Raw genomic sequence first — 57,671 nt, 5'->3', positions numbered from 1 at the left:
GCCGCGCAGGCAGATGCCGTACTGTTCCTTATCCTTATTCGTGAGTTTTTCGGCGAAACCGGCAATCTGTTCCCAGGTCGGACGCTCGGGCATGCTCAGGCCCGCATTCTTGAACAGGTCGGTGCGGTAATAGGTGATCGAGCTTTCCGCGTAGAACGGCAGGGCGTACAGCGAACCCTTGACCGACAGGCCTTCACGCACCGACGGAAACACGTCGTCGAGGGCGTAACTGGCCGGCAGATCCTTCATCGGTTCCAGCCAGCCTTTGGCGCCCCACAGTGCCGCTTCGTACATGCCGATGGTCAACACGTCGAACTGACCGCCCTGAGTGGCGATGTCGGTGGTCAGGCGTTGGCGCAGGACGTTTTCTTCGAGCACCACCCAATTGAGCTTGATGTCCGGATGCTCGGTCTCGAAGGTTTTCGAGAGCTTTTGCATGCGGATCATGTCGCTGTTGTTGACGGTGGCGATGGTCAGGGTCTGGGCGCCAAGGCTGACGCTACTGAGGGTCATGCAGGTGAGGGCAAGCAGAGCTTTTGCAGTGGGTTGCATCGTGCACTCCTTTTCTGCACCCGGCGGGTTACAGAAGGACAGTTATTGTTTTTGTGTCTTCCTGTGCAGGAAGAATGTGCGCTGATTACAGCCTTCAATCGCAGGGCTGACAAATCATCCCTAGCACTTTGATCGATACTTTTTTGCACTGGGGTTTGGCGGAGAAAACGCAAGGAAGGGGTTTTCAGAGCGGTGTGGCTTTCGATAGCGTATTGGTTTCAGCAGCAAATGCGCAAACCTGTGGGAGCTGGCTTGCCAGCGATAGCGGTGGGGCAGTCAATGAAGATGTCGGCAGTGAGGGCCCCATCGCTGGCAAGCCAGCTCCCACATTAGTCCGGAGTGTCAGTGGTGGTTCTGTTCAGTCAGGCGCTGCACCGCGAGTCGGCGATAGTGCGACGGCGTCATCCCCTTGAGCTGCTGAAAGCGTCGATTGAAATTGGAAATATTGTTGAAGCCCGATTCAAAACACACTTCGGTCACCGGTTTGTCGCCGTCGGCCAGCAACTCGCAGGATTTACTGATACGCAGCCGATTGACGAACTCGATGAAATTGCGCCCGGTGGCCTGTTTGAACACGCGGCTGAAATAGGTCGGCGTCATGCCCAGATGCTCGGCCACTTCCTCCAGGGAAATGTCGCGGGCGTAGTGGCTGAAGATGTAATCGACCGCGCGGTTAGTGCGGTCGATATTGTGTTCATCGGCCAGTTGCGGCGTGGTCGCACCGGACAGCAATTGGAAATCATCGCTCGCCGCGAGCAACTCCATCAGGATGAAGAAGTGCCCGAGGCGGGTGATGCCCTTGCTGTCGGCGATACGCTGCATCAGCGTCATGGCCTGGCGAATGGTGCGCTTGCAGCGAAACTCGATGCCGTACTGCGCGCGCTCCAGCAAGGGCGCCAGGGTTTTTAATTCGGCGAATACCTGGTGGCCACTCTCGAACAACTCGTCGGTGAAGTTGACCAGCATGTCGCGCTTTTCCACGACCTCGTCCTCGGCGACTTGACTGATCCAGTTATGCGGCAGGTTGGGGCCGGTGAGGAACAGGGTTTCGGGATAAAAGTTGCCGATATAGTCGCCAATGAACACCTTGCCGGAACTGGCAACGATCAGGTGCAGTTCGTATTCCTTGTGAAAGTGCCAACGCACCAGCGGGCATGGAAAACCGTGCTGGCGATAGATGATGGACAGGCCGTTGTGGTCATCCATCAACTCGTACGAAGGGTCGGTCACGCGGGCGGTTCGGGTCATGGCGGGGCACTTTTGTTGTTCTCCCGGCCGATCATGCCTCTTCCGGTTGTTGTGTGCCAGTGTCTGAAAACGTGCCGGTCAGGCGTTAGGCTGACGCACCTTGAGCAGGTTGGCTGCGCGGCAAAACTCAACGATTCGCGACTCTTCGATGAAATCGACATTGATGATATTGCACTTCCGCGCCCAGTCACTTTTGGCTGGATCAAACCAGGCGTCGAGCTCGGCATGAATATCCACCGGGCCACCGACCGCGCTGTAGCTGGTGGCAGACAGCGACCAAGGAGTCCAGACGTTGAACGAGTTCTTCATTAAATTGCCAATGAATTGTTGTAACTCACTGGCACTGGTAATTCCATTGCCCGACCACTCGTGCTGGATCGAATCGATAAATATACCGCTGTGAAGTTGCTGGTGAGAGCGCGCCGCGACCAAGACTCGCTGAGCAGGGCTGATACGCTTTAGTTGTTCCAGATTAAGCGTTCGGTTGTTTCGTGGAATCAGTCGATGACCCAATAGATGAATGATCATGTCGTTGAAGAACTTGTAATCGAAGTTGTCACCGGTCAGCTCGTGAAAGTCCACGATAATGAACTCGTCGGGGTTTCTGGCGAGAAAGTCATTGATGTCGCTCACCAGATGTCCCAGCGTCCTGGAGTTGCGGTGACCATTGTGATGCATTCGGAACTTGCCAAGACCTTCGGCTTTTTCATCGTAGGTCAAACGTATGTCAAGTACTCTGGAGCCGTGCTGGAGCTGGTGGTAGAACGTATTGTGCTGACACGCCAGCCAATGGCGCGGCGGGCCGAAAAAGGGATAAGAGGCTTGCCAGTCGCTGCCGGCGTTGTGTGTGCCGGGCAGTGTCAGTTCGAAAAGCGACAGGCTGTCGATAGCGGGGGTCGCAGTCATCCATTGATGATTACTGTATTGAATGTCCATTGTTTAAACCTGCATTAACTTGTTTTAGGGAAAGGCGCTACCGAAAGGGTTTATAAGTAGCGCTTGCAGGTTTTTATAAGGGGGATGTTATTTATAGGCAATCTGGAAATTGATGCGGTTTGTTTGGTGTTGTTGTCTGCATGCTGTTATTGGCTTTTATCAAGAGTCTTTGTCTTGCCCGATATGGCGGTTTTTTGCTTCGATCCATTGCGACATGTATTGCGTACTTTTATGCGAGTGATGGCGAAGCATACTTCCTGTGAAGTTGCTGGCTCTCAGGTCATGCAAGTTCTGTTGGCAATAACGCAGTTTTTCGATAAGCGCCAAACCGTGTACGGATTGCGAGTAGCGTTCATTGAGCAGCGTATATCCCGCGTGACTGGCCTCCTGCCAAAGCATCTCGTCCTTGTATAACGCCACGGCACTGTTGGCCAACTCAACAGCGCTGCTCGTAACGGCGCCGGGCCAGGCATGATCGCCCTGCATGCCCTCGGCGCCCACCGGAGTCGTGACGCTGGGAGTGCCACAGAGCATGGCGTCGACCAGTTTGCCCTTGATCCCGGCACCAAAGCGCAGGGGCGCCAGACAAACCCGTGCGGCAGACATGACCTGCAAGGCATCTTCGGCCCAGTTCATGATGTGGAAACCTTCGCTGGCGTTATGCAGCGCCGTGGCTTTGGGCGGCGTATAAGCGCCGTAGATGTGCAATTGGGCCTGGGGCAACTGTTGGCGAATCAGCGGCCAGATCGTGCTCTTCATCCACAGCACGGCATCCCAGTTGGGCGCATGGCGGAAGTTGCCGATGCTCAGGAAGTGTGCCCGTTCTGCAAATATCGCAGGTGTGGCCGCAGGCGGGTCGATCATCAACGGACACCAGTGCAGCAATTGCCGGGGCAGGCCGAACTGCTCGATCAGCAGTTCAATTTCCACTTCGGAGATCATCAGGTTCAGATCACAGCGATACAGCGCGGCGATTTCGCGTTTGGCCAGATCGGTCTCGGCCATCAACGCGAACTCGTCGCGCAGTGCCGGAGCAAATACATCACTGAAATCATTCTGGTCCGGATTGACCTTGAGGCGAGACTTGAGCCGCTGGTGACGCGCATGCCGCAGACTTTGCAGGTCGGAAGTCTCCAGCACGCGCAGTGCCTGAGGGCAGTGTTTTTCAACTCGCCAGCCGAACTGTTCCTCCATCATGAACTGGTCGAACAACACAATGTCCGGTGCCAGTTCACTGATGAAGTGATCAAAGCTGCTGTTGTTGAGTTCGATGGCGACTTCGCGGATGCCCAGTGCGGCCAGATCTGCTTTGTGCTCGCCAGGCCCGGCCGGACTGCTGAAGGTGATGTCCCAGCCTTGCTGCAGGAATGTTTCGAGGATCTGCATGACGTGCCCGCTCGCCGCTGAGGAGCGCGGCTCTGGCCAGACGTAACCGATGACCAGGACTTTGGTAGCGGCGGCTTGAATCATGGACAACTTTCCTTCACGGCGAACGAGGGGGTAAAAAAAGGGCGCAATTAAACCACAGGGGTGGGGTATGCGCCCGATTGTCAAAAATATCCCTCAATACCGCCGCTTGGCATCCTGCGCAAACCGCCTTCAGACCGGTGGGTGTGTCAGATTCAGCAAGAGCGGCCCCTTCAGAAATTTCCCCGCGTCGGTACCGTCTATGGCATGCCGGAGGGTGGCCAGGTTAGACACAAAGATGTCCGGATGGGTGCGGTACTGATCGATCAGCGAGACCGCCACTGAATAGGATTCGGCATTGATCAATGCCGGATGGTCCTGCACGAGTTTCGGCCAGTTGCCGAGGGTCGCCTCAAATTCTTCGAAGTCTTTGAGATTCGCAAAAGTGTGGTGAGGGTTGGCCAGATTCTTCGGGTGCGCCTTGCGAGCATTTCGAGCGAATTCCATCAGGCCTGCCGCATCGTATTCTGCCGGGGTAATACCGGCCAAAACTTCTCCGTAGTAGAAATCAAGTGTGCCTGGCGCGCCATGCGACATTTCGTGGACAAGAACATCGCCAATCCGGGCATCGTCGTACTTGGCCACCTGGTACCACTCATCCAGGTTGTCAGGATAGATCGCAAGGAATTTCGTTGCGCCGTCATCCAGGTGTGTACCCGCGTCGACACTGGCTTTCCAGTGTTTATAGGTTGTGGTTTTTAATGCAGCGAGGGTATCGGTTCCACGTTGGCGGAAAGACATGTGGTGCTGCCCCAATACTCCGAGATCCTTGCGCATGGCTCGCAGGTTCTTGCTCACGTAGTTGATGGCTTCGTCCGAGTCGGTGCCGAAAACGTATTTGACGATAGAACGAACGTCGTCATTTTCGATTTCCGACAGTAGCTGGAGTGTGTTGTCCAGTTTGCTCTGAGCAAGGGGGGTGGCTTTTTTCAAGTAGGCTTTTGTGTAGCTGAAAGGCGTCGATCGCTTGAATAACCTGAAGAATGAAAATTTTTCTCGCGGCTTGATGTTTTTCAGGGCCGGCCCCCAGGCGTGGCCCCGCAAGTTCAGCGCGAACCATTCATCGTTGTGTCGTGTCGCCCACACCTGAAAGATGTCCTGAGACGCTTGTGCAGGTCGCCACTCCGCGAGGCGAATAGTGTCGGGATCAATCGTCGCGGCCAAGTGCCGATGGGAGGTGGTGCCCGACCATTTGCGCGCGTCGGAAAGCACATTTTCCAGCTGGGCGAAACCGCTGTTGAATCCCTTGCGCAGCAGTTTGCTCCCCTTGAACAGCAGATCCGGTACGCCGTCCAGCGGGTTGAACACATTATTGACCAACCCCAGACCCACTTTGGCCAGTGCGCTGGCTTTGGTGGCAACGGTCATGGTTTTGGCAACGATGCTCACAACCTGTGCAACAGCGCCGACTACCAGCAGGATAGTCATCGCAGCTTCAAGGGCACACGCTCCGGCCCCTTGAGCTTGTCGCTCGACATCGTCGGAGCTCAAGTCTTCGATACAGGATTTGAAGGGCACTACGAAATTCAGAAAAGTGTCCAGATCCGCTTCCCGTTTTGCGCGCAGAGCCTCCAGGCGAGTCTGCCCCCAACATTCTCTGACCAGCTCATCATAGGTAGCGATCGGCCGGTGCTTGAGTACGAAATTCGTCAACGAGTCGAATTCGCTCGAGTAGAAACTCTGGTAATAACCGTTGATCTCCTTGGGGACCGGAGACGCTGGCAACTCACCGATTTTATCGATCACGCCCGAACTTGCCGCAATGAGACCGGGCGGTACTCCATGGGTATAACACTCGATATTCGTCGGCAATGAATGCACTGTCGCAGGAAGCGAGTAGCCTCTTTCGTCGCTGCGCACGCTTGTGCTCAGCAGACCTTCTTGTTCAATCAGCGCTGCCAGCCGTGGATTTTCGCGACAGGTCCCGTGCAGAGTGAAAAGTTCGTAACACGTCATCCGGCCTTCGAACTCGGAGCACAGGACTACACCATAACGGCCCTTTGCTCCCTCTATTTCTTTATGGCTTTCCGTCGGTTTGCTTGATGTCGCCCACAGGATCGCGTGAAGGGTCGACGACAGGGGATTGGTTGGCAGATTGGCGGGCATCTGGAGTTTCGCGACGGAGGGCCTGAGGCTGAAAATCGTCACTTTGCCTTTCAGCAAGCGCGCTCTATCCGCAATGGGCAGTGTGCAAAACGCTTGCTTCAAGTGCGTGCCCATCGCCTTCATATGCTTGAGGTAATCACGATTGAACTGTCGGTAAAACTCACCGTCAGGGGAAATCAGATTGGGCAGCATGTCAGGAAACGCTGTGTAGATGCTTTCTCCGGTCTTCAGGTCCCAGTCCTCGGTCGCCAGGTCGTTGGACATGTGCAACTCCACGGGCGATAGAGACATCCGGTCGCCGTAGGCGTCTTCCAGCGCATGGTTTTTCTTCTGATACATGACGTCATGTTCCAGATAGCTGCAGCCTTTGGCGACCTGCTTGAGGATGTCCAGTGCAACACTTTTGCGGGTAGGTAAAGGGCGGACCAGTGTGTCGGCCGTCTCGGCAAGTGTCCCGGCAAATCGGGCGTAAGCACCGGACGCTTTTGCAAGGGCATCCGTGATCGATTTCTCTACCTCATCCAGGGTGATGATTTTGTTGAGTAACGCCCAGTCAATCACGGCGTCTCCCGCTGCCAATGCGTCGAGGGTCTTGTGGAATCCGGACACCGGACCCAACTTCGACAGTTGGTGCAATCGGGCATAGGTCATTGACCGCGTCGATCCCGGTGCGACGGTTTCCTGCACTGCCACGATTCGGCAGAACTCGACCCATTGCGGGGTGCCCAACGCCACTGTCGCAGGCAAATCTTTCACCAGAAATTCCGGTGCAGCCTCTGCGAGCAGCAAGTGAGCGGCCAAAGCCGCATTTTTTTCAGAGATCCGGTGATGCTGGATGAGGTGATTTTCTAATGCCGTCTGAACATCGGCGAAGGACTTCTCGATATGCTCGACGGCGTATAAATCGAAACCTGCCACCTGATTACGCGGCTCTGGTTCACCGACTCGAGGATGAAGGTCGAGCAGCAGGGCAGTCAGCAGCATCTGCTTGAGCGATTCATCTGATTGCGGCTGATTATCTTGCGTGCCATACCAGCCCAGATCCCGGACAAAGGCGCGGGCCCATGTAAGCGCTATGGGGCTGGAAACAAGTCGTTGAATAATATCTTCGGCCTCCGAGCGTTCGAAAGGCGCCACGTGCCCGCCAAAGATGCTCTGCGAGAGTTGCTCCAGTAGCGAGCGATCTGCCACGTAACTGGTCATGATTCGACGCAACTCATTACGTTGATCTGCAGAAAGAGTGACCGAGTTGTCGACTCCAGACTTGATCATTTCCCAATAGTTACCGAGTAACGGGGCCGCTATCGGTGGTTGCGTCATGAATGTTGTCAGTCTGGTACATTCAGCGGCGGTTGTGGGGATCAAAAAATCATGAAACTTGAGCCATTGTTCCAGATCGATTTGTTCAGCCAGGGAAATGCTTCCCCCGGTCAGTTCCGCCATTTCAACAAGTATCAGGAAGTCATCTTTGAGGCTTGGTGCAAGTTTCAGTGCGTTGGCAAGTTGCAATGTTTTGCCTGAATATCTTGCGTATATTTTTTCTTCGCTCGTCACTGCAAACTGTGAGTGATCAGGGAGGTTCAACGTGACCATGAGCTTTTTGAAGGGCTCTTGATCGCACCAGTTCTGCAACATTTTTCTGCCAGGTTGCAAAGCACTGTCAAGCGTCGAGCCGGACTCGAGCGTAATGGTTGCGCCAGCCAGCGAGATCGCTTGCGAAGGGCTTAATGTTTTTTTGCGCTCTGTTAATTTGTAGATAACTTCCAGGCGTTCGGCGTGGTCAAGTTGAGTGCGGCGGGCTGGATTCGAAAAGTCGTTATGAATTGTCCAGTTTATGTTTGTTATGTTCATGGGAGATCCGTTTGTCTAATGTGCCGGATATCCTCATTTGTTATTTGTTGTTCATCAAGTGCTGCTGTGTAAGTGCGTTATTCAGTTTTTAATAAAGTTGAATTTTTGCTGGGGTGTGCAGTGCTGCCCCTTCGTCATTATTGGAAGGGGCGTAGTATAGTGTTGTGTTACTGGATAATGCTTTTAACTTTGTCGCGTAATTGATCAATCGAAAATGGCTTGCCGATAACATGCATGTCTGCTGGTACATCAATATTTTCGGCATAACCACTGGCAAACAGAATCGGCAGGGCGGGGCGCAGTTCGCGAGCTTTGTTTGCCAGTTCACGGCCGTCCATGCCTGGCAGGCCGAAGTCGGTCATCATCAAATCGATCGAGTTGCCCGCGTCTGCGAGAATCGCCAGCGCAGGCTCGCCATCATCCGCTTCGAGTACCTTGAACTCCAACTCCTCCAGCACATCGACGATCAGCATGCGCACGATGTCATCGTCTTCTACGACAAGGATGGTGGGGGCGGGGGTAGACATATTAAGGCTCTCGAAAGTCAGTTCAGGGTCGCCGGTCGATCAAAAGTGCCGGGCTCTTGCATCAGTAAGTGGCGCAGTGCCACAAGTTCCCTGCCTGCAACAAAAAAAGCATAGCCGCTGACGGGGGCGCAAGGATAACTGTTCAAGGCTGTAAACGTGCCGTTGTACGTAGGAATTTGCTGTGAAAGGTGTGAGAAAAATGGATCCACGCCGTCGTTTTGGGGCAAACTCCCTGTTTTTCAACAGTTCGACAAGGCTGCCCCATGTCCTCTCCGTCTACGGTTGATGAACAACGGTTTCGCAAACTCCTGAGCCGCAACATCAGTCTGCCCTTGGGCGTCGGTGCGCTCAGTGCCGTGTTCTTCGTGTCGCTGATCACTTATCTGCTGTCGGTTATCCAGTGGGTGGAGCACACCGACCGGGTGATCAATAACGCCAACGAAGCAGTGAAGCTCACCGTGGATCTGGAAACCGGCATGCGCGGCTTCCTGCTCAGCGGTGACGAGCATTTCCTCGACCCGTACGAAACGGCCAAGCCACGCATCGCGGTGGCCCTCAATACCTTGCTCGAACTGACCGCTGACAACCCGGTGCAGACCGATCGCCTGCGCCGTCTGCAAGCCTTGCAGATCGAGTGGGCCAATTACGCGCAGTCGATGATCGATCTGCAGCGCTCCAGTGGCGACTACCGGGGCGCGGTCAAGGCCGGACGCGGCAAACGCCTGACAGACGAGATCCGCAAGCAATTCGAAGACGTCATCGAGACCGAACAGGTCCTGCGCACCACGCGCAATGAAGACGTGCGCCGCACCACGATCTGGAGCATCAGTCTCTACCTGATTTTCATCGCCGGTATCAGTGGCTTGCTGGCCTATATCGGCCGGCGTGATCTGGTCAATCTATCGACCAACTACGGCGCCAACCTTGCCGCACAACAAGCCAGTGCCGAGCGTCTGGAACAACAGGCCTGGTTGCGCAATGGTCAGACCGAACTCGCCGAGCAGGTGCTGGGGCAACTGACCCTGAATCTGCTTGGGCGCAATATTCTGCAGTTCTGCGCGCAATACATGGGTACCGCCGTGGCCGCGCTCTATGTGCGTGAAGAACATGGCGGCCTCAAGCGGGTGGCCACTTACGGCTTCTCCCGCGAGCAGGAAGAGCAGGACCAGTCGATCTATAGCGGCGAAGGCATCGTTGGCCAAGTGGCGCAGCAGGCGCGGCTGATTCGTCTGGATTCGGTGCCGTCGGACTACTTCAAAGTCAGCTCCGGGCTGGGCGAGGGCTTGCCGCACAGTGTGCTGGTGGTGCCGACCAGCGATGACGACCGCGTCAATGGCGTGATCGAACTGGGTTTCCTGCGTCCGCTCACCGATCGCGATATCGAACTGCTGGAACTGATTGCCGGCAACATCGGCACCTCCATCGAAGCCGCGCGCTATCGCCAGCGGCTGCAGGAAGTGCTGGCCGAAACCCAGCAACTCAACGAAGAGTTGCAGGTGCAGCAGGAAGAGCTGAAAACCGCCAACGAAGAGCTGGAAGAACAGTCGCGGATTCTCAAGGAATCCCAGGCGCATCTGGAAACCCAGCAAGTCGAACTGGAACAGACCAACGAGCAACTTGCCGAACAGGCGCAGACCCTGGCCGAGCAACGCGACGCCATGGACCTGAAGAACACCGAACTCAATCAGGCCCAGGTGCAGCTCGAAGAGCGCGCCGAAGAATTGCAGCGCTCAAGCAAGTACAAGTCCGAATTCCTCGCCAACATGTCCCACGAACTGCGCACGCCGCTGAACAGTTCGCTGATTCTGGCCAAGTTGCTCGCGGAGAACCCGCAGGACAACCTCAGCGCCGAGCAGGTCAAGTTTGCCGAATCGATCTACTCCGCCGGCAACGATCTGCTCAACCTGATCAACGACATTCTGGACATCTCCAAGGTCGAGGCCGGCAAGCTTGAAGTGATTCCGGAGAACACCAGTGTTGCCCGTCTGGCCGATGGCCTGCGCAGTGTGTTCGAACCTTTGGCGGCAGACAAACAGCTGAACTTCAGCGTCGACTTGCAACCTGGCGCGCCGGGCATGCTCTACACCGACCGTCAGCGTCTGGAGCAGGTGATCAAGAACCTGCTGTCCAACGCCGTGAAGTTCACCGAGAAGGGCGCGGTCAGCCTGACCATCGCTGGCCAGCCGGATGATCGGGTCGCGTTCATCGTGCGCGATTCGGGTATCGGTATAGCCGCCGATCAACAAGAGAGCATTTTCGAAGCCTTCCGCCAGGCCGACGGCACCACCAACCGCAAGTACGGTGGCACGGGGCTGGGCCTGTCGATTTCGCGGGATCTGGCGACCTTGCTCGGTGGTTCGATCAGCGTCAGCAGCACGCCGGGACAGGGCAGCGTGTTTACGTTGGTGATGCCGCAGAATTTCGACGAGTCCAGCGAAACGCACTTCGAACCGTTGACCTTCACACCGCCAGCGGCGGTGGTCAGCGCGCCATTGCCGCCAGTGGTTTCGCCGTTGGCGCCGGTGCACATTCCGCGCTTCGCCGATGACCGCAACAAGGCTCCATTCGCCACGCGCTGCATTCTGGTAGTGGAAGACGAGCCGAACTTTGCGCACATCCTCTACGATCTGGCGCACGAACTGGGCTATCAGTGCCTGGTGGCCCATGGCGCGGACGAAGGTTACGACCTCGCCAAAGAGTTCGTGCCGGATGCCATCCTGCTCGACATGCGTCTGCCGGATCACTCAGGCCTCACCGTGCTGCAACGCCTGAAGGAACACGCCGGAACCCGGCACATCCCGGTGCATGTGATTTCCGTCGAGGACCGCGTCGAAGCGGCGATGCACATGGGCGCGATCGGTTACGCGGTCAAACCGACCACTCGCGAAGAGCTCAAGGATGTGTTCGCCCGTCTCGAAGCCAAGCTGACCCAGAAGGTCAAACGCGTGCTGTTGGTCGAGGACGACGATTTGCAGCGCGAAAGCATTGCACGGCTGATCGGCGACGAAGACATCGAAATCACCGCCGTCGGCCTTGCGCAGGATGCCCTGGAGCTGCTGCGCACGACGATCTACGACTGCATGGTCATCGACCTGAAGTTGCCGGACATGCTCGGCAATGACCTGCTCAAGCGCATGTCGACCGAAGACATCTGCTCGTTCCCGCCGGTCATCGTTTATACCGGGCGCAACCTGACCCGCGATGAAGAGGCCGAACTGCGCAAGTACTCGCGCTCGATCATCATCAAGGGCGCACGCTCGCCAGAGCGCTTGCTGGACGAGGTCACACTCTTTCTGCACAAAGTCGAATCGCAGTTGTCCCATGAACGGCAGAAGATGCTCAAGACCGCGCGCAGCCGCGACAAGGTCTTCGAGGGCCGCAAGGTGCTGCTGGTGGACGACGATGTGCGGAACATTTTCGCCCTCACCAGCGCCCTGGAGACCAAAGGCGCAGTCGTGGTTATCGGCCGAAACGGCCGTGAGGCGATTGAAAGACTCAATGAGGTCGAGGACATCGATCTGGTGTTGATGGACGTGATGATGCCGGAAATGGACGGTTTCGAAGCCACCATTGAAATCCGCAAGGATCCGCGCTGGCGCAAGCTGCCGATCATCGCGGTGACGGCCAAGGCCATGAAGGACGATCAGGAGCGCTGCCTGCAGGCGGGCGCCAATGATTACCTGGCCAAGCCCATCGACCTGGATCGCTTGTTCTCGCTGATTCGCGTGTGGTTACCAAAAATGGAACGCATTTAGTGGAACGCAGTACGCCAGCCGAACGAAACAGTGAAATCGAACTGCGCTTGTTGATCGAGGCGATCTACCTCAAGTACAGCTACGATTTTCGCGATTATTCCGGCGCTTCGATCAAGCGCCGGGTGCAGCACGCGCTGAGCCAGTTCGAGTGCGCGACCATTTCGGCCTTGCAGGAAAAGGTCCTGCATGACCCGACGGCGTTCATGCAGTTGCTGCAATTGCTGACGATTCCGGTCAGTGAGATGTTTCGCGACCCGTCGCACTTTCTCGCGATCCGCCGGGAAGTAGTGCCGCTGCTGCGCACCTATCCGTCGATCAAGATCTGGATCGCCGGGTGCAGCACGGGCGAGGAGGTCTATTCGATGGCGATTCTGTTACGCGAAGAAGGCTTGCTCGATCGCACGATCATCTACGCCACCGATATCAACCCGCGCTCGCTGGACAAGGCCAAGCAGGGGATTTTCTCGATGGAGAATGTTCGGGCATACACGGCCAACTATCAGCAGGCCGGTGGTCAGCGCTCGTTTGCCGACTACTACACTGCAGCGTACGGTTACGCGATCTTCGACAAGAGCCTGTGCGAGAACGTGACCTTCGCCGACCACAGTCTGGCGACGGACAGCGTGTTCTCCGAAACTCAATTGATTTCCTGTCGCAACGTACTGATTTACTTCAACAAGAAACTTCAGGACCGTGCCTTTGGTCTGTTTCATGAATCGCTGTGCCACCGCGGCTTTCTAGTGCTGGGCAGCAAGGAAACGCTGGATTTCTCCGGTTACGCGAACCAGTTCGAAGCGCTGGTCAAACAAGAACGGATTTACCGCAAAACATGAACGAGGCCGTGGATTTACCTCGCGTCGAGGCAATTGTGGTCGGGGCTTCCGCCGGTGGCGTCGAGGCGCTGCTGAGCCTGTTCGGGCCGCTGCGCCGCGGCTACGGGTTGCCGATCATTGTGGTCCTGCACCTGCCCGAAGAGCGCCGCAGCCAATTGGCCGAGGTCTTCTCCCGGCGTGTGGAGATGCCGGTGCACGAGGCTGCCGACAAGCAGGACATCGTTGCCGGCAATGTGTACTTCGCCACGCCGGGTTATCACCTGTCGGTGGAGCAGGATCGCAGCCTCTCGCTGAGCCTCGAGGAGCGCGTGCATTATTCCCGGCCATCGATCGATTATCTGTTTGAATCGGCGGCGGACGCCTACGGCGAGTCGCTGGCCGCCGTACTGCTGACCGGTGCCAATCACGATGGCGCGCGCGGGCTGGCGCACGTCAAACGCCGCGGTGGTCTGACCATCGTCCAGGACCCCGAAGAAGCGCAAGTCGCCACCATGCCCTTGGCTGCACTGAAGATTCAGCAGCCGGACCATGTCCTACCCATTCACGGCATCGGCCGTCTGCTTGTCGAGCTGGAACGAATCGCATGCTGAGTAATATCCAAGCCAAACTGCTGATCGTCGACGATCTGCCGGAGAACCTGCTGGCGCTCGAAGCGCTGATCAAGCGCGAAGACCGTACCGTCTACAAAGCGTTGTCGGCGGATGAAGCGCTGTCGTTGCTGTTGCAGCACGAGTTCGCCATGGCCATCCTCGATGTGCAGATGCCGGGCATGAACGGCTTCGAACTTGCCGAGTTGATGCGCGGCACCGAGAAAACCAAGAACATCCCGATCATTTTCGTCAGCGCTGCCGGCCGTGAACTCAATTACGCGTTCAAGGGTTACGAAAGCGGGGCGGTGGACTTTCTGCACAAACCGCTGGACATCCATGCGGTCAAGAGCAAGGTCAATGTCTTCGTCGATCTGTACCGCCAGAGCAAAGCGCTCAAGCAACAGCTCGAAGCGCTGGAGCAGGCCCGTCGCGAACAGGAAGCGCTGTTGCAGCAACTGCAAAACACCCAGCTGGAGCTGGAGCAGGCCGTGCGCATGCGTGATGACTTCATGTCCATCGTTGCCCATGAAGTGCGTACACCGCTCAACGGCCTGATCCTCGAAACCCAGTTGCGCAAGATGCACCTGGCCCGTGACAACGCCGCCGCGTTCACCCTCGACAAGATGCACGCCATGGTCGACCGCGATGAGCGGCAGATCAAAAGCCTGATCCGCTTGATCGAAGACATGCTCGACGTCTCGCGCATTCGCACCGGCAAATTGTCGATCCGACCGAGTCGTTTCGATCTGGTGCAATTGGTGAGCAACCTGCTGCAAAACTTCGCACAACAGATCGAAGCCGCTGAAACCGAAGTGTCGTTTACCGCACCATCCCCGGTAGAAGGCCATTGGGACGAGTTCCGCATCGAGCAGGTAGTCACCAACCTGCTGACCAACGCTCTGCGCTATGGTGGTCGCAGCCCGATCCAGGTGCGGGTTTACTGTGAAGGTGATGAGGCGCGGGTCGAGGTTCAGGACCGCGGCATCGGCATCAGCCAAGAGAATCAGAAGCGTATTTTCCAACAGTTCGAACGGGTTTCCGCCAAGACGGTAGTGGCCGGGCTCGGGCTGGGTCTGTTCATTTCCGAGCAGATCGTCGCCGCCCATGGCGGTTCCATCGTCGTCGAGAGTGAAATCAACGAAGGCGCCCTGTTTCGCGTTTGTCTGCCAATCCAGGAAAACGGCAAATCCGACGCAACCTCTGATTGACCGTACGGTCGTATCAGCAGCTATTGACCGAACAAAGGCTTCCCATGAGCGTAGATGCACAAGATGTAGTACTCGTCGTCGAGGACGAACCGGTTATCTTGATGATCCTGACGGATTACCTGTCAGGGCAGGGGTATCGCGTGTTGCAGGCCGAAAACGGCGAGCAGGCGTTCGAAATTCTTGCGAGCAAGCCACATCTGGACATGTTGATCACCGATTTCCGTTTGCCCGGCGGGATTTCCGGCGTGCAGATCGCCGAGCCGGCCGTCAAGCTGCGCCCGGACCTTAAAGTGATTTTCATCAGCGGTTATCCGCAGGAAATCCGCGAAACCGGCAGCCCGATCACGCGCAAGGCGCCGATCCTGGAGAAGCCGTTCGACCTGGATGTGTTGCAGGAAAAGATTCAGGAATTGCTCGCCTGATATCTGCGTAGGAGCTGCCGCAGACTGCGATCTTCTGATCTTGTTCATCAAAAGATTGCAGCCTGCGGCAGCTCCTGCAGTTTCAGCGCTTTCAGCTTTTGATCATCTCCCGCACCTTGGCGGTCAGCAGGTCAAACGTGAACGGTTTGGTGATCATCTGCATCCCCGAATCGAGGAACCCGCCACGCACAGCCGCGTGCTCGGCGTATCCGGTGATAAACAAGACCTTCAAGCCAGGCCGGTATTGACGGCCAACCTCCGCCAGTTGCCGGCCGTTCATGCCCGGCAGACCGACATCACTGATCAGCAGATCGATGCGCTGCGTCGAGTTCAGAATCGGCACGGCGCTGTCGGCATCCCAGGCTTCGACAAAGGCGTAGCCCAATTCACCGAGCACCGCGCAGACCAGCACGCGCACCGCCGGGTCGTCTTCGACGATCAGCACGGTTTCGCCGTCCAGCGCATCGGGTGCCTGTTGAATGTCGGCATCGGGGCTTTCCAGTTCTTCACCGCGAAAACGCGGCAGGTAGAGCCTGACCGTGGTGCCTTCATCGATCTCGCTGTTGATCGAGACATGGCCGCGTGACTGCTTGCTGAACCCGTAGATCATCGACAGGCCCAGCCCGGTGCCCTGGCCGATCGGTTTGGTGGTGAAGAAAGGGTCGAACGCACGATTGATGACACTCTGCGGCATGCCGCTGCCGTTGTCGGTGACGCTGAGCATCACGTAATCACCGGGTTCTAGGTTGCTGTAGGCTTCAGTGAATTCGCGCGTGAGTACCTGATTGCTGGTCTCGACCACCAATTTGCCGCCGTCGGGCATGGCATCGCGGGCATTGATCACCAGGTTGAGCAGGGCGCTTTCCAGTTGGTTGGGATCCGCCTCCGCCACCCACAGTTTGTCGTTCAGACGCATGTCCAACTGAATGCTTTCGTTAAGGCTGCGTTGCAGCAGCTCACCCATGGACAGCACCAGGGTGTTCATCTGCACGGCTTTGGAATCGAGCGACTGCCGACGGGAAAACGCCAGCAAACGATGGGTCAGACCGGCGGCACGATTGGCCGAGGTCACGCCCAGGTCGATCAGGCTGTCGAGGTCATCGGTGCGACCACGGGCCAATCGGCGGCGCAACAACTCGAGGCTACCGATGATGCCGGTGAGCATATTGTTGAAGTCGTGGGCAATACCACCAGTGAGCTGGCCGACCGCTTCCATTTTCTGCGATTGGCGCAGCGCCTCTTCGTTGTGACGCAGTTGTGCGGTGCGCTCTTCGACCTGTTGCTCAAGGGTTTCCAGGGTCGATTGCAGGCGCCGTTCACTTTCACTCAGATCGATCAGCCGATCGCGTGCCTCGTACTGTCGTCGGCGGCCGCGCAATGCGGCGGAAACCATACTGACCAGTGTTGCGGGATGAAACGGGCGTTCAAGGAACGTCACGTTGCCCAACAGATCGCTCAAGCGCGAGGAAGGGCCTTGTTCCTGACCACCGTGATGAGTCAACAGCACAATCGGCAGATCCGACCAGGCAGGTTGCTGTTCCAGATAATGGAACAGTGCTTCCAGTTCCGGCCCGCGCAAGGCTTCGGCGGCGACCAGCACCAGGCCGGCACCCACTTCGATTTCCGAGCACAGCGCACCCAGCGTGGGTGTGACGACTCCGCCGTAACCGGCCTCGTTGAGGATCATCAGCGCAATCTGGCTGTCGCGACCCACGGGCGCGAGAATCAGCGCGCGTTCGGCCAGCGGCACTTGAACCGTCACAAGCGCTCTTCCTGCAGCAAAGGATTACTTGCGCCGAGGTAGGTGGGAACGCCGCGCAGTACGCCCTGAAAGGCTTCCAGCGGTGCACCGATGGTCATGCCTTGCGTGGAAATGCGGTATTCACGAATGGTCGATTCGTGGCTGCCGGTGCGTTTCTTGATGATCGAGATCGCGCGGCGGACCTTGCCCAGTGCTTCGAAGTAACGCAACAGAATCACCGTGTCAGCCAGATAAGTAATGTCGACCGGCGCTTGCATGTCGCCGACCAGACCATGCTGGGCGACCGTCATGAACGTCGCCGCGCCTTTGCGGTTCAGGTACAGCAACAGTTCGTGCATGTGCAGCACCAGCGCGTTTTCTTCCGGCATTGCCGCCTGATAGCCGTTGATGCTGTCGATGACCACGGTTTTGATTTGACCTTCATCGACGCAGCGCCGTACGCGATGGGAGAACTCGCCCGGCGACAGTTCGGCGGCGTCGACCTGTTCGATCAACAGATTTCCGGTGGCCTGCAGGGCCTTGAGATCGATGCCGATGTTTTTCATGCGCTCAAACAGCAGGCCCAGTTCTTCATCGAAGATAAACAGCGCGGCTTTCTCGCCACGGCCCACGGCAGCGGCGGCGAAGATCATCGAGATCAGCGATTTACCGGTACCGGCCGGACCGAGAATCAGCGTACTGGAACCCGTCTCGATGCCGCCGCCGAGCAGGGCGTCCATTTCCGGGATGCCGCTGGACAGTTGCAGGCGCGCATAGTCGCCACGGTGTTCAGCCGCCACCAGACGGGGGAATACATGCACGCCGTCGCCCATGATGGTGAAGTCGTGGAAACCGCCGCGATATTTCTGGCCGCGATACTTGACCACCCGCACGCGTCGCCGTTCAGCGCCGTAGTTGGGCGTCAGCTCTTCGAGACGAATCACCCCGTGCGCCACGCTGTGCACGGTTTTGTCGAGGGATTCGGTGGTGAGGTCGTCAAGCAGCAGAACCGTGGCGTTGTAGCGCACAAAGTAATGCTTGATGGCGAGAATCTGTCGGCGATAACGCAAAGAACTCTGCGCCAGCAAACGAATTTCCGACAGGCTGTCGAGCACCACACGCGTAGGTTTGAAGCGTTCGACCGCTTCGAAAATCTGCTTGGTGGCTTCGCCCAGTTCCAGGTCGGAGGAGTAGAGCAGGCTCTGCTGGTGCTCGGCGTTGAGCAGGCTTTCCGGGGGCGTCAGCTCGAAGATCTTGATGTTGTCATCCAGCGTCCAGCCATGGGACGACGCCCCTTGCCTTAGTTCGCGCTCGGTTTCCGAGAGCGTGATGTACAACGAGCGTTCGCCGGCTTTCGCGCCGGCCAGGAGAAAATGCAAAGCGACCGTGGTTTTGCCGGTTCCGGGCTCACCCTCCAGCAAAAATACATGACCGCGAGACAGACCACCGGCCAGGATGTCGTCCAGACCCCCAATGCCGGTAGCGGCTTTCGCACTGATCAACTCGTTAGAAGTAGACAAAAAATGCCCTCTCATGACTAAGGGAAGCGAGGCCGCCATCTCAAATGAGCGGCCTGATTAACTTGACCTTGCGCCGTGATGGCAGTTCCGAAATTCCTTGCCGGATGTGTCGTTTGAGCGGTGAAAAATGGCTCAGAGACCCTGCTGCAGGGCCGGATCATCCGGGTTGAGCTGTTCCAGTTGCGCCAACAGAATCTGTACGTTCTGCAGTTGCCCGCTTTCCTTCCAGTAGTTGATCAGCAACACCCGCGCCTTGCGGTCGGCGGGGTGGCGCTGGACGATTTCCTGCAACTGCTTCTGCGCCGCTTCCAGTTCTTCGGCGCTGTGCAGCGTGGTAGCGAGGTCGTAACGGTAATCCTTGTTGTCCGGCTCAAGCTCGACGGCTTTGGACAAGCCGAGCAGGGCGTATTCGCGCTGATCATGGTGCAACAGCCAAAGCCCCAAGGCGTGTTGCAGATACGCCGAATCAGGTTGGGCCTTGAGTTGTTGCCCCAGCAGTTGCCGGGCGGCGTCGGTTTGGCCCTGGCGATCAAGGACATCGATCTGCATCACCAGCGCCTGCAGATTGCCGGGCTCCATGCGCAGGGTATTGTCGAGTGCAACCTGCGCGTCTTTGAGTTCGGCGTTGTGCAGATGCAGGCGGGCCAGTTGCGCGTAGTTGGCGGCACTTTCCGGCTGCGCCTTGAGCGTTTGTTCCCAACCGTCAATCGCCTGTTGCAGCGGTGCGAAATACAGACCCAGCTCATCCGGTGTCAAACCGAGCAGGGCGTTGATCGCGGCAAAACGCACGTTCTGATCCTCATCCTCGAGCATCGGCCCGAGCAACAGGCTGCGCTGCCCGCCCGGCACCAGTCCCACCACGCTTTTGATCGCCGCCAGCCGCACGGCGGGGGATTCGTTCTGCAGGTCCGTATCAGCGAGTTTCAACGCCTGGGGGCTTGGGTAATTGGGCAACTCACCATGCAGCCATACGCGGCGTTTGACCGAGATGTCCGGCCGGCCCAACTGTTGATACAACTGGCGCGCCGCGCCCGGTTGCCCCTTGCGCGCAGCATCGAGCGCTTCGCTGTAGCCGTGCTTGATTGCATCGGGGATGACCGGGGCGGTGCTGCGCAGTGACAACCACGCCACGAGGACGACAAGCACAAGGCCCAGGCTGATAGGCAAGTAGCGGCGAGACTGAGGCATGCAGGTTTCCGAAACAGGCGTTCTTGAGCAGAGCGGCAAGCTTCGGTCAGCTCGGGCCATGAGTCAAACCCTTGCATGCGAATCGCCCTACAAACTGCGTCGACTCAGTTACCCGTCAGTTTTTCGATGCAGTGTCTACGCTTGCACAAGTTGCTTCGATGAGAGTGCCCATGCAAGCCCTGTTCAATTACTTCAAGGCCGTGATCCATCCCGGTCAGGCGGTCCTGCTGTTTGCTCTGCGAACCATCGCGGCGGGGTTGCTGACGTTGTATCTGGCGTTTTTGTTCGATCTCGATCAACCCAAGTGGTCGATCATGGCGGTGGTCATTGTCAGTCAGCCGCTGGCCGGGATGGCGCTGGCACGCAGTTTCGGTCAGGTGATCGGCACGACGCTCGGGGCGGCGGTTGCGGTGTTGATCATGGCGATCTTTCCCCAGGCTCCGCTGCCATTCATCACCACCCTGGCCCTGTGGCTGGCGCTGTGTACAGCCGGCGGCACATTGCTGCGTTACACCAGTTCGCAAGCGTTTGTGCTCAGCGGCTACACCGCTGTAGTCGTGGCGTTATTGGCAATTCCCGATCAGGACGGCACGTTTCTGTTGGCGGTTACCCGCGTCACCGAAACCTTGCTGGCCGTGGCGTGCGTGTGTGTGGTCAGCCTGCTGACGGCGCGCCCGCAAGCGGTTGCCAAGGGCTATTTCGCCAAAGTCGATCAGGTGATCAAACTGGCCGCCAGCCACGCCGCGGCGGTGCTGCGCACGGAAGAAAGCGAAGCCGGGTTCCAGGCCCGGCAAATGCAACTGCTCGGCGAGATCAGCGCCCTTGAAGGCCTGCGGCGGCACTTGTATTTCGATGCGCCACGCTTGCGCAGCGCCAACCATCTGGTGCTGCTGTTAGGCAATCAACTGATGCTGTTGACCTCACGATTGACCGCGTTGCGTCATCAGCGCGAGCTGCTTACCGAGCGCTGGGAGGGTGATCTGCCGCTGGACATCCAGCGCTTGCGCGCCGAAGAGCTTTCGCTACTCGACCAGTTGGCGGAGCAGGGGCGAGCGCTGCCCGAACCCGCACGTCAGCACTTAATCAAACTGCAGCAACAGTTCGAGGCGTTGGCGTATCAGGCCGAGCAGTTGACTGAAAACATGAGCGCCACCTTGCGCTCGCTGGCCTGGGCGCTGCGCTGGGAACAGGCGCGGCTGCTACAGCAACTGGAGCAGATTCTTGAACTGAGCGATGCCATTCAGGAAGGGCGCGAGGCCAGTTGTCTTTATCGCGGTCAGGCCAGCCCGCTGCATCTGGATTTCACCCTGGCGTCGATGAATGCGATCCGGGCGTTCACGGCGTTGCTGGTCGCCGGGTTGATCTGGATCGAAACCGCGTGGGACGGCGCGCGGGGCGGGATGATTCTGGTGGGAATCCTCTGTTCGCTGATGGCCACATTCCCGCGTCCGCTGATGGCCGCGCAAAGTTACGCCCGAGGTCTGGGGCTGGCGCTGGTGGTTTCAGCGTTCTATCAATTCATGCTGGTGCCGGCCATCAGTGATTTCGAGCTGCTGGCATTGCTGCTGGCGCCGCTGCTGTATGTGATCGCAATCGGTCTGGCCAGTCCGGCGACAGCGGGGATCGGCATGGGGCTGGGGTTATCGAGTTTCCTGATGCTCGGCCCGCAGAATGTCGGTACCGGGCAGAACACGGCGATTCAATGGTTCGAATTCGCCGGCGCCTATGTCAGCGCGGCAATGCTTGCGCTGATCGTTTATGCGTGGATTTTCCCGTTTCGCCCGGCATGGCGACTTCGCCGTTTGTATAACGAAGCGCGCGAGCAGGTTTATGCGCTGACCAAAACTCCCGCGACCGATGAACAACAGTTCGCCTTTGAAAGTCGCATGGTTGATCGCCTGACCAGCATGCTCGGTCTGCTGCCGGCAGCGAATAGCCGCGCCATGCAGCAACTGTATGAAATCAGCCTCGCTTGCGTGGCTTTGGGTGTGGCGATGCATCAGCTGCGGCAGCAGGCACGCAACAATGCGCTGCTGTCGGACGCCTTCAATCAACGCCTGGCTTCGGCCGTGCGCAAGACCGGGCGCTATGTCGCCGGGCGGCAGGATGTGCAACTGGCGCCATTAATGGCCTCCCTGAACACATTGGGCGACGAACTGGACGAACTGCACGTCGCCAGTCATGAGCATGTCTGGTCACTGTTTCGTATGCGTGTGGCGCTGCTGATCATCGTGTCATTCCTGCAGCGCCACGGTGACGCGATTCAGCGTTCTGTTCCGGAAGGAGAAGCAGCCCTTGCCCATTGATTTTGAAATCGGCGGTGTCTATCTGCCGCCCATTGCCCAGGCGTTATTGTTAGCCATCCCGATATTCATGGTGCTGGACTGGGGATTGCGGCGCCTCGGCGTATTACGTCTGGTCTGGCATGAAGCGCTGTTCGAAGGCGCCTTGTATGCCTGCGTGTGTGCCACGCTGATTTTGCTGATGGGAGCCTGATGCCTTGAGAGTGCTATTCACGCGATTGGTCACATTGGCGGTGGTGTTGCTGGCGATCGTGCTCGGCTGGTTTGCCTGGGAGCATTACACCCGCGCGCCGTGGACTCGTGACGCCCGGGTCAGGGCCGATGTGGTGACGCTGTCGGCAGATGTTTCGGGGCGCATTGTCAGTCTGGTCGTGCAGGACAACCAGCATGTTGATAAAGGACAGCTGTTGATGGAGATCGACCCGGCGCGCTACCGCCTCGCCGTGGAGCATTCTCGGCGTTCGGTGGAAGTGGCGAAAGCCACGCTGGGCCAGTCGCAGGCGGCAATTGTGGCCAGTGAAGCCTTGCTCAAGCAGCGGCAGAGCGAAGAGCGGCGGCGACGTACGCTCAAGCAGGGTTTTGCGATTTCCGGTGAGGAGTGGGAGAAATCCAGTACCGATGTGGCGGTGGCCCAGGCGGACCTGTTACGCAATCAAGCCAATCTGGGCCTGGCCGAGGCCAACGTGCAACTGGCAATTGCTGCATTGACCCAGGCCGAACTGGACTTGCAGCGCACCCGCGTCGAGTCCCCGGTCAGTGGCTATGTCACAAACCTGCTGACCCGTCAGGGCGATTACGCGGTGGCCGGTGGCGCGTTATTGGCCTTGGTCGACAGTGATTCGTTCTACGTCAGTGGTTACTTCGAAGAAACCAAACTGCCGCGCATCGATGAGGGCGACAGGGTAAGGGTGCAACTGATGAGCGGGGAGACGTTCGGTGGCACGGTGCAAAGCATTGCCTTCGCCATTGCCGACCGCGAGAACGCGCCGGGCAGCCGCCTGCTGGCCAACATCAATCCGAGTTACACCTGGGTGAAACTTGCGCAGCGGGTGCCGGTGCGGATCGAAATCGATGGCGACTACGCCGGCAAAAATCGCCTGCGAGCGGGCACCACGGCCACCGTCACTGTGCTGGAAAACTGATCCATGTAGGAGCTGCCGAAGGCTGCGATCTTTTGATCTGCTCTTTTAAAGGCAAGTCAAAAGATCGCAGCCTTCGGCAGCTCCTACAGGGGAACAGTGGCGTTCGGGTGATGTGGCGAGGCATAAAAAAACCCCGCGACCGAATGATACGCGGGGCAAAAAATTTGGTTGGTTGCGGCCAACCAAAGGAGCTCTTTAACAATCGTTTACTTGCTGGCGACTGTCTCCGGTTGCCAGCCGCCGCCAAGGGCTTTGTAGATCGCGACAATGCCGCGATACAGGTCGACTTCGGCCTGGGCCTGGCTGTCTTCGGCGTTCAACCGTTCACGCTGAGCGTCGAGCAGCACGAGGAAGTCAGTCGTGCCTTCGCGATAGCGAATTTCAGCCAGGTCGGCAGCCTTGCGGCTCGATTCGCTTTGACGGATCAGCGAGATCAGGCGTTGCTGGCGTTTGCCGTAATCGCTGAAAGCGTTTTCCGACTCTTCCAGCGCCAGCAGCACTTGTTGCTCGTAAGTCGCCAGTGCGCCTTCGGCATCCGCATCGGCGCCGCGCAAACGGGCACGCACGCTGCCTAGGTCGAACGCTGCCCACGTGATGCTCGGGCCGAGTGCCCAGGCGTTGGCCGCCGAGGAACCGATCTGCGAGCCCCGTCCGGCTGTCCAGCCGAGGAAGCCACTGAGGCTGACCCGTGGGAACAGATCGGCTTTTGCCACGCCGATGCGCGCCGTGGCCGAAGCCAGTTTGCGTTCAGCGCTGAGGATGTCCGGGCGACGCTGTAGCAGCTCACCTGGGTCACCGATCGGCAAGGCCTTGGCAATCGCCGGCAAGTCTTTTGGACTCAGATCGACGGTCAGTTTGTCCGGACGCTCACCCAGAAGGGTGGCGATACGGTTTTTCTGCCGAACCTGTTCCGCCTGCAACTGCGGCACAGTGGCTTCAACGTTGGCCAGACGCGCATCGGCCCGTTCGACATCAAGCTGATCGCCCACACCGGCATCACGCAGGCTGATGGTGATCTTGCGCGATTCCTGCTGGTTGTTCAGGTTGGCCACGGCAATCTTTTCGCGCAATTGTGCGCCACGCAGTTGACCGTAAGCGTCCACCAGTTCGGCAATCATGGTGACTTGCAGCTGATACAGATCGGCTTCGGCGGATTGCTGGTCGGCGTCGCTGGCTTCCAGATTGCGCTGGATGCGCCCGAACAAATCCAGTTCCCAGGCCATGTCCAGACCGAGGTCATAGCGCTCGCTATTGACCCGGTCGGTGGTCTGGCCGGGGATTTGGCCCTTGGCCAGGTCACTGCTGGCGCGGCTGGTGATGGTTGGCATTGCATCGTTGCTGGCGTCGTCGCGGATCGCCCGGGCGGCTTTCCAGCGGGCAAATGCCACGCGCAGTTCACGGTTGCCTTGCAGCGATTGGGTCACCAACTGGTTTAGGGTCGGATCGTCGAATTGCTGCCACCAGATCCCTTCGAATTTCGAACGGTCGAAGTTCTTTTGCCCGGCGGCGCCGTCGGTGGCGGCCGTGATATTGGCCGCCTCCGTGGCTGGGGTCTTGTAGTCGGGGCCGACGGCGCAGGCACTGAGTGCCAGCACCAGCAGACTCGGCAGGAAGACTTTCAGACTCATTGTTGCGCCTCCAGTTTCATGGCCTTGGCCGCTTTGCGGGCCTCACTGCGTTCAACGAAGTTACGGATCAGTACGTAGAACACTGGCGTCAGCAACAGACCGAAGAAGGTCACCCCGAGCATCCCGGAGAACACCGCCACACCCATGGCGTGACGCATCTCGGCACCGGCACCGCTGGAGAACACCAGTGGCACCACACCCATGATGAACGCGAAGGAGGTCATCAGGATCGGCCGCAGACGCAGACGGCAGGCTTCCAGTACCGCCGCGAGCGGGTCGAGGCCTTCTTCCTGTTTATCCTTGGCGAACTCGACGATCAGAATCGCGTTCTTACAGGCAAGTCCCACCAGTACGATCAAACCGATCTGGGTGAAGATGTTGTTGTCACCGCCCGAGATGATCACGCCGGTAATGGCCGACAGCAGGGTCATCGGTACGATCAGGATCACCGCCAGTGGCAGGCTCCAGCTTTCGTATTGAGCGGCGAGCACCAGGAACGCCAGCAGTACGCAGAGCGGGAACACGAACAGCGCGGTGTTGCCGGACAGAATCTGCTGGTAGGTCAGGTCGGTCCATTCGTAGGTCATGCCGTTCGGCAGTTCATCTTTCAGCAGTTTCTCGATGGCTTTCTCAGCCTGACCGGAGCTGTAGCCGGGGGCTGCGGCGCCGTTGATTTCTGCGGTGATGAAGCCGTTGTAGTGCATTACACGATCCGGGCCGGAGGTGTCGCTGACCTTGATGAAGGTCGCCAGCGGGATCATTTCGCCTTTGTTGTTACGCACTTTCAGTTGACCGATCTGGTCGGATTCAAGGCGGAATTGTTGCTCGGCCTGAACGTTGACCTGATAGGTGCGCCCGAAGCGGTTGAAGTCGTTGGCATACAACGAACCCAGATAGATCTGCAGGGTGTCGAAGATGTCGCTGACGGCCACGCCGTGGGTCTTGGCTTTCTCACGGTCGATGGCGGCATCGACCTGCGGCACGTTCACGGTGTAGCTGGTGAACAGGCCTGCCAGTTCCGGCACGCTGTGGCTCTTGTTGATGATGTTCATGGTTTCTTTGTACAGCTCGTCGTAGCCCAGGTTGCCCCGGTCTTCGATTTGCAGGCGGAAACCACCAATGGTGCCCAGACCTTGTACCGGCGGTGGCGGGAAGATCGCCATGTACGCCTCTTGAATGTTCGCGTATTGGCCGTTCAAGGCACCGGCAATTGCACCGGCGGACATGCTCGGGTCTTTACGCTCGTCGAACGGTTTCAGGGTCACGAACACGATGCCGGCGTTCGGGCTGTTGGTGAAGCCGTTGATCGACAGACCCGGGAACGCAACGGCGCTTTCCACGCCTGGCTGTTTCAGCGCCATGTCGGACATGCGCTTGATGACTTCTTCGGTGCGATCCAGGCTCGCGGCGTCCGGCAGTTGCGCGAAGGCCACCAGGTATTGCTTGTCCTGGCCAGGTACGAAACCGGTCGGCGTGCTGGAGAAACCGAAGAAGGTCAGCACCATCAGGCCTGCGTACAGCAGCAGGGCGATGCCACTGCCACGGATAACCCGGCGCACGGTGCCGACGTAGCCATGGCTGGCACGATCGAAGAAACGGTTGAACGGACGGAACAACCAGCCACCAAAGATCTTGTCGAGCACCTTGGAGAAGCGGTCTTTCGGTGCGTCATGGCTTTTCAGCAACACGGCGGCCAGCGCTGGCGACAGGGTCAGCGAGTTGAACGCCGAGATCACGGTCGAAATAGCGATGGTCAGTGCGAACTGCTTGTAGAACTGCCCGGTGAGGCCGGAGATGAACGCCGCCGGAACAAACACCGCACACAGCACCAGTGCCGTTGCGATGATCGGGCCGGTCACTTCTCGCATCGCCCGTTTGGTCGCTTCGACCGGTGTCAGTCCGAGTTCGATGTTCCGTTCGACGTTCTCCACCACCACGATGGCGTCGTCCACCACGATACCGATGGCCAGTACCAGGCCGAACAGTGACAACGCGTTGAGCGAGAAGCCAAACAGGTGCATGACCGCAAACGTACCGATCAGCGATACCGGCACCGCCACCAACGGAATGATCGAGGCGCGCCAGGTCTGCAGGAACAGGATCACCACCAGTACCACGAGGATCAGCGCTTCGAAGAGGGTGTGAACCACCGCCTCGATCGAACCGCGTACGAAGATCGTCGGGTCATAGACAATGCTGTAGTCCATGCCTTGCGGGAAGTTTTTCTTCAGCTCGTCCATTTTTCCGCGAACATCGTTCGAGATGTCGATGGCATTGGAGCCTGGACGCTGGAAGATCGGAATGGCCACTGCCGGCTGATTGTCCAGCAACGAACGCAGGGCGTATTGGCTGGAGCCCAGCTCGACGCGAGCGATGTCTTTGAGGCGAGTGATTTCACCGTTGTCGCCTGCGCGAATGACGATGTTCTCGAATTCTTCCTCGCTGACCAGACGGCCCTGCGTGTTGACCGACAGCTGGAAGCTTTGGGCATTGGGGGCAGGGGGCGCACCCAATTGACCGGCAGCGACCTGACGGTTCTGTTCACGAATTGCGGTGACCACATCCGTCGCAGTCAGATTGCGCGAAGCAGTCTTGTTCGGATCAAGCCAGACCCGCAGCGAGTAATCGCCCATACCAAACAACTGCACATCACCAACACCGTTCAGACGAGCCAGCTCATCCTTGATGTTGAGGATCGCGTAGTTGGACAGGTAGAGCATGTCGTAGCGCTTGTCCGGGGAGGTCAAGTGCACAACCATGGTCAGGTCGGGCGAGGCTTTGTCGACGGTGATACCGATGCGCGTCACTTCCTCGGGAAGCTTCGGCTCGGTACGGGTCACCCGGTTTTGCACCTGCACCTGCGCGTTGTCCAGGTCAGTGCCCAGGGCGAAGGTGATGGTCAGGGTGATCTTGCCGTCGGCGGTCGATTGCGAGGACATGTACAGCATGTTCTCGACGCCGGTGATGGCCTGCTCCAGCGGAGCGGCCACGGTTTCACCGATGACTTTAGGGTTGGCGCCCGGGAAGTTGGCACGTACCACCACGGTTGGCGGCACGACTTCCGGGTATTCGCTGATCGGCAGCTGGAACAGCGAGATCGCACCGGCGATCAGGATCAACAGCGACAGCACCGCTGCGAAGATCGGCCGTGAAATGAAGAATTGGGAAAAATTCATCGGAGTTGTCGTCCCTTAACCGCGTGGGGTCGTAGCAGCCAGCTTCACAACCGAACCGGACGCGCCTTTGGCAGGGGCGACTTTGGGCAGGTTGCTGGCTTCCAGCGCTTGACGTTGTTGAGCGAGTGCCGCGATGGTCTGTTCACTGGCCATCGGCACCACTTCAGGGGTGACCGGGGAGCCAGGACGAACCCGTTGCAGACCCTTGACGATGATCGTGTCGTCCTTGTTCAGGCCGGTACGGACGATGCGCAGGCCTTCGATTTTCGGACCCAGTTCAACGGCGCGGTACGCGGTTTTGTTGTCAGCATCCATCACCAGTACGAACTTCTTGCCCAGGTCTGTGCCGACCGCTTCGTCATTGATCAGCATGGCGTTGTAGGTGCCGCTGCCGACCAGTTTCAGGCGTGCATACAGGCCCGGGGTGTAGGTGCCGGCGCTGTTGTCGAACACTGCGCGACCACGGATGGTGCCGGTCTTCGGGTTGACCTGGTTGTCGACGAAGTTCATCTGACCGAGGTGCGGGTTGCCGTCTTCGTTGGACAGGCCCATGTACACCGGGGTGGTGGCACCGCGCTGACCGTTACGGGCGAGTTGGGTGTATTTGAGGAATACACGCTCGTCGGCGTCGAAGTAGGCATAAACACGGTCGGTGGAAACCACACTGGTCAGCGGGGTGGTGTCGGCGGTCACCAGGTTACCGGCGGTGATCTCGGCACGGCTGACGCGGCCGCTGATCGGCGCGGTCACGCGGGTGAAGCTGAGGTTCAGTTTGGCCAGGTCCAGTTGCGCTTGCAGGGCGCCGACGGCGGCGCGGGCTTCTTGTGCAGCGCTGGTGCGCGAGTCGGCCAGTTCGGCGGAAATGGCATTGCTGGCGCGCAGACGTTCACCACGACCGGCTTCGTTTTCACTGCGGGTGGCATTGGCGCGGGACTGGGCAACCAGGGCTTCGAGGCGGCGTACCTCAGCCTGGAACGGACGCGGATCGATCTGGAACAGCAGGTCGCCTTTCTTGACCAGAGCGCCTTCAGTGAAAGCCACCGCGTCAATCTGGCCGGAGACCCGTGGACGGATTTCAACGGTTTCCGGCGCTTCGAGGCGCCCGGTGAATTCGTCCCACTCGTTGACCGGTTGTTCCAACACCTTGGCCACGCTGACTTTCGCAGCAGGCAGGGTGGCGGCAGTCTCCGGAGTCTTGCCGCAGGCGCTCATCACCAGTACGGCCAACATGGCCAACGGGAAGCGCAAATGTTTGAGTGACTGTTCCATGGATGCATCCGCCAATGTATTGAAGATGGGCGGATGATGCTCGGCGGGGTGTGATGGCACGAATCGAATGAAGCAAAGGTAACTATCATTCGGAATGATATAAGACCCGAACGAGCCCTCTAGCATGCACCTTTCGTTAGGTGGCTATCAATCTCTTCGGGGCAATTCTGTGTTGCCCGATGTGCAAAAGTCAGGAGCGAGGCTGCGCGGCGAGGATTACGCGGGGATTAATAACTGTGGCGAGGGAGCTGGCACCCTCGCCACACAAGCTTCAGAGTTTCGGCAACTGGCCGATGCGTCCGATCATTTCAGTCACGATCTGCAGATCCAGCTGGAATTGCTCGACAGTCTTGAACTCGCCATCGGTGTGACCGGTGTACTTCACATCTGGCATGGCCAGACCGAATTGCACGCCGTTCGGCAGTTCATGCACCGAGGTGGCGCCAGCAGAGGTGCCAAATTCGTGTTTCATGCCGAGGTTTTCAGTCGACACCGCCAACAGCGCCTTGACCCACTCACCCTCAGGGTTGCGGTACATCGGCTCGGCGATCGAATAGTCGAAGGCAACGACTACGTCGCTCTTCTTGCTCCACGCCGCCAGTTTCTCAGCAATTTCAGCCTTGAGCTTCTCCGGCGACTTGCCCTTCGGAACGCGCAGGTTGACCGCGAGTTTGAAGGCTTTTTCGTCCATGCCGACGTAGGTCGGCGATGTTGTCAGCGGCCCCATGAACGCATCGGAGAAACCGACACCCAGTTTGTTGCCGAGGTAATCCAGACCCCAGTTATCGGCGACATAACGCGCGGCATCGGTGATGTGGTTGTGCTTGAGCGCGACCTTGCCATCAACGCTATTGATGAAGTCGAGCATGCGCGCCACCGGATTGACCCCGGACTCGGGCTCGGAGGAGTGCGCGGACACACCGGTCACCGTCAGCTTGACGTCCTGGCCATCGACCTTGGCGCTCACTTCGAAGTTGCCACCGTTGCGCTTGGCGTATTCGGCGCCGGCTTTCTGCAAACCGGCAGCCAGTTCGGCTGGCTTGTCGGTCACCAGCGTGGCGACTGACGCCGAGGGAATCTGGTTGGTCGCCAGACCACCGGTCATCGCGATGATTTCCGCACCTTTGCCTTCACCTTTGCGCTTGGCAAAGTTAGCCATGACGGTGCCGTAGCCTTTCTCGGCAATCACCACCGGGTAGCCACCATCCAGTGCGAGGTTGTAGTTCGGTGTCGGATTGCGTTCGAAGTAGTACGGAATCGCATCGCCTGTTGTTTCTTCGGTGGTGTCGACCAGCAGCTTGAAGTTGCGCACCAGCGGCAGTTTTTCTTCCTTGATGACTTTCATCGCATAGAGCGTAACGACGATACCGTTCTTGTCATCCTCGGTGCCGCGACCGTACATGCGATCGCCGATCAGGGTGATCTTGAACGGGTCGAGGCGGGTGCCATCCTTGAGCACCCAGTTTTCCGGCGTCACCGGCACCACGTCGGCGTGCGCATGAATGCCCACGACTTCATCACCGCTGCCGTCGAGGGAGATCTCGTAGACGCGATTGTCGATGTTGCGGAATTTCAGATTGAACGACTCGGCCATGCTCTGGATCTTTGCCGCGATCTTGATGAATTCCGGGTTGTCGTGCTGCTCAACGCCGTCCTTGCGATAAGTCGGGATTTCCACCAGTTCGCGCAGGGTTTCAGTGGCGGCAGCGCTGTACTTCGCACGCGTGTAGATCCCCAGCAATCGATAGATTTCGTTCTGCTGGTCGGCGTTCAACGTCTTGCTGTCGAGAAAAGCACTAATGGCCGGGCCGATGTCGGCAGTTTTTGCCAGATCGTTCTTGCCCAGATTGCCGAGGAACTGGCGGAAATCGGTGGTTTTGTCGGCGCTGTAGGTCTTGAGGATTTCAGCGCTCTGTTGTGGGGTGATATTGGCTTGCGCGGGCGCCGTGAACACGGAAAGACCGGCCAGCATCAAGGTGGTGGCAGCCAATTGCTTGAAAGGGACATTCATTACGAAGGGCATTCCTTTGCAGGGCAGTTTAGAAAGGTGTGTCTCAACGTTGATACACATACATTTACAAACTAACACCGTGCCAGAGCCTTGCGGGAGTTCAGAAAGAGATCTGTCGCACAAAAACGCAAAAGCGGCGCACAAATGAAAAAGCCCGGGCAGGCAGCCTCGGGCGCTGCCGTTCTTGCGCGGATAGTTGACGATTATCAACTTCCGGCCTGCAGTCCCGGCCCACACTCTGACCTGTGCTGAACTCACCTGCGCCGCTGGCGCAGGGAAAAGTCACCATGGCCACTCTGCAAGTCGTGATCTGAATTGGGCTTGATGGGTTGTCGTTTCATTCGTCAGCCGTTTCTACCGAGGCTTTCCATGAACATCAAGATTACCGAGAGACAGGCACCCCATGGCTGGGTCGTGCATCTGGATGACTGGGAAGTGAGCTTCAAGCATCAGCAAACTGCACAAGACTTCGTCGATCGGCTTCAGGCTCGTATCGACGCGCCGCATGTCTGGCCCGCCACCTTAGGCCAGACGTTGTTGACGGAGCCATTCAGGGCTCGTCGTGTGGGCGTCGCAAGCCTTGTGTGAACCCGTTGAGTCAAGCACAGAGCAGTGCGTAAAAGCCCTGCAGGACAGGCCACGTCATGAGTGAAGTATTCGATCTGTCGGGTGCCGCGATGGCACTGGGGATCGGCATGCTCATCGGGCTTGAGCGTGAACGGCACAAGGGCACCGGCGACGCGCGACATTGCGCGGGCTTGCGCACGTTCGCCATTACCGCGTTGCTGGGGTATGTGGCGCTGCAGGTCGGCGGCGGCCTGTTGTTGGGGATCATGGCGGTCTGTGTGACGTTGCTGATCAGCGTCGCGTACTGGCGCAGTCTCAGTGATGACCCCGGCGTGACCAGCGAGGTGGCGTTACTCACGGTGTTGGTCTTGGGCGCGTTGTGCGCCAGCGCGCCGGCGCTGGCGATCGCCCTCGCGGTGGTGATTGCGGGGCTGCTGACGTATCGCGAAAAACTCCATCACTTTGCCAATAGCCAGTTGAGCGAGGCTGAAATGCGCGACGGCCTGGTCTTGCTGATCGCAGCCCTGGTGGTGCTGCCATTGGCACCGGATCGTTACGTCGGCCCGTATGCGGCGATCAATTTACGCACTGTTTGCACCCTGACGGTGTTGCTGATGCTGGTGGGCGCGACGGGTCATATCGCCGTGCGAGCGCTGGGCTCACGCTATGGCTATGTCATCAGTGCGATAGCCTCCGGGTTCGCTTCCAGTACCTTGACGATCGCCACCATGGGCCAGCGGGTTGCCCATGAACCGGACAACATTAGAATCCTCAGCGCCGCCGCTATTCTGTCCAATCTCGCCACGGTGATTCAGGTCGGGCTGATCCTCGCCACGGTTGATCCGGGCTTGTTGCGCAGCCTGTGGGCGCCGTTGTGTTTCGGACTGGTGGCAACAGCGTTGTATGGCGCCTGCCTGATGTTTCCCGACCCGACGCGGGGCACTCAACGTGAACCGATCAAGACGGCCAAAGCGTTCAACCTCAAACTCGCCTTGATCGTGACCCTGACTATCACCAGCATCACGGTGCTGTCATCGGCAATGCTCAGCCACTTTGGTGAGGTGGGTGTGATGCTCACAGCGACACTCACAGGCTTTGCCGATGCGCACTCCGCTACGGCTTCTGTGGCGAGCCTGGCCAAGGCGGGGCAGTTGCCCTATGACGCCATAGCCGCGCCCGCACTGATTGCCGTCAGCAGTAACTCGGTGAGCAAGTGTGTGGTGGCCTGGATCAGTGGCGGCAAACGCTTCGCCGCCTATGTGATCCCGGGCCAGCTATTGCTGACGCTGGCGATGTGGGCGGGCACCTTGTTGCTCTGATCGCAGACCGGCGCGCAACCTTGCTCCAAAAGGTTGAAGCGGCAGGTATTTTGGCTCGGGTCACAATCCGGACTGTTGCTGACAAAAATCAATTGGCTGGCGGCCGCATCGTTCACGCTGAAGGCCTATTCCTTCTGTTGGCCGCGTGCCGAGGTGCCCCATGTCGCAAACTCAGCGTTTACTGTTGATCGCTCCTCCAGCCATGGAGCGCACGCCGGCGTTTGAGCGCGCCGCTGCACTGGCGCAGGCGATGCAACTGCCGCTGCACATCGTGGCCTTTGACTATGTGCAAGCGCTGGCGGTGGCAGGCCTGTTTGCCCCTGAGCAAATCCGCCTGGCCCGCGATGGTTATCTGCACACCCATCGTCAGTGGCTCACAGAGCAGGCGTCACTGCTTGAAAGGCATCACATCAAGGTCACCACTGAGGTGGTCTGGGTTCATGATCCGTTTGCCGAGATTCTGCAGTTCGTCAACGAAATGCCGGTGATGTTGATCATCAAGGATGCCCGGCACGAGTCCGCGCTGGAGCGGATTTTTTACACACCACTGGATTGGCAGCTGTTGCGCGACTGCCCCGTGCCGGTGCACTTGGTGACCGACGACACGCATCCACGGCCACGCAATGTACTGGCCATCGTCGATGTCATGCGTAGCGAAGAACAGGATTGCCTGTTCAACGACCAGATCCTCAATGCCGCCACCCGGCTGGCTGAGCAATGTAATGCCAGGCTCGAACTGGTGCATGTGTATGACTGGGCGGCGGTTTACGCCACGGATATGGGGTTCGGCGCCTTGCCGTTAGCGACCGGTATCTATGAAGCGCAGGGCAGCGCGCAGCATGAGGCATTTGCGGCGCTGGCTGAACGTCACGGCGTACCGGACTCGCGCCGGCATTTTATCGAGGGCGCGCCGGTACCGAGTATTTGCGAGTTCGCCGTCGAGCAGCAGATTGACGTCATCGTGATGGGCACGGTGCAGCACCACGGGCTGAGCAAGTTACTGGGTACCACCGCCGAACAGTTGCTGCATCGAGCGCCGTGCAGTGTGCTGGCGATCAAACCGCAACAGACATTGCAGTCCTGAACCTTGCCGGCCCTCAGCGCCGGGGCCGAGTGTGCGCGGTATTCGATGCCGGGGAGCATTCTGGCGGTCAGACCAGCCGTCACGGCGTGAGCACGATTGCACCGTTGAATTGCCCGGCTCGTAAAACCGCCAGGGCCTGGTTGGCGTCCTCCAGGGCAAATCGGGTGATGTCGCAGTGCACGGGGGTGTGGCGTAGCTCCTGGAAAAACGCAGTGCCGTCTTCGCGGGTCAGGTTGGCGACCGAGCGGACACTGCGCTCACCCCACAACAAACGATACGGGAACGCCGGGATGTCGCTCATGTGGATCCCGGCGCAGACCACACAGCCGCCCTTGGCCGTCACTGCCAGCGCTGCCGGCACCAGTGCGCCCACCGGGGCGAATATCAGGCTGGCGTCGAGCAAGTGTGGTGGCGGCTGGTCGGAAGGCCCCGCCCATTCGGCACCCAATGAACGGGCATAGGCTTGTCCGATGTCGTCCTCGGGGCGGGTAAACGCGTAGACCTTCTGACCACGCCCGAGCGCGACCTGAATCGCCAGGTGCGCCGCCGCGCCGAACCCGTAGAGCCCCAGATGCTCAGCGCCGCGAGCCATTTGCAGTGCGCGAAAGCCGATCAGCCCGGCACACAACAGGGGCGCGGCTTGCTGGTCTGAAAGGGACTCGGGAAGGGCAAAGCAAAAGCGCGGATCGGCAACCGTGTATTCAGCGTAGCCACCGTCCAGATGACAACCGGTGAACCGCGCCTGATCGCACAGGTTCTCCCGACCCGAACGACAGAACTCGCACACGCCGCACGTCCAGCCCAGCCAGGGCACGCCGACTCGTCGGCCGATCCAGTCAGGCGTGATGTCTTGGCCCACCGCCGTGACTTCACCAACGATTTCATGGCCCGGCACCCTTGGGTACACAGCTTGGGGCAATTCACCATCGAGCAAATGCAGGTCAGTGCGGCACACCCCGCAGGCCAGTACTTTGAGGAGGATCTGATCGGGGGCGGCTGTGGGAACAGAGCGCTCTTCGCATTGCAACGGCTGGCCGGGAGCATGTAGAACCATGGCGCGCATGTTCAAAGCTCCATTGCAGACGTGTTCAGTGGGTCTGGCGATTACAGCCAGACACCATCTGCCTGAGGCCGTCCATGTTCTGGATCTTCACGTCGCGCCCACTGATCTCGACCAAGCCCTGATCACGCAGGTGCGCAATGCCGCGGCAGATGGTCTCCAGTCGCAGGCCAAGGTAGGAGCCGATTTCTTCACGGCGCATTTTCAGCACGAACTCTTTGGAGGAATAGCCTCGCGAGCTCAGACGGTGCGAGAGATTGAGCAGAAACGCCGCCAGGCGCTCATCGGAATTCATGTTGCCCATCAGCATCAACATGCCGTGATCGCGCACGATCTCCCGGCTCAGCAGCTTGTTGAGATTGTGTTGCAAGGACGGAAGGCTTTGCGCCAGTTTTTCCAGTTGGGCGAAGTGAATCGGGCAGACTTCGCTGTCTTCCAGCGCATATGCAGTGCAAGCATGTTGGTCGGCACTGATGGCGTCCAGGCCAAGCATTTCGCCGGGGATGTGAAAGCCGGTGACTTGTTCGCGGCCATCGACGGACAACACGCTGGTTTTGAATGAGCCTGTGCGCACAGCGAACAGCGAGCGTAGCGGGTCGCCTGCGCGATAAAGTGCAGTGCCTTTTTTGACCTTGTGGCGTTGCACGATCAGCGTGTCGAGGCGATCGACATCCGGTCCAGTCAGGCCGATTGGCAGGCACAACTCCACCACACTGCAGTTGGAACACGCAGCCTTGAGAGGCAGGGGCGGGCGCGGGGAAGAAACTTCAAGCATGGGAAAGGTACCTTTGAGGTGTGTGATAAGCATAGGTGTCGTAGCGACGCACACGCTTTTCATTTGGCCTTCCACCTTGATTACGGACGAACGGGGTGCCCGGTTTACCGAGGCCCTGGCAACTTCGCTTCTATTGAGCTTCAACGTGGGGGGTGAAACTTGATGTAAATCAAGTCCAGGGGTTAGCAGGCTTGCAGAATCGACGAAATGACAAAGGTCTATCAGTCTTTTGCGGAGCGTTCCCCCTCATGAGTGATTTTCTGAATGCTGAGCAACTGGAAGGGTTGGACGCCTACTGGCGTGCTTCCAACTACCTCGCCGTGGGGCAGATTTACCTCAAGGACAACCCGCTGTTGCGCGAGCCATTGACGCTGGCTCATATCAAGCCGCGACTCTTGGGGCATTGGGGGACCACGCCGGGGCTGAACCTGATCTATACCCACCTCAATCATGTGATCAATCAATACGATCTGAACATGTTGTTCGTCGCAGGCCCCGGGCATGGCGGGCCTGCGGTGGTCGCGCAGACTTGGCTGGAAGGCACTTACACCGAGTGCTACCCCTCGGTGGAGCGCAATATCAACGGTTTGCAACGCCTGTTTCGGCAGTTTTCCTGGCCCTACGGGATCTCCAGTCATGTGTCCGCGCAGGTGCCCGGGTCGATCCACGAAGGTGGCGAGTTGGGATACAGCCTGGCTCATGCCTACGGGGCGGCGTTCGATAATCCGGATTTGATCGTGGCCTGTGTGATTGGCGATGGCGAGGCCGAAACCGGCACACTGGCCGCCAGTTGGCATTCCAACAAGTTTCTCAATCCTGCGCGTGACGGCGCGGTGCTGCCGATACTGCACCTGAACGGCTACAAGATCGCCAACCCGACGATCCTGTCCTGCATCAGCGAGGACGAACTGTCGGCCCTCATGTACGGCTATGGTTACGATCCTTACTTTGTCGAAGGCAACGAGCCGCAGCGTGTGCACCAAGACCTTGCCAGAACCCTCGACACCATCATCCGCAAGATTCGCGACATCCAGCAACGCGCGCGTCAGCCTTCGGCCTCTGTGGAACGGCCATTATGGCCAGTGCTGATACTGCGCACCCCCAAAGGATGGACAGGCCCTGAATTTGTCGACGGTCATCGCGTCGAGGGGACCTGGCGCGCCCATCAAGTGCCATTGGCGGATTTCCAGCAACCGCTGCACGTACGGCAACTGGAAGACTGGTTGAACAGCTATCGCCCTCACGAACTGTTTGACGACAATGGCGCTCTGGCCCCGGAAATAGCCGCGTTAGCGCCAACCGGTCAGCGGCGCATGGGTGCCAATCCCCACGGCAACGGTGGTCAGCTGTTACAGCCGCTGAACCTGCCACGCTTTACCGACTATGCCGTGAGTCTGCCAGCGCCAGGTGCTTTGCGCGCTGAAGCTACCCGCATTCTCGGGACATACTTGCGCGATGTCATGAAGGGCAATCGAACATCGAGCAACTTCCGTTTGTTCGGCCCTGACGAAACCGCCTCCAACCGACTGGACGCGGTGTACGAGGTCACCGCCAAGGCCTGGATGGAGCCGTTACAAGCAGAGGACATCAATCTGGCCCCTGACGGCCGGGTCATGGAAATTCTCAGCGAGCAAGTGTGTGAGGGTTGGCTTGAGGGCTATCTACTGAGCGGTCGCCATGGCTTGCTGTCGTGTTATGAGGCCTTTATCCATATCGTCGATTCTATGGTCAATCAGCACGCCAAATGGTTGAAGACCGCTGCCGAAGTGCCGTGGCGCAAACCCGTCGCGTCGCTGAACTTGCTGCTCACCTCACACGTCTGGCGCCAGGATCACAACGGGTTTTCTCATCAGGATCCGGGGTTCATCGATCTGGTAGCGAACAAGAAATCCGACATCGTTCGTATCTACCTGCCGCCCGATGCCAATTGCCTGCTGTCAGTGGCCGAGCATTGCCTCAAGAGCCGTGACTACATCAATGTCATCGTCGCCGGCAAACAGCCGGAATGGCAGTGGCTGGACGTCGATGCAGCGTTGCGTCATTGCCAGGCCGGGATTGGCCGCTGGGAATGGGCCGGTCACAACGACGCACAACCTGACGTCGTCATGGCCTGCGCCGGCGACGTGCCAACCCTGGAAACCCTGGCTGCCGTGACCCTGTTGCGTGGCTATGTTCCGGACTTGCGGGTGAGGGTGGTGAATGTCGTGGATCTGATGGTGCTGCAGCCTGAATACCAACACCCCCATGGCTTGCCCGACAGCGCGTTCGATGAATTGTTTACCCTCGACACGCCCGTGATCTTTGCCTTCCACGGTTACCCGGCGTTGATCCATCGCCTGCTGTACAAACGTCGCAATCACGATAATTTCCACGTGCGTGGTTTCAAGGAGGAGGGCGCCACCACCACGCCGTTCGACATGGCGGTCATCAATAATCTGGACCGTTATCAATTGGCCCTGGATGTGATCGAGCGCGTTCCTCGGCTGCACGAGCAAGTGCCGGCTGCGAGGGCGCGCTATTGGTCAATGATGGAGAAACACAAGCTGTACCTCATTGAGCATGGCGAGGATCTGCCCGAAGTCCGGAACTGGCAGTGGACGCCGCCCATTGTCCACTGACTGCTTACTTGCTCTTCCAGTATTTTTGCATTTCGAGAAACAGGAAGGAGGCCGTCCAGGTGATCAGCACCAGGCCCGTCAGGGCCTCCAGCCCAGTGAGATACTTGAGATTGCCGACTGGAGAAATGTCACCAAAACCGATGGTGGTGTAAGTCGTGAAGGAGAAGTACACGCAATCCATGTAAGAGCCGTCGAAGCTGCCTGTCAGGCGCCCCCACTCGCCGGTCCGCGACATCAGAAAATAGACCAGGGCGAAGCACCAGACCTCGATGGCATGGGCCAGCAGTCCGCCAAATACGCCGACGACGATGCGGAACCGGCGCCAGTTTTTCAGTTTCGGCAGCCAGTCGTTCAGGCGTAACAAACACTCGTAATGAATCAACACCGCAGCGACCACCACGAGGGTGTTGATCAGCGTCACGATCAGCATCGCGACTCTCCAGCGTCAGGTGGCAAGCAAAGCCGGGGGTGACTGGATACTTGAGTTCACGCCAGCATCAGATGATCTTCGACTTTGCTCACGCCCGGCACCGACCAGGCCGCGCGTTCTGCGATCTGACGTTCACGCCACAAGTGAACCCGGCCTTCGAGGGTCACCACATCGCCTTCGACTTTGACGCGAATCTTGTGGGCGTGCAGTTCGGCGTTGCGTTTGAGTGCCGCCTCGATGCGCTCCTGAATATCGAAAACGTCCAGTCGTGGGCGCAGGATCAGGCGATTGTTAACGGCCGTTACGCCGGACAGCTTGCGCACTGAGCTTTCAACGGTTTCCTTCTGGTATTGCCAGTCCACTTCACCTTCCAGCGTGACCCGTCCGTGTTGCACGGTGACTTTGACATCGCCTTCGGCAACATCGGAACTCCACAGGATGATTCTCAAGGCACGCTGGGCGATGGTGTCGTCCCCGGTTCCACCATTGTTATTGAGTCTGACCTCGAGTTCTTCGGCCAGCGCACGCACACCCTTGATGCTTTTTACCGCCCGTTCTGCACTGACTTTTTGGGCGAGGGTGTTGACGTGCCCGGACAGCGTGACCACGCCGTTGTCCACGCTGACACCGATGTTCGCGGCGTTGATCTCTGGCTGGAATTCGAGCTCTTCCAGAATGGCTTTGCGCAGATCCAGATCACTCATGACGGCGGTCTCTCTTCTCAATGGTTGCTCACGTTCGGCGAATGCCGCTCATGCTTTTTCTACGCTTGAACGGCGAAAATTCATTGAGATAGATCAACAACGCCCATTTGCACGGCCGCCCGTTGGCGGCGTTATTAATTGACAAAAATCAGAGTCGATAGCGGACATCGTCAGATACTCGGATCATCGATTCAGCAGTGCAGCGATTAACCAAGGGGAAATCATGAACATGCGCTTGTCCATCATTGTGCTGAGTGTCCTGATGGCGACAGCCACCGGATGCAGCCACCGCCATGCCGAGGAAATCGATGCGCGACTTGAGTCTGCGGAAAACAACGCGGCAACCGCACGTTTACGGGCCGACGAAGCGCTATTGAAAGCTGAACAGGCACAACGAGCAGCTAATGAAGCCAATGAGCGCGCCAAGCGGACGACCGAAAAGGCCACGCGCAAGTAGTCGGCGATGAGATCAAAGCGGACACGGATGTCGGGCTGGCAATCAGGCCGGCGAAGCATTGCCAGGAGAATGACGTGATGTTCAGGCTTAAACGGATTCTGTTGATTGCACCCGCTGAAATGACCCGCACGCCGGCGTTTGACCGCGCGCAGGCATTGGCCCGGGCCAGCGGTGCGTTGTTGCACATCGTGGCGTTCGATTATGTCCAGGCCTTGGCGCTGGCCGGTCTGTTTGACCACAACGCCATGGCGCAGGCGCGCGAAGGCTACTTGCAGATGCATCGCCAGTGGCTGGAACAGCAAGCCCGGTTTCAACGCAGTGCGGAGGTGCAAGTGACAACCGAAGTGGTCTGGGCCAGATCCACACCGGCGCATGTGCTCGAGTACGTCAATGACTTCCGCGCCGATCTGGTGATCAAAGACGCCCACCATATTCCGGCCCTTGATTGGGCATTCCATCAACCACTGGACTGGATGTTGCTGCGCGATTGCCCGGCCTGTCTGCACCTGGTCACCGACGCCGCGAACCCGAAGCCGTTGAAGATTCTGGCGGCCATAGACCTGTCCCACCTTGAGGACCTGACCCAAGGCCTCAATGACCGGATACTCGAGCTGGCATCGACATTGGCATCCGAATGCGCTGCGTCGTTGCATCTGTTGAATGTAAGCGATTGGTCCGTAGTCGGTGATGCCGCGATGAGTGTGCCGAACCTGAGTCTGGATCACAGCCTGCGCGAGGCGATCACCGATACTCAGCAAGAGGCGTTCGATACCCTGGCCGAGCGCTATGGTGTCGATGAAAAACACCGACACTTGCTGACCGGAATCCCTTACCGGGTGGTCGAACGCTTTGCCCGCGAGCATGCGTTTGACCTGATGGTGCTGGGCACGTCCTACCATCCTGGCCTCGACGGTTTCATCGGTGGCACAGCGCAATGCCTGGTAAACCGTGCGCCGTGTAGCTTGATGATGGTCAAGCCGCCACCTTTTGCAGCCTGACCGGTTCGCGCCGCAGTTGATAAAAGTCAACTGCGCCGGGATCAAGAGGAGCGATTAATAGCGCTCACTTGTGGGTTCAAGGAGACGGCCATGCAACTGACATTTCTCGGCGCTGCCGGCACCGTTACCGGTAGCAAATATCTGCTGGAGCATCACGGTCGGCATGTCCTGATTGATTGCGGTCTGTTCCAGGGCTACAAGCAATTGCGCTTGCACAATTGGGACCCGTTTCAGTTGCCCATGCGTGATCTCGACGCCATTGTGCTGAGCCATGCCCATCTGGATCACAGCGGCTATCTGCCTGTGTTGGTTCGCAATGGTTATCGCGGCCCGGTGTACGCCACGCCGGCCACTTGTGAACTGGTCAGAATCCTCCTGCTCGACAGTGGTCGTCTGCAGGAAGAGGAGGCGGGTTTTGCCAACAAGCACGGTTTCTCCAAGCACTCGCCGGCGTTGCCCTTGTACACCGAGCAGGACGCCGTGCAGGCATTGAAACTCCTGCAACCGATCGAATTGCATCACCGGGTCGAGGTCATTCCGGGACTGAGCATTTTGCTGCGTGGCGCGGGGCATATTCTGGGTGCCAGCACCGTCGAGGTCAGCGCCGATGGCACCACGCTGGTGTGCTCAGGTGACCTTGGCCGGCCCCACGATCCGTTGATGTTCGCTCCGGAATTCATCGAGCAGGCCGACTATCTGCTGGTGGAGTCGACTTACGGCGATCGCCTCCATCCAGACGACGCACCAGAGAAGCAACTGGCCGAGGTGATCAATCGCACGGCACTGCGCCATGGCATCACGCTTGTACCTTCGTTCGCCGTCGGACGTGCGCAACTGCTGATGTACTACCTCTACCGGCTTAAACAGCAGCATGCGATCCCGGATTTACCGGTGTACCTCAACAGCCCCATGGCCACCGATGTCACACGCCTGTATCAACGCTTTCGCAGTGAGCACCGCTTGTCACTGGAAGATTGCGAGGGGATGTGCCGGGGCACTCGGTTTGTACGCTCGACCCAAGAATCCATCGACCTGGATCAGCAGCGTACCCCGGCCGTCATCATCGCTGCCAGCGGCATGGCCACCGGGGGGCGAGTGCTGCATCACCTCAAGGCGTTGGCGCCGAACCCATTGAACTCACTCTTGATGCCGGGTTTTCAGGCCGGCGGCACGCGCGGTGCGCAAATTGTCGCGGGTGCTCCGTCCGTGCGCATCCATGGGCAAGAGGTACCAATTCACGCCGAAGTGGTGCCGATGCAGAGCCTGTCCGCGCATGCCGACGCCGATGAAATCATCGAGTGGCTGCGTGGCTTCAAACGCGCGCCAAAACACACCTATGTGGTACACGGTGAACCCAATGCCTCGGACGTCCTGCGCCGGCGCATCAGCATAGAGCTGGGCTGGTCAGTGTCTGTGCCGGAGTACCGCGACTGTGTCGAACTCGGCGCAGGCTCGGCTCTGTGACTGAGCCCGCCGAGTCAGTACCGCCACTCCAACCAGGCGTGTCGATCCTTCTCGGCGGTGTGTTTTCTGGCTTCAAAACACCTGGTTTGCGGGGGAAATGGCTCTTTGTACAGGGCATAGGCCTGATCGCTGAGTCGCCTTACAACGTCAGCGTCCCGGCCCACAACATCCGGCCGGCGTAGATCGCAGCGGCCCAGATGATGATCAACACACCCGTTTCGGGACCGCTGAGTGGCTGGCCCTGACGGGTTTTCAGAGTGCCCAGGTAAATCAACGAGCCGGGGGCGTATAGCAAAGCACTGAGCAGCAGGTATTTCGGGCCGGCGGCATACAACAGCCATCCACAATAGAGCGCGGCGACAGTGGCGATGGCCATGTCGCGGATCTGAAGCGCGCGATTGCCGCCGTAGGTGTCGCCCTGCCAGGTCAATTTCAACGCATAGACACTGCTGAACAGGTAAGGCAGCAGGATCATTGATGTCGCAAGGGATATCAGCGCCAGGTAGCTGGCGCTCGAGTACAGCGTCAGAAGCAGGAACAACTGGATGCAGCCATTGGTGAGCCACAACGCATTGGCGGGCACGCCCCGGACGGTTTCCTCGCCAAGCGTCACCGGCATGACCTTTTCCTTTGCCGGTGTGAACAGCGACTCAGCGGCGAGCAACGTCCAGGCGAGCAGGGCGCCACCGACCGAAATGATCAGGCCGATGCTGATCAGCACCGCGCCCCACGGCCCGGCAGCAGCTTCCAGCACGCCCGCCATCGAGGGGTTTTTCAGGGCGGCGAGCTCGGGTTGTCTGAGAATGCCCAGTGAAAGCAATGAAACGGCGATCAGCAGGATCAGCGTGATGACAAAGCCGATGATCGTGGCCCGGCCGACGTTGGCACGTTCTGCGGCGCGAGCGGAAAACACGCTGGCGCCTTCGATGCCGATGAAGACCCAGACGGTGACCAGCATCGTGCTTTTGACTTGATCCAGGGTACTGCCCAGCGCAGGTGTGCCCCAGAAATCAACCATGAAGGTTTCGCGCTGGAATGCTGCAATCAGCACACCAATAAATAGCAGCAGTGGAACGACCTTGGCCACGGTCGTGATGGCGTTGGCCCGCGCCGCCGTGCGCATCCCCCGCAGAATCATCCAGTGCAGTGACCACAGCACCACGGAAGCCCCGGCAATTGCCGCTTTGTTATTGCCTTCGCCAAACAGCGGAAAGAAATAGCTCAGAGCTGCGAACAGAATGACCAGATAACTGACGTTGCCGATCCAGGCACTGATCCAGTAGCCCCAGGCTGAGTTGAAACCCAGAAAGTCACCCCCCAATGCGCGGGCATAAGCAAATACCCCGTTGTCCATTGTCGGCTGGCGGTTGGACAGCGCCTGATAAACCCACGCCAGCGACAGCATGCCGACACCGGTAATCAGCCAGCCAATCAGAATCGCTCCAGCGCCAGCGCTGGCGGCCATGTTCTGAGGCAGACTGAAAATGCCACTGCCGATCATCGAACCAATCACCAGCGCGATCAACAGGCTCAAGGACAAACGCCTTGGTTCGGCCTTGCGCAGACTCAGCGGCAGCGGCTGAGGCCTGGAAGGGGGGACGACGGGTTGAACGTCTTGCAGGTGAGTAGCCATGACGAGCCTCCACGAGAGCAGGTTTTCTGCATCGACCGCAAACACGGTTGTGCAGGTCTCGAGGCTCAATCTCGGTCAGAACGTCATGTCTGTGTTTGATAAAAGTCAATTCAGGGAAGAACGGTTCCTCGGCAAAAACGACCGGCGTGGGGCGATGCGTAACGGCATGCACATCGCTGTGCCTGATTCTGAACGACCGCAGAAGTGATCGGATAAACAGTCAGGCTGTCGGAGGCTAGAGACTGTCAGGATCGCCAAAAAACATCTGAATCCGCGACCGCAACCAACGCTCACCCGGATCATTGTCCTGCGATCCACGCCAGGCCATGTGCAGTTCAAACGTGCGCGTCGGCAATGGCGGATCCTCCGCGCGAACGCCGCCGGCCGCCGTCAACGCATCTGCCGTGTAATCCGGCACGGTCGCCACGATGTCCGTGCCGGCGAGCAACGTGCTCAAGCCATTGAACTGCGGCACCGCCAGTACCACATGGCGCTTGCGCCCCAGTTTCTCCAGTTCCTCATCAATAAAGCCACTGAGGTCGCCCGCGAACGACACCAGCGCATGCGGGCGGGCGCAGTAGTCGTCCAGGCTCAACGGCCCCGGCACGGTATCGGCGCGCAGCAATTTTGGCGCGCTGCGGCGCAGGACCTTGCGCTTGGCATTGGCCGGCAGGTCTGTGGTGTAGCTGACACCAATGGATATCTCGCCGGAAGCCAGCAGGCCGGGCATCAATATGTAGTTGACGCGACGGATCACCAGCACGATTCCCGGCGCCTCCGCGCGCAGGCGTTTGAGCAGCATCGGCAGCAGGGCGAATTCGACGTCATCGGACAAACCGATCCGGAATACCGAGGTGCTGGTCGCCGGGTCGAATTCGGCTGCACGGCTGACAGCGGTCGAAATCGAATCGAGGGCCGGTGAGAGCAGGGCGAAGATTTCCACCGCGCGGGCGGACGGTTCCATGCTGCGCCCGGTGCGAACAAACAACGGGTCATCGAACAGGCTGCGCAGCCGCGACAGTGCCGCACTGATCGCTGGCTGACCGAGAAAGAGCTTTTCAGCGGCCCGGGTCACACTGCGTTCGTGCATCAATGTTTCGAACACGATCAACAGGTTCAGGTCGACACGACGCAGGTCATTACGATTCATCTGGAGTCCTGGCAGAGTCATCAAGCTTGACGAGAGCGGCCATATGAGAACAATGGCCGGCATGAATCTTACGGGGAAAGGCTGGTACTCTGCACCGGAAAATTCAGCTTGAGTGAGACGTTGGCAGCAGTTTTTTCATGGATTTAGCCAATGCCGCCCCTGGTGCGGAATCAATGACAGGCATGTCGACTATTAATAGCCACTGATAGTCTTGGGTCAAAAGCCCAGATAGAGTTCAGGGCATTAGAGGTTACTTTGACGAGGTTTGCGATGTCCCGCACGATCCGTTTTCACAAGTTTGGTCCGGCCGAGGTGCTCAAATGCGAAGAGCATGCGGCCGCTCAGCCAGGTCCTGGCGAAGTGCAGGTGCGTGTCGAGGCAATCGGCATCAGCTGGTACGACACCCTGTGGCGTCAGAACCTGGCGTCGTCCCAGGCGCGTCTGCCATCGGGTCTCGGCCATGAAATGGCCGGTGTCGTCACTGCAGTCGGTGCCGATGTCGAGGACCTGTCCGTCGGTGACAAGGTTGCCAGTTTCCCGGCTGAAAGCCCGAACGACTACCCGGTTTACGGCGAGTCGATCGTACTGCCGCGTACCGCGCTGACCCGCTATCCGGATGTACTCAGCCCGATCGAAGCCAGCGTGCACTACACGCCGCTGCTGATCGCCTACTTTGCCTACGCCGATTTGGCAAGGGTCAAGCCGGGCCAGTTCGCGCTGGTCACTGACGCCAGCCATTGCGCCGGTCCTTCGTTTGTCCAGCTGGGCAAGGCGATGGGCGTGCGGGTGATTGCCGCGACCAAAGAAGCCGAAGAGCGCGAGTACCTTTTGTCCCTGGGCGCAGAAAAGGTCATCGTTACCGAAGAGGAAGATCTGTTGATGCGAATCAACAAGATCACTGACAACCGTGGTGTCGACGTGGTGTTCGACGGTCTCGGTGGCCCGCAGATGTCGCTGTTGGGCGATGTGCTGGCGCCGCGTGGCAGCCTGGTGTTGTACGGTTTGCAAGGCGGCAACCAGACACCGTTCCCGGCCTGCGCAGCGTTCCAGAAGAACATCCAGTTCTTCGTGCACTGCATCGGCAACTTCACCGGCAAACCGGAACTGGGCATCACTCAGGATCACGTCGCCTTGCAACGTGCCTTGCGTGACATCAACCAGCTGACCGCTGACCGCGTGCTGCTGCCGCTCAAAACCCGTGTATTCCCGTTCAACGAGTTTGTCGAAGCGCATCGCTACATGGACGAATGCCCATGCCGCGAGCGGGTTGCCCTGCAAGTCGAACCGGCGTAAGCCTTTCAATCAGAGTCCGTGGCCCCACGGACTCTTGTGCGTTTACCTTCCCACCTGAAAAGCAGAGCTTGCTGGGGCTGCGCCCGGGACCGTTCAGCAACTGAACTGGTTTTTGCTCACCATCTGTATCTTCTAATCACAATGTAAGCCCTGATAATTGAATGATTACTTTCATCTCAAGGAATGAGCCATGGCTGTGCATTCAATTTGTCCTGTTCGATATAAAACGGCTAAAACCGTTTGTCGCGCCAACTTCTGTTTAATTGTTGTAGGGCTATTCGGAAACTGCTTCTCTTTTTCTTGTACTCACTTGGCGTGGGATGCTGTGGGAAATTTCCTAGGATCGAGTTTCAGAAAAAATATCTCAGCAAATACAGGGCTTTGAGGCTGTTATTCGACGATTAAGGGTGGTTTTTCAGTTCAAGTGTTTCAAATAACTTCAAACTTGTAAGTGTTAGCATCTGAGCGTCTATTACTTATTGATCAATTGTCGCCTGACTGATGCGTCAGTCCGCGCGCCATGAAACTTTCGATACCGGGTAAATACCGATGAGCACTATCCATGATCAGGCAATGAATTATGTCTACCAGCAAGTTTTGCAACGTTTGCTGAGTTTCTTCTCGCGCGCAGAACGCACGGCGCTGCAGCTGCTGATCCAGCGACTGGCAGTGGCCGCCGGCGGCATGGAGAACATCGGTCATTTCAAGGTGCTGGTGAACCAGTCAGGGTCGCGCGACAGTTGTTACACGCTGGCCCTGCTACGGGCTGCGCAGTTGACCATCGCTGGCCGTTCGCCCGCGACCTTTCAGTTGCGGGTGGCCAACCTGCGCTGGAACGGCAGCAGCCAGACATCCCTGCAAAACATGCACCGCAGCTACAGCGCACTGTTTCTGTATGACGATCCCCGGGTAGAGCTGGTGATGGTCGATCATCGCGAGGTGTTGCCGTTTGATCATCAGCTTCCCATAAGCGCAGCTGGTCGCGAGGCCAACCGTATCAACCTGCTGTTGATCGGCCATCGACGAACCTGGAACGAAACGCTCGAATTATGGGATGACGCTTATCTGGCCACTGCCGAGTTTTATGGCCAGGTTGCCCGCTGGAACAACGGTGTCGACGCCATGGTTGGCAGTGAGTCCCCGCGTCGGCAAAACCACTTCCTCGAAGGACTCGGCCGTGCAGTGCAGAAGGCCGCAATTACCGCGCCGCAGGTGAGTCCGTTCGGCTTTGAAATGCTGTTTACGCTGCTCGATGGGCTGGGCGGTGATTATTACCGTGAGTTCTATCCCGAAGAGGAGCGGGTGGCCTGGCGTCCCGAAGATCAATTCGAGGCGTGTCGGCGTACCAGCTTTATCAGCATCAACGACATGATTGTCGGCAAGCTCGAAGAGCGCTGGCCCTTGCTGAGTGATTTTCTGGGGTTTCAGGCTGACGACCTGACGCTTTATCAGGGTGATGGCGAGCACGTAGAGCCTGTGGTGGCTGGGCATTTACGAGGTTTGCAGGCGCAATTCATCGAGGGGCGGACCTATGAGGACGGCGTCGGCGATTACCTGCAAAGCAGTCTGACGACGATGCGGCAAAAACAGGTCCCCGAACCGGTATGCGAACAGTTGCTCGCCAGCTTCGACAATCTGCAGGAGCCCGGGCATCTGCGCGCGCAGGCAGAAAGCGCTCTGTTGACCAATTTTGAACTGAATGAAATCCAGCTGACGTGCCTGTTGTTTTCACCCTTCATTAATGCGGGTGCCGGACTAGAGCGATTCTTGCGCAATTGTCACCCCGGTATGCTGGTGGCATTGCCGGATCTGCACCGGGCCATGCAGGGCCTGCATGCGCCGGAACAGGTCATGAAATGGATGACGGATGTCAGTGGGCTGCCGGTCAGGTTGATTGTGCGTCTGTATGCAATGGGGCCGGTTCGTATGTCTGCACCTGGAGAAGCGGCTGCGCAGAGCCTCGCTCCGGCTGCTGCTGATCGCTCGGCGGAAGGTTGATCGTGATCTGTTTGCCTGGAGATGACCCCATGCCCACGGATACGGGCTCGTGAAGCCGACAAAGGAGAATGACTTCGTTTATCAGGCGGTTTATCGATATCTGACGCTGCTGATAGAAGAGGCGGGGACTAGCGCGGCGGTGCGCCTGCCCTCACTCCGACAATTGTCTGACCGGCTCAATGTGTCGATCTCGACTGTCCAGTACGCCTACTCGCTGCTGGAAAAGGAAGGTCGAGTCTATTCAATTGCCAAGTCCGGGTATTACGCGCAAGCGCTGCACATGATGGATTCGCCGGACAGCGGCAGTGATTTGCTGGAAACCGTTTACGTCAATGCCAGGCGCCCGGGCATGTGCGTGCTGAGCGCCGATGAACCGGCCTCGCTACAACCGCTGGACAGCCCGTTACTGATGCTGGAGCGGGAACTGCTGCGTCAGTATCCCCGTCAGCCGCACGCGTTGGTGCAACCTTGTGGGGAGCTGGAATTGCGGACGGTGCTGGCCGCCCGTTACACCTCGTCCACGGCCAATTACTGGCGTGCGGATGACGTCTACATCGGCGCAGACCTGCGCGGTGTATTGGAGATTCTGGTTTCCGTGCTCGAGTTGCGTCGGGCCACTGTGGTCGTCGAATCGCCCTGTGACTGGGTGATCTTGCGTCTGCTGGAAGCCGCTGAGGTTAGGGTTATCGAGCTGCCGCTGCTGCCCGACGGCGTGATTGATCTGCAGCGGCTGGAATCGTTGCTCAACAGCGAGACAGTGCGTTTGATGCTTTTGTCGTCAGTGTTGAGCATGCCCCGGGGCAGTCTTCAGCCGCTGAACAACCAACAGGCAGTCGCGCATTTGCTTGGGCGTCATGGTATCTGGGTGCTGGAAAACGATTGTTACAGCGAACTCCATGAAGCCACTGATGCGCAACGGTTGCGCGACTGGCTGAACCCCGATCGGTTACTGGTGTTTTCCACATTCGAGAAGTTCGTCGGGGCCGAGGCGCCTTTCGGTTATGTGCTGTCGCGTCATTGGCGCAATGAGCTGCAGCGCCATTTCCTCTTGCGCGCGTTTCGGCTGTCACCGATTCGCCAGAAAGCCATTGCCAGGTTGTTGGGGGGAGGTCGGCTGGATCAGCATCTATTGGTATTGCGGCGAATGCTCAAGGAGCGTCGTACGCAATTGATCGAGTTGTTGCGCGAGCGTCTTGGCGATGCGATGCAGGTTGTCGAACCCCAGGGTGGCGCGACCGTGTGGGTGCATTCACTGCGACCGGTGAACATGGCGCAGGTCTTCCAGTGCCTGCTGAGGCAGCAGATCGTTATTGCACCTGGCGAGCTGTTCAGCCTGCACGGCCTGTATGCGCACCACCTGCGGTTGAGCCCCCTGAGCCATGGTGACCATGACCTGGCCAGTGTGGTCGGGCTGATCGGTGACGCCTTGCGCCTTGCGCCAGCAGACTAACGTTAAAAAACATCGGGAGACGCCCGGATAGATCCCATCGCACTGCGGTCAAACTGCCAGTAAACTGCGCCCTATTCCTGAACCACTCTATTTCAGAGGTTTTGCATGACACTCAGTCCTTTTGCGGGCAAACCGGCACCGGCAGAATTGTTGGTCGATATCCCGCGACTGGTAACGGCTTACTACACCGGACAGCCCGACGCCTCGATTTCCACTCAGCGTGTGGCGTTCGGTACATCCGGGCACCGGGGCAGCTCGTTCGACTTGAGTTTCAACGAGTGGCACGTTCTGGCCATCAGCCAGGCGATCTGCCTGTACCGCGAAGCACAAGGGATCACCGGGCCGCTGTTTGTCGGCATCGACACGCATGCACTGTCGACCCCGGCCGGCGCCAGCGCGCTGGAAGTCCTGGCCGCCAACGGTGTGACCGTGATGATCGCCGAAGGTGACGAGTACACGCCGACACCCGCCATTTCCCACGCCATTCTCTGCTACAACCGTGGCCGCACCTCGGGCCTGGCGGACGGCATCGTCATCACGCCGTCGCACAACCCGCCACAAAGCGGTGGTTACAAATACAACCCCACCAACGGCGGGCCGGCCGACACCCACATCACCAAGTGGATCGAAGCCAAGGCCAATGAATTGCTGGCCAACAAGCTGGCAGGTGTGAAGCGCGTCAGCTACGAGCAGGCGCTCAAGGCCAGTACCACGCACCGTCACGACTACGTGAACACTTACGTGGCTGACCTGATCAACGTGATCGACTTCGATGCCATCCGTGACGCCAAACTGCGTCTGGGCGTTGATCCGCTGGGCGGAGCAGGGGTGCGCTACTGGTCGGCGATTGCCGAGCATTACCGCCTGGATCTGCAAGTGGTCAACAAGGAAGTCGATGCGACGTTCCGGTTCATGACCGTTGACTGGGATGGCCAGATTCGTATGGATCCGTCGTCGAGCCACGCGATGCAGGGCCTGATCGGCCTGAAAGAGCGTTTCGACGTTGCCTTCGCTTGCGACCCTGATCACGACCGCCACGGCATCGTCACGCCGTCCGGTGGTCTGCTCGCGCCGAACAACTATCTGGCCGTTTCGATCGATTACCTGTTCCAGAACCGCCCGCAATGGCGCGCGGATGCCGGCGTGGGTAAAACCGTGGTCAGCAGCGGTCTGATCGATCGCGTTGCCAAACGCCTGGGTCGTCGTCTGTACGAAGTCCCGGTTGGTTTCAAATGGTTCGCAGACGGCCTGTTCGATGGCTCACTGGGTTTCGGCGGCGAGGAGAGTGCGGGTGCCTCGTTCCTGCGCAAGGACGGCGGTGTGTGGAGCACCGACAAGGACGGTCTGATCCCGGCGTTGTTGGCGGCAGAAATGACCGCGCGCACCGGTCGCGATCCGAGCCAGGCCTACAAGGCATTGACCGATGAGTTGGGCGAGCCGTTCTCGGTACGCGTCGACGCCAAGGCCAACCCTGAGCAGAAAGCGCTGCTGAGCAAGTTGTCGCCTGCACAGGTCACTTCGACTGAGCTGGCCGGCGAGAAAATCCAGAGCATTCTCAGCCATGCACCAGGCAACGATCAGGCGATTGGCGGTCTGAAAGTGATGACGGAAAACGGCTGGTTCGCAGCGCGTCCGTCGGGCACGGAAGACATCTACAAGATCTACGCCGAAAGCTTCATCAGTGACGACCACCTCAAGCAATTGGTCGTAGAGGCACAGGCGCTGGTGGATGGCGCCATTTCCGGCTGATGTTGTTGGCGAGCGCATGAAAAAGGGCAACCATATGGTTGCCCCTTTTTTTGCCTGCCATTCGAGCGATCAGGCCAGATCCACCAGGACAATTTCACTGTCCTCAATGGCTGTGACGCTCAGCACTCGTTCATGCGCTACCGCCACGCCGTCTCGAGCTAGTGCGCGCAAACCGTTCACTTCAATTGCGCCGGTGGCCGGTACCAGATACGCGCGACGCTTTTCATCCAGATGATATTCCGCAGTTTCCCCAGCCTTGAGATTGGCCGCGACCAACCTTGCATCCGCGCGAATCCGCAGGCTCTGGTCATCACCTTGCTTGCCGCTGGCCAGCGTGACAAAACCTTCGCGCAGGCCTTTGGGGAACGGTTTGGCGCCCCACGATGGCGGTGCGCCGGTTTCCGTTGGCAGGATCCAGATCTGAAAGATCTTGGTGTCCTTCGCTTCCAGGTTGTATTCGCTGTGTGCGATGCCGGTGCCGGCACTCATCACCTGGACGTCGCCAGCCTCGGTGCGGCCCTTGTTGCCCAGGTTGTCCTGGTGAGTAATCGCACCTTCACGGACATACGTGATGATTTCCATGTCGCGATGCGGATGCTGCGGGAAGCCAGTGCCGGCAGCGATCACGTCATCGTTCCACACCCGCAGGTTGCCCCAGCTCATGCGCTGTGGGTCGTAGTACTCGGCGAACGAAAAGTGGTGATGGGCATCCAGCCAGCCGTGATGGGCGCCGCCCAGCGAGCTGAAAGGTCTGAGTTCAAGCATGATCGTCTCCTCAAAAGGTTCGTCATGGGGTGTGAGTGGTTGCACCCAACGCGAGACCGGTGGTTTATGACGGCGATCATCTATCAGTTAATAATCGATAAAAAGCGTAAAAAGTGCGGCATTATGATCGAAATGCCCGATAAGAAAAACACTCGAAAGCGTCTCATCTGACCTTCAGTTCATCGCCTAAACCAATGACCTGTAAGCATTTCGCTAGAACTGAACGGCAAATACAGACACCATAGCCGCAACAGCCTCACACACTGGAGCCCGTCAGCGTGGCGCAACACACCCCCGATCTTCCTCCCGAACTTCGCCCCTTGGCCGAGATGCCCTGGTTCAAACGCCTGGCTGCACGCTTGTTCGGCCACGGCTTGACCCGTCTGCGCGCGCAGCACCGAGCCTCGTGGTTGCACGGTCAGGCCGACGGCTTCCGCAGCGGCCACACCGCTGGTGTTGAATATGGTTTCAAGGAAGGCAAGCTTGAGGGGCTGGAAGAGGGCCGTCAGGTGCTGCTGATTCGTGACAGCCGCAGCACTGAGCATCGCCCGCCTGGCGTCGATAATCATCTGTTCGACGATTGGCGCCTGCCGCTGACGGCCGAGCTGAAAAAGCGCATGAAGGCCGATGTCGCCCGTTTATTGCCTGAACATGCACAGCCAAGCACCGCGCAATGGAAGATGATTTTCAGCGAAACCCCGTCAACCTCAGTGGTCGCCGGCGCTGGCGCAGGCAAGTCCACCACGCTGGTCCTGCGTATCCTGTTGCTCAACCACTATCTGGGTTTTGAGCTGGATTCGATGACCGTGGTGACCTTCACCCGCGAGTCGCGCAAGGATTTCATCAACAAACTGATCGAGCTGTTCGCGCTCTGGGGGCAGGCGCTGAACCTGCTTCAGGCACGTGAACTGGTGCGCACATTCCACTCGCGCATTCTGCCGATGGTGCGCAGCTTGCCGGGTTTCGAGCGCTTGCAGGCTTTTGAAAACCTCAGTCACCGCGCACAAGGTGATGAGCAGGAGGTCGACAGTAACCCGTTCGATCTGCGCATCAACGACGCGCAACGTCAGCAACTCAACGCCTGCTATCACCGCTTGTTCAACGAGGACGAGCGGTTTCGACATTTGATTCAGCCACTGTCCCGCGCCGGTTTGCAGCTCAAGGAGCTGGAGCGTGATCACCCGGATGTGCAGAAACGCGTCGCGGTAACGGAGCTGGCGGCGCGGCGCGACGAGGAGTTGTGCGACGTCATTGAAGATCTGTGGTTCCGCGCTGGCGCGTGGCCGATCAAGGGCATAGAACCGAACCGGCAGAGTTTCGATATCAACGGCGCGAAGTTTCATTGCCACGGCTACATTCCGAGCCTGGATGCCTGGGTGGTGCTCGGCTTCGATCCACGGGAAAACCCGCAAACGAGTCGGCCAAACGCCAAGCTGAGCGTGCGCGCAGAGTGGGCTGTCAAACGCACACTGTTTCAAGCTTTCTGCCGTAAGCCATTGATTTGGCTGGATAGTTACGAGTCGTCAAAACGCGTTCTGGCAACGCTGGCGGGCGATGCCAGTGCCGGGCCGGGCTTCGATTACAAGGTCAAAGGTGAACTGGCTTCCGCGCCGTTGCTCGATTGTTTCGTGGCGGCGGCAGGCTTTATCGAGAACCTCGGCCTGGACGTGCCTGACGCAGTCGGTCGCATGAGCTTTGCCAAAGACGATCCAGACCGTTTCTTCTTTGAGGCCCTGAGTCTGTTCTGGCGCGCCTTTGAAGATCATCTGCTCGATCAGAAACCGCCGATCATGACCTACAACCGCATGTTCGCGCTGTTCAGCGAGCATTCACCGGAAAATCTAAAGCTGTTGAGCGACGCGTTACTCAGGCCGCTGTCGCACCTGATGATCGACGAATTTCAGGACGTTTCACCGCAGATCGTCTCGTGGATTCGCGCCAGCCTTACGGAAATCCGCAGCCGCGGCCCAGCCATGCACGTCGGGCGGGGCGCGCAGCGTTCCTCGCTGCTGTGCGTCGGCGATGACTGGCAGTCGATTTATGGTTGGCGTGGCAGTTCGCCGAGTTATTTCATGGCGTTCGACAAGGAGTTTCCGTCGCCGAGCACCACGCGGGTGATGCTCAGTGATAACTACCGCAGCCACCAGTACATCATTGATGCCGCCGAACACATCGTTCGCGCGGCGCCGGCAATCCCGGGGAAAAAAGCCAAGGCCAGTGGCGCACCGAAGCCGTTGCAACCGGTCAATGTGCTGGAGCGCGACGATCAGGCCTTGGGCCAGCGCCTCGCCGAACACTATCGTCAAGGTCATTCGATCTTGATGCTTTATCGAAAAAGCAGCGATAAGTTATTGATTGAAGAGCATATTCAGTCTGTAGTTAATGTGGATTCGAGCTTGCCGTATGAAGCGCGCCGCCTGAAGCAATTGACCTACCACAGCGCCAAAGGCTTGCAGGCGGATGCGGTGTTTTTGCTCGGTGACTGTCAGCACATGACCAGTTCGCCTTACAAAAATCAGGTCTATCGCATGGCCGGGCTAGGCAAGTCGGGCGACAGCGAGCCCTATGACAGCGCGCAAAAGGACGAGATCCTGCGCCTGGCCTATGTCGGCATCACGCGGGCGGTCAGCCATTGCTACTGGTATGTCGAACCACAGGATGCGCAAGCAGTGAACATGCCCCGGGCGTCCGACCGAGTGGTCAAAGACAAGCCGTTCTTCGTTGATCACCGCACCGCAAAGCAAACCGCGTAAGCACAAAAAAGCCCGCATCGCTGCGGGCTTTTCGTTTTAAATCATAGGCTTATGCGTAACTCTTGAGAGTCTCCGGAGGAATAAACGCTTCCAGCTCATCCTCCACAGCCTCGATGATTCGTTCGACATCTGCCGCATTCATCACCGTCGCGCACGGGATGCCAGCGATGGCGATCATGGTTTCGCCGCTGGCGCGATCGAACAGACGGGCGATCATGCTGCCTGGCGCGTCCATCGTTGCCTCGAAACCCATCGGATGAAAATGCCAACGCATCAACTGGCATGCGTTGGGGAACGTGACTTTGCTCGACCCTTTATTCATGTGTTGCCCGCCTTCTTCATCGAGCGCTTCCGTTTGCTCATGTTAGGTGGGAAGAGCCTTCATTGGCTCAACCGGTGACTGACGTTAAAAGTAGCATCCGCATGTGAATTTTCTGTGAGATTTTTCAGTTCATTTTGCGATTGCTTCGCATTTTTTGATGTAAGTCACGGCCTACGCAATCATCGCCAAAACGCCACTACGGATTAATCGTTGAAGCCTGTAGCGAACTTGGGCAAGCTCGGTTCTTTTGCGCCGAGCCCTTTATGCACGCCGACGATGACGGCCCAGACCAGACCCAAGCCACGGCGGCTACGGTCATGCGCTATCACCTGAGCTGGAAGCACCGTGACCTGGACAGCGTCATGGCGCTGTATCACCCGGACATCCAGTACAACGATTTCTTCCAGAACCGCGTGCTTGGACTCGACGAGTTGCGCGAGTACGTGCGCGTCAGCATGCCGCGAGAATCCGACGAACTGCTTGAGCATTGCGACCGTATTCGCGTCGACGGCAACACCGCGTTCATTCAATACGAAGTCACCTTGCGCGGCGGTGACGGTCTGGTGTCGTTTCGCTCCAGTGAGGCGCTCACGGTCAAGGAAGGGCTGATCTGGCGCGTCAACGAGTACGCCTCGCTGGTGCGCACGCAAACGGCGGGCACGCCCTCGTCAAGTCAGCGCCCGGCAGTCAGTCGCCTGGGTCTGTCGCCGCGCCAGTTGAGTTTTATGGCCGAAGATCTGCAGCAGTATTTCGAAAAACAGCAACCGTACCTTGACCCCGAACTCGACCTGCAGCGGGTGGCGAAGGAGTGCGGGTACAGCCGCAATCAGATTTCCTATCTGCTCAATCAGGTGCTCGGGCAAAGCTTCTATCGCTACGTCAATCAGGCGCGCCTGCAACATCTGTTGCGTTCGCTGGACAACGCCACGCCGCCGGTGCGCATCGATGAGCTGGCCTTCGCCGCCGGTTTCAATTCGCTGTCGGCGTTCTATAGCTGTTTCCGTCAGCACACCGGCCAGTCACCCAAGGCTTACGCGAAACAAATTTCTTTGCGGACACGCGCGCAAGACATCCACTGAGCACAGCCACTAGGATCGACGCCATCGAAGAATTTCAGTGGCGGAGTCTTGCATGCCGGCGTGGCGCACTATCAGTTTATGGATGGATCAACTCGATGAGCCGCTGACCGCGCGGCCCGAGCTGGAGCGAGATCTGGACGTCGACGTGGCAATCATCGGCGCCGGGTACACCGGGCTGTGGGCGGCGTACTACCTGAAGAAGCTCGCCCCCGGTCTGGATATCGCCATTGTCGAGGCGCAAACGGCCGGTTTCGGCGCCTCCGGACGCAATGGCGGCTGGCTGATGGGCAATCTGCTTGGCGAAGATCGCTTGCTGGCCGGGCTATCGCCCGAGCAGCGCCGCGCTTCTTTTGATCTGCTGCACAGCATTCCTGATGAAGTGGAAGTCGTCCTCGAACGTGAAGGTATCGACTGCGATTATCGCAAGGGCGGCGTGCTTTATTGCGCGGCGCGTTACCCGGAGCAGGAAACCTCGCTGCGTGAGTATTTGGGCAAACTGCACGCCCAAGGCCTGACTGACGCCGATTACC

Annotated in this window: 44 protein-coding genes (1 of these 44 only partly in view); 23 read left to right on the top strand and 21 right to left on the bottom strand. The window is 58.5% G+C overall.

Annotated features, from left to right (window positions below):
• From M9827_RS09650 to M9827_RS09625, 6 genes are all read right to left on the bottom strand, one after another.
• Nucleotides 1-552, bottom strand: partial view of an ABC transporter substrate-binding protein gene (locus M9827_RS09650; RefSeq protein WP_250605249.1) — the start only. It extends 759 nt beyond the left edge of the window; only the first 552 of its 1,311 coding nucleotides appear in the window; its start codon is at nucleotides 550-552; its stop codon lies off the left edge, out of view.
• A 342-nt stretch (nucleotides 553-894) separates the two neighbouring features.
• Nucleotides 895-1,800, bottom strand: a complete 906-nt coding sequence (locus tag M9827_RS09645; protein ID WP_077573033.1) for an AraC family transcriptional regulator — start codon at nucleotides 1,798-1,800, stop codon at nucleotides 895-897.
• Between the two features lie 78 nt (nucleotides 1,801-1,878).
• Nucleotides 1,879-2,736 carry a phosphatidylinositol-specific phospholipase C domain-containing protein gene (locus M9827_RS09640; RefSeq protein WP_250605248.1) on the bottom strand — a complete coding sequence of 286 codons (858 nt, stop codon included), beginning with the start codon at nucleotides 2,734-2,736 and terminating at the stop codon, nucleotides 1,879-1,881.
• A 159-nt stretch (nucleotides 2,737-2,895) separates the two neighbouring features.
• On the bottom strand, nucleotides 2,896-4,206 hold the full coding sequence (locus M9827_RS09635; RefSeq protein ID WP_250605247.1) for a glycosyltransferase: 1,311 nt from the start codon (nucleotides 4,204-4,206) through the stop codon (nucleotides 2,896-2,898).
• Nucleotides 4,207-4,335: 129 nt separating this feature from the next.
• Nucleotides 4,336-8,160, bottom strand: a complete 3,825-nt coding sequence (locus M9827_RS09630) for a hypothetical protein (protein WP_250605246.1) — start codon at nucleotides 8,158-8,160, stop codon at nucleotides 4,336-4,338.
• A gap of 167 nt (nucleotides 8,161-8,327) precedes the next feature.
• The gene (locus tag M9827_RS09625) at nucleotides 8,328-8,687 is read right to left on the bottom strand and encodes a response regulator (RefSeq protein ID WP_250605245.1); all 360 of its coding nucleotides are present in this window, start codon (nucleotides 8,685-8,687) and stop codon (nucleotides 8,328-8,330) included.
• A gap of 263 nt (nucleotides 8,688-8,950) precedes the next feature.
• Between M9827_RS09625 and M9827_RS09620 the strand changes: the two genes are divergently transcribed.
• Genes M9827_RS09620 through M9827_RS09600 form a run of 5 tightly spaced genes read left to right on the top strand, consistent with a single transcriptional unit; the run spans nucleotide 8,951 to nucleotide 15,495 of the window.
• The gene (locus M9827_RS09620; protein WP_250605244.1) at nucleotides 8,951-12,442 is read left to right on the top strand and encodes a response regulator; all 3,492 of its coding nucleotides are present in this window, start codon (nucleotides 8,951-8,953) and stop codon (nucleotides 12,440-12,442) included.
• Nucleotides 12,442-13,275: a CheR family methyltransferase gene (locus M9827_RS09615; RefSeq protein WP_093431257.1), complete on the top strand. Its 834-nt coding sequence runs from the start codon at nucleotides 12,442-12,444 to the stop codon at nucleotides 13,273-13,275. Before M9827_RS09620 ends, M9827_RS09615 begins: the two co-directional genes overlap by 1 nt.
• A complete protein-coding gene (locus M9827_RS09610) occupies nucleotides 13,272-13,865 on the top strand; it encodes a chemotaxis protein CheB (protein ID WP_250605243.1) in 594 nt (197 codons plus the stop codon). The genes M9827_RS09615 and M9827_RS09610 overlap by 4 nt, the downstream gene beginning before the upstream one ends.
• Entirely contained in the window at nucleotides 13,859-15,073 is a 1,215-nt protein-coding gene (locus M9827_RS09605; RefSeq protein ID WP_250605242.1) for a hybrid sensor histidine kinase/response regulator, read from the top strand. Before M9827_RS09610 ends, M9827_RS09605 begins: the two co-directional genes overlap by 7 nt.
• A gap of 44 nt (nucleotides 15,074-15,117) precedes the next feature.
• Entirely contained in the window at nucleotides 15,118-15,495 is a 378-nt protein-coding gene (locus M9827_RS09600; RefSeq protein WP_103304982.1) for a response regulator, read from the top strand.
• A gap of 91 nt (nucleotides 15,496-15,586) precedes the next feature.
• Here the strand turns inward: M9827_RS09600 and M9827_RS09595 are convergent, their stop codons facing one another.
• The 3 genes from M9827_RS09595 to M9827_RS09585 all read right to left on the bottom strand — a co-directional run bounded on the left by M9827_RS09595 (nucleotide 15,587) and on the right by M9827_RS09585 (nucleotide 19,944).
• Nucleotides 15,587-17,257 carry an ATP-binding protein gene (locus M9827_RS09595; RefSeq protein ID WP_250605241.1) on the bottom strand — a complete coding sequence of 557 codons (1,671 nt, stop codon included), beginning with the start codon at nucleotides 17,255-17,257 and terminating at the stop codon, nucleotides 15,587-15,589.
• A complete protein-coding gene (locus tag M9827_RS09590; RefSeq protein WP_250605240.1) occupies nucleotides 17,254-18,756 on the bottom strand; it encodes an ATPase domain-containing protein in 1,503 nt (500 codons plus the stop codon). Before M9827_RS09590 ends, M9827_RS09595 begins: the two co-directional genes overlap by 4 nt.
• A gap of 132 nt (nucleotides 18,757-18,888) precedes the next feature.
• Nucleotides 18,889-19,944, bottom strand: a complete 1,056-nt coding sequence (locus tag M9827_RS09585; protein ID WP_250605239.1) for a tetratricopeptide repeat protein — start codon at nucleotides 19,942-19,944, stop codon at nucleotides 18,889-18,891.
• 170 nt (nucleotides 19,945-20,114) lie between these two features.
• Here M9827_RS09585 and M9827_RS09580 point away from each other — a divergent pair, with 170 nt between their 5' ends.
• The 3 genes from M9827_RS09580 to M9827_RS09570 are packed head-to-tail and all read left to right on the top strand — an operon-like array spanning nucleotide 20,115 to nucleotide 23,389.
• The gene (locus M9827_RS09580) at nucleotides 20,115-22,250 is read left to right on the top strand and encodes an FUSC family protein (RefSeq protein ID WP_250605238.1); all 2,136 of its coding nucleotides are present in this window, start codon (nucleotides 20,115-20,117) and stop codon (nucleotides 22,248-22,250) included.
• A complete protein-coding gene (locus M9827_RS09575; RefSeq protein WP_016987298.1) occupies nucleotides 22,240-22,440 on the top strand; it encodes a DUF1656 domain-containing protein in 201 nt (66 codons plus the stop codon). The genes M9827_RS09580 and M9827_RS09575 overlap by 11 nt, the downstream gene beginning before the upstream one ends.
• Nucleotides 22,441-22,444: 4 nt before the next feature.
• Entirely contained in the window at nucleotides 22,445-23,389 is a 945-nt protein-coding gene (locus M9827_RS09570) for an HlyD family secretion protein (protein WP_250605237.1), read from the top strand.
• 206 nt (nucleotides 23,390-23,595) lie between these two features.
• Here the strand turns inward: M9827_RS09570 and M9827_RS09565 are convergent, their stop codons facing one another.
• From M9827_RS09565 to M9827_RS09550, 4 genes are all read right to left on the bottom strand, one after another.
• Nucleotides 23,596-25,017, bottom strand: a complete 1,422-nt coding sequence (locus M9827_RS09565) for an efflux transporter outer membrane subunit (RefSeq protein ID WP_250605236.1) — start codon at nucleotides 25,015-25,017, stop codon at nucleotides 23,596-23,598.
• Nucleotides 25,014-28,193: an efflux RND transporter permease subunit gene (locus tag M9827_RS09560; protein ID WP_250605235.1), complete on the bottom strand. Its 3,180-nt coding sequence runs from the start codon at nucleotides 28,191-28,193 to the stop codon at nucleotides 25,014-25,016. The genes M9827_RS09565 and M9827_RS09560 overlap by 4 nt, the downstream gene beginning before the upstream one ends.
• A 15-nt stretch (nucleotides 28,194-28,208) precedes the next feature.
• Nucleotides 28,209-29,462, bottom strand: a complete 1,254-nt coding sequence (gene mexE, locus M9827_RS09555) for a multidrug efflux RND transporter periplasmic adaptor subunit MexE (RefSeq protein WP_250605234.1) — start codon at nucleotides 29,460-29,462, stop codon at nucleotides 28,209-28,211.
• A 271-nt stretch (nucleotides 29,463-29,733) separates the two neighbouring features.
• Nucleotides 29,734-31,473 carry a dipeptidase gene (locus tag M9827_RS09550; protein WP_250605233.1) on the bottom strand — a complete coding sequence of 580 codons (1,740 nt, stop codon included), beginning with the start codon at nucleotides 31,471-31,473 and terminating at the stop codon, nucleotides 29,734-29,736.
• 369 nt (nucleotides 31,474-31,842) lie between these two features.
• Between M9827_RS09550 and M9827_RS09545 the strand changes: the two genes are divergently transcribed.
• The 3 genes from M9827_RS09545 to M9827_RS09535 all read left to right on the top strand — a co-directional run bounded on the left by M9827_RS09545 (nucleotide 31,843) and on the right by M9827_RS09535 (nucleotide 34,443).
• A complete protein-coding gene (locus M9827_RS09545; RefSeq protein ID WP_250605232.1) occupies nucleotides 31,843-32,061 on the top strand; it encodes a hypothetical protein in 219 nt (72 codons plus the stop codon).
• Nucleotides 32,062-32,117: 56 nt separating this feature from the next.
• Nucleotides 32,118-33,359 carry an MgtC/SapB family protein gene (locus M9827_RS09540; protein ID WP_250605231.1) on the top strand — a complete coding sequence of 414 codons (1,242 nt, stop codon included), beginning with the start codon at nucleotides 32,118-32,120 and terminating at the stop codon, nucleotides 33,357-33,359.
• Between the two features lie 160 nt (nucleotides 33,360-33,519).
• Complete coding sequence (locus tag M9827_RS09535; protein WP_250605230.1) at nucleotides 33,520-34,443, top strand: universal stress protein; 924 nt, start codon at nucleotides 33,520-33,522, stop codon at nucleotides 34,441-34,443.
• Nucleotides 34,444-34,522: 79 nt separating this feature from the next.
• Here M9827_RS09535 and M9827_RS09530 read toward each other — a convergent pair whose 3' ends face one another.
• Both M9827_RS09530 and fnr read right to left on the bottom strand, forming a co-directional pair.
• The gene (locus M9827_RS09530) at nucleotides 34,523-35,506 is read right to left on the bottom strand and encodes a zinc-dependent alcohol dehydrogenase family protein (protein WP_250605229.1); all 984 of its coding nucleotides are present in this window, start codon (nucleotides 35,504-35,506) and stop codon (nucleotides 34,523-34,525) included.
• Nucleotides 35,507-35,531: 25 nt separating this feature from the next.
• Nucleotides 35,532-36,278, bottom strand: a complete 747-nt coding sequence (gene fnr, locus M9827_RS09525) for a fumarate/nitrate reduction transcriptional regulator Fnr (protein WP_250605228.1) — start codon at nucleotides 36,276-36,278, stop codon at nucleotides 35,532-35,534.
• A gap of 248 nt (nucleotides 36,279-36,526) precedes the next feature.
• On the opposite strand from fnr, the gene M9827_RS09520 reads away from it, so the two are divergent.
• The gene (locus M9827_RS09520; RefSeq protein WP_250605227.1) at nucleotides 36,527-38,896 is read left to right on the top strand and encodes a phosphoketolase family protein; all 2,370 of its coding nucleotides are present in this window, start codon (nucleotides 36,527-36,529) and stop codon (nucleotides 38,894-38,896) included.
• A 4-nt stretch (nucleotides 38,897-38,900) separates the two neighbouring features.
• Here the strand turns inward: M9827_RS09520 and M9827_RS09515 are convergent, their stop codons facing one another.
• Nucleotides 38,901-39,326 carry a potassium channel family protein gene (locus M9827_RS09515; RefSeq protein ID WP_250605226.1) on the bottom strand — a complete coding sequence of 142 codons (426 nt, stop codon included), beginning with the start codon at nucleotides 39,324-39,326 and terminating at the stop codon, nucleotides 38,901-38,903.
• A gap of 56 nt (nucleotides 39,327-39,382) precedes the next feature.
• Entirely contained in the window at nucleotides 39,383-40,030 is a 648-nt protein-coding gene (locus tag M9827_RS09510) for a BON domain-containing protein (protein ID WP_250605225.1), read from the bottom strand.
• Between the two features lie 223 nt (nucleotides 40,031-40,253).
• On the opposite strand from M9827_RS09510, the gene M9827_RS09505 reads away from it, so the two are divergent.
• The 3 genes from M9827_RS09505 (at nucleotide 40,254) to M9827_RS09495 (ending at nucleotide 42,949) form a co-directional block, all read left to right on the top strand.
• Nucleotides 40,254-40,487 (top strand): Lpp/OprI family alanine-zipper lipoprotein, encoded by a 234-nt coding sequence (locus M9827_RS09505; RefSeq protein WP_250605224.1) that lies wholly within the window; start codon nucleotides 40,254-40,256, stop codon nucleotides 40,485-40,487.
• 77 nt (nucleotides 40,488-40,564) lie between these two features.
• A complete protein-coding gene (locus M9827_RS09500) occupies nucleotides 40,565-41,485 on the top strand; it encodes a universal stress protein (RefSeq protein WP_250605223.1) in 921 nt (306 codons plus the stop codon).
• A gap of 90 nt (nucleotides 41,486-41,575) precedes the next feature.
• Nucleotides 41,576-42,949 carry an MBL fold metallo-hydrolase RNA specificity domain-containing protein gene (locus tag M9827_RS09495; protein WP_250605222.1) on the top strand — a complete coding sequence of 458 codons (1,374 nt, stop codon included), beginning with the start codon at nucleotides 41,576-41,578 and terminating at the stop codon, nucleotides 42,947-42,949.
• Between the two features lie 139 nt (nucleotides 42,950-43,088).
• On the opposite strand, the gene arcD is transcribed toward M9827_RS09495, so the two are convergent.
• Nucleotides 43,089-44,582, bottom strand: coding sequence for an arginine-ornithine antiporter (gene arcD / locus M9827_RS09490; RefSeq protein WP_284676805.1), 1,494 nt, complete (start codon nucleotides 44,580-44,582; stop codon nucleotides 43,089-43,091).
• Here arcD and M9827_RS09485 point away from each other — a divergent pair.
• The gene (locus tag M9827_RS09485; protein WP_250605221.1) at nucleotides 44,581-44,790 is read left to right on the top strand and encodes a hypothetical protein; all 210 of its coding nucleotides are present in this window, start codon (nucleotides 44,581-44,583) and stop codon (nucleotides 44,788-44,790) included. The genes arcD and M9827_RS09485 overlap by 2 nt on opposite strands.
• A gap of 27 nt (nucleotides 44,791-44,817) precedes the next feature.
• On the opposite strand, the gene M9827_RS09480 is transcribed toward M9827_RS09485, so the two are convergent.
• On the bottom strand, nucleotides 44,818-45,732 hold the full coding sequence (locus M9827_RS09480) for a LysR family transcriptional regulator (protein ID WP_093431295.1): 915 nt from the start codon (nucleotides 45,730-45,732) through the stop codon (nucleotides 44,818-44,820).
• A gap of 270 nt (nucleotides 45,733-46,002) precedes the next feature.
• Between M9827_RS09480 and M9827_RS09475 the strand changes: the two genes are divergently transcribed.
• The 4 genes from M9827_RS09475 to pgm all read left to right on the top strand — a co-directional run bounded on the left by M9827_RS09475 (nucleotide 46,003) and on the right by pgm (nucleotide 52,222).
• Nucleotides 46,003-47,025, top strand: coding sequence for a zinc-dependent alcohol dehydrogenase family protein (locus M9827_RS09475; RefSeq protein ID WP_007914918.1), 1,023 nt, complete (start codon nucleotides 46,003-46,005; stop codon nucleotides 47,023-47,025).
• Between the two features lie 549 nt (nucleotides 47,026-47,574).
• Nucleotides 47,575-49,023 carry a hypothetical protein gene (locus tag M9827_RS09470; protein WP_250605220.1) on the top strand — a complete coding sequence of 483 codons (1,449 nt, stop codon included), beginning with the start codon at nucleotides 47,575-47,577 and terminating at the stop codon, nucleotides 49,021-49,023.
• A gap of 49 nt (nucleotides 49,024-49,072) precedes the next feature.
• Complete coding sequence (locus tag M9827_RS09465; RefSeq protein ID WP_250605219.1) at nucleotides 49,073-50,473, top strand: aminotransferase-like domain-containing protein; 1,401 nt, start codon at nucleotides 49,073-49,075, stop codon at nucleotides 50,471-50,473.
• A 105-nt stretch (nucleotides 50,474-50,578) separates the two neighbouring features.
• On the top strand, nucleotides 50,579-52,222 hold the full coding sequence (pgm, locus tag M9827_RS09460) for a phosphoglucomutase (alpha-D-glucose-1,6-bisphosphate-dependent) (RefSeq protein ID WP_250605218.1): 1,644 nt from the start codon (nucleotides 50,579-50,581) through the stop codon (nucleotides 52,220-52,222).
• Nucleotides 52,223-52,291: 69 nt separating this feature from the next.
• On the opposite strand, the gene M9827_RS09455 is transcribed toward pgm, so the two are convergent.
• Complete coding sequence (locus M9827_RS09455; protein WP_250605217.1) at nucleotides 52,292-52,987, bottom strand: pirin family protein; 696 nt, start codon at nucleotides 52,985-52,987, stop codon at nucleotides 52,292-52,294.
• A 278-nt stretch (nucleotides 52,988-53,265) separates the two neighbouring features.
• Here M9827_RS09455 and M9827_RS09450 point away from each other — a divergent pair, with 278 nt between their 5' ends.
• On the top strand, nucleotides 53,266-55,740 hold the full coding sequence (locus M9827_RS09450) for a UvrD-helicase domain-containing protein (protein ID WP_250605216.1): 2,475 nt from the start codon (nucleotides 53,266-53,268) through the stop codon (nucleotides 55,738-55,740).
• Nucleotides 55,741-55,789: 49 nt separating this feature from the next.
• Here M9827_RS09450 and M9827_RS09445 read toward each other — a convergent pair whose 3' ends face one another.
• Nucleotides 55,790-56,062, bottom strand: coding sequence for a DUF1652 domain-containing protein (locus M9827_RS09445; protein ID WP_250605215.1), 273 nt, complete (start codon nucleotides 56,060-56,062; stop codon nucleotides 55,790-55,792).
• Nucleotides 56,063-56,325: 263 nt separating this feature from the next.
• Here M9827_RS09445 and M9827_RS09440 point away from each other — a divergent pair, with 263 nt between their 5' ends.
• Together M9827_RS09440 and M9827_RS09435 are read left to right on the top strand one after the other, a co-directional pair.
• Nucleotides 56,326-57,141 carry a helix-turn-helix domain-containing protein gene (locus tag M9827_RS09440; protein ID WP_250605214.1) on the top strand — a complete coding sequence of 272 codons (816 nt, stop codon included), beginning with the start codon at nucleotides 56,326-56,328 and terminating at the stop codon, nucleotides 57,139-57,141.
• 52 nt (nucleotides 57,142-57,193) lie between these two features.
• On the top strand, nucleotides 57,194-57,671 hold a 478-nt coding region (locus M9827_RS09435; RefSeq protein WP_502943429.1), incomplete at its 3' end, for an NAD(P)/FAD-dependent oxidoreductase.

Origin of the sequence: Pseudomonas sp. AKS31 (assembly GCF_023634765.1) — a bacterium.
In the GTDB taxonomy this organism is placed as follows: domain Bacteria; phylum Pseudomonadota; class Gammaproteobacteria; order Pseudomonadales; family Pseudomonadaceae; genus Aquipseudomonas.
This window is presented reverse-complemented; position numbering and strand designations above follow the sequence as displayed.

Excerpts from the sequence above, each read along its gene's own strand:
- M9827_RS09565 (WP_250605236.1), bottom strand. The coding sequence starts at position 25,017 with ATGAGTCTGAAAGTCTTCCTGCCGAGTCTGCTGGTGCTGGCACTCAGT.
- M9827_RS09445 (WP_250605215.1), bottom strand. The coding sequence starts at position 56,062 with ATGAATAAAGGGTCGAGCAAAGTCACGTTCCCCAACGCATGCCAGTTG.
- M9827_RS09630 (WP_250605246.1), bottom strand. The coding sequence starts at position 8,160 with ATGAACATAACAAACATAAACTGGACAATTCATAACGACTTTTCGAAT.
- M9827_RS09500 (WP_250605223.1), top strand. The coding sequence starts at position 40,565 with ATGTTCAGGCTTAAACGGATTCTGTTGATTGCACCCGCTGAAATGACC.
- M9827_RS09540 (WP_250605231.1), top strand. The coding sequence starts at position 32,118 with ATGAGTGAAGTATTCGATCTGTCGGGTGCCGCGATGGCACTGGGGATC.
- M9827_RS09580 (WP_250605238.1), top strand. The coding sequence starts at position 20,115 with ATGCAAGCCCTGTTCAATTACTTCAAGGCCGTGATCCATCCCGGTCAG.
- M9827_RS09625 (WP_250605245.1), bottom strand. The coding sequence starts at position 8,687 with ATGTCTACCCCCGCCCCCACCATCCTTGTCGTAGAAGACGATGACATC.
- M9827_RS09605 (WP_250605242.1), top strand. The coding sequence starts at position 13,859 with ATGCTGAGTAATATCCAAGCCAAACTGCTGATCGTCGACGATCTGCCG.
- M9827_RS09640 (WP_250605248.1), bottom strand. The coding sequence starts at position 2,736 with ATGGACATTCAATACAGTAATCATCAATGGATGACTGCGACCCCCGCT.
- arcD (WP_284676805.1), bottom strand. The coding sequence starts at position 44,582 with ATGGCTACTCACCTGCAAGACGTTCAACCCGTCGTCCCCCCTTCCAGG.
- M9827_RS09635 (WP_250605247.1), bottom strand. The coding sequence starts at position 4,206 with ATGATTCAAGCCGCCGCTACCAAAGTCCTGGTCATCGGTTACGTCTGG.
- M9827_RS09510 (WP_250605225.1), bottom strand. The coding sequence starts at position 40,030 with ATGAGTGATCTGGATCTGCGCAAAGCCATTCTGGAAGAGCTCGAATTC.
- M9827_RS09515 (WP_250605226.1), bottom strand. The coding sequence starts at position 39,326 with ATGCTGATCGTGACGCTGATCAACACCCTCGTGGTGGTCGCTGCGGTG.
- M9827_RS09505 (WP_250605224.1), top strand. The coding sequence starts at position 40,254 with ATGAACATGCGCTTGTCCATCATTGTGCTGAGTGTCCTGATGGCGACA.
- M9827_RS09535 (WP_250605230.1), top strand. The coding sequence starts at position 33,520 with ATGTCGCAAACTCAGCGTTTACTGTTGATCGCTCCTCCAGCCATGGAG.
- M9827_RS09475 (WP_007914918.1), top strand. The coding sequence starts at position 46,003 with ATGTCCCGCACGATCCGTTTTCACAAGTTTGGTCCGGCCGAGGTGCTC.
- M9827_RS09485 (WP_250605221.1), top strand. The coding sequence starts at position 44,581 with ATGACGAGCCTCCACGAGAGCAGGTTTTCTGCATCGACCGCAAACACG.
- M9827_RS09600 (WP_103304982.1), top strand. The coding sequence starts at position 15,118 with ATGAGCGTAGATGCACAAGATGTAGTACTCGTCGTCGAGGACGAACCG.
- M9827_RS09545 (WP_250605232.1), top strand. The coding sequence starts at position 31,843 with ATGAACATCAAGATTACCGAGAGACAGGCACCCCATGGCTGGGTCGTG.
- M9827_RS09645 (WP_077573033.1), bottom strand. The coding sequence starts at position 1,800 with ATGACCCGAACCGCCCGCGTGACCGACCCTTCGTACGAGTTGATGGAT.
- fnr (WP_250605228.1), bottom strand. The coding sequence starts at position 36,278 with ATGCTTGAAGTTTCTTCCCCGCGCCCGCCCCTGCCTCTCAAGGCTGCG.
- M9827_RS09440 (WP_250605214.1), top strand. The coding sequence starts at position 56,326 with ATGCACGCCGACGATGACGGCCCAGACCAGACCCAAGCCACGGCGGCT.
- M9827_RS09550 (WP_250605233.1), bottom strand. The coding sequence starts at position 31,473 with ATGAATGTCCCTTTCAAGCAATTGGCTGCCACCACCTTGATGCTGGCC.
- M9827_RS09470 (WP_250605220.1), top strand. The coding sequence starts at position 47,575 with ATGAGCACTATCCATGATCAGGCAATGAATTATGTCTACCAGCAAGTT.
- M9827_RS09520 (WP_250605227.1), top strand. The coding sequence starts at position 36,527 with ATGAGTGATTTTCTGAATGCTGAGCAACTGGAAGGGTTGGACGCCTAC.
- M9827_RS09530 (WP_250605229.1), bottom strand. The coding sequence starts at position 35,506 with ATGCGCGCCATGGTTCTACATGCTCCCGGCCAGCCGTTGCAATGCGAA.
- M9827_RS09610 (WP_250605243.1), top strand. The coding sequence starts at position 13,272 with ATGAACGAGGCCGTGGATTTACCTCGCGTCGAGGCAATTGTGGTCGGG.
- M9827_RS09455 (WP_250605217.1), bottom strand. The coding sequence starts at position 52,987 with ATGCTTGAACTCAGACCTTTCAGCTCGCTGGGCGGCGCCCATCACGGC.
- M9827_RS09495 (WP_250605222.1), top strand. The coding sequence starts at position 41,576 with ATGCAACTGACATTTCTCGGCGCTGCCGGCACCGTTACCGGTAGCAAA.
- mexE (WP_250605234.1), bottom strand. The coding sequence starts at position 29,462 with ATGGAACAGTCACTCAAACATTTGCGCTTCCCGTTGGCCATGTTGGCC.
- M9827_RS09480 (WP_093431295.1), bottom strand. The coding sequence starts at position 45,732 with ATGAATCGTAATGACCTGCGTCGTGTCGACCTGAACCTGTTGATCGTG.
- M9827_RS09620 (WP_250605244.1), top strand. The coding sequence starts at position 8,951 with ATGTCCTCTCCGTCTACGGTTGATGAACAACGGTTTCGCAAACTCCTG.
- M9827_RS09560 (WP_250605235.1), bottom strand. The coding sequence starts at position 28,193 with ATGAATTTTTCCCAATTCTTCATTTCACGGCCGATCTTCGCAGCGGTG.
- pgm (WP_250605218.1), top strand. The coding sequence starts at position 50,579 with ATGACACTCAGTCCTTTTGCGGGCAAACCGGCACCGGCAGAATTGTTG.
- M9827_RS09585 (WP_250605239.1), bottom strand. The coding sequence starts at position 19,944 with ATGCCTCAGTCTCGCCGCTACTTGCCTATCAGCCTGGGCCTTGTGCTT.